Source organism: Shewanella sp. Sh95 (assembly GCF_001308045.1).
GTDB classification, from domain to species: domain Bacteria; phylum Pseudomonadota; class Gammaproteobacteria; order Enterobacterales; family Shewanellaceae; genus Shewanella; species Shewanella xiamenensis.
This window is the reverse complement of the sequence record NZ_LGYY01000046.1, coordinates 1-53,597: the sequence shown is the minus strand read 5'-3', so window position 1 is coordinate 53,597 and position 53,597 is coordinate 1. Positions and strand designations below refer to the sequence as shown.

At 46.2% G+C, this 53,597-nt stretch carries 51 protein-coding genes; 25 read left to right on the top strand and 26 right to left on the bottom strand.

The features are described from left to right. Positions 1-206: 206 nt before the first annotated feature. The gene (locus AEA42_RS04030; protein ID WP_055647034.1) at positions 207-956 is read right to left on the bottom strand and encodes a helix-turn-helix transcriptional regulator; all 750 of its coding nucleotides are present in this window, start codon (positions 954-956) and stop codon (positions 207-209) included. 186 nt (positions 957-1,142) lie between these two features. Between AEA42_RS04030 and AEA42_RS04025 the strand changes: the two genes are divergently transcribed. Further along, the gene (locus tag AEA42_RS04025; RefSeq protein ID WP_037427076.1) at positions 1,143-2,033 is read left to right on the top strand and encodes a DMT family transporter; all 891 of its coding nucleotides are present in this window, start codon (positions 1,143-1,145) and stop codon (positions 2,031-2,033) included. A 134-nt stretch (positions 2,034-2,167) separates the two neighbouring features. Beyond that, positions 2,168-3,799, top strand: a complete 1,632-nt coding sequence (locus tag AEA42_RS04020) for a methyl-accepting chemotaxis protein (protein ID WP_037427078.1) — start codon at positions 2,168-2,170, stop codon at positions 3,797-3,799. Between the two features lie 149 nt (positions 3,800-3,948). Here AEA42_RS04020 and AEA42_RS04015 read toward each other — a convergent pair whose 3' ends face one another. After that, the gene (locus AEA42_RS04015) at positions 3,949-4,788 is read right to left on the bottom strand and encodes an FAD:protein FMN transferase (RefSeq protein WP_037415047.1); all 840 of its coding nucleotides are present in this window, start codon (positions 4,786-4,788) and stop codon (positions 3,949-3,951) included. A gap of 559 nt (positions 4,789-5,347) precedes the next feature. On the opposite strand from AEA42_RS04015, the gene AEA42_RS04010 reads away from it, so the two are divergent. The 3 genes from AEA42_RS04010 to AEA42_RS04000 all read left to right on the top strand — a co-directional run bounded on the left by AEA42_RS04010 (position 5,348) and on the right by AEA42_RS04000 (position 8,347). Beyond that, entirely contained in the window at positions 5,348-6,685 is a 1,338-nt protein-coding gene (locus AEA42_RS04010) for a Na+/H+ antiporter NhaC family protein (RefSeq protein WP_055647033.1), read from the top strand. A gap of 190 nt (positions 6,686-6,875) precedes the next feature. Beyond that, on the top strand, positions 6,876-7,571 hold the full coding sequence (locus AEA42_RS04005; protein WP_055647032.1) for a hypothetical protein: 696 nt from the start codon (positions 6,876-6,878) through the stop codon (positions 7,569-7,571). 11 nt (positions 7,572-7,582) lie between these two features. Beyond that, positions 7,583-8,347 (top strand): 23S rRNA pseudouridine(2604) synthase RluF, encoded by a 765-nt coding sequence (locus AEA42_RS04000; protein WP_055647031.1) that lies wholly within the window; start codon positions 7,583-7,585, stop codon positions 8,345-8,347. A gap of 650 nt (positions 8,348-8,997) precedes the next feature. Here the strand turns inward: AEA42_RS04000 and AEA42_RS03990 are convergent. Then, entirely contained in the window at positions 8,998-9,618 is a 621-nt protein-coding gene (locus AEA42_RS03990) for a LysE family translocator (RefSeq protein ID WP_037421487.1), read from the bottom strand. An 86-nt stretch (positions 9,619-9,704) separates the two neighbouring features. Beyond that, positions 9,705-11,255: a peptidase S10 gene (locus AEA42_RS03985; RefSeq protein WP_055647030.1), complete on the bottom strand. Its 1,551-nt coding sequence runs from the start codon at positions 11,253-11,255 to the stop codon at positions 9,705-9,707. Positions 11,256-11,458: 203 nt separating this feature from the next. Here AEA42_RS03985 and AEA42_RS03980 point away from each other — a divergent pair, with 203 nt between their 5' ends. The 4 genes from AEA42_RS03980 (at position 11,459) to AEA42_RS03965 (ending at position 17,537) form a co-directional block, all read left to right on the top strand. Continuing rightward, entirely contained in the window at positions 11,459-12,004 is a 546-nt protein-coding gene (locus tag AEA42_RS03980; RefSeq protein WP_037427092.1) for a thioredoxin family protein, read from the top strand. Positions 12,005-12,504: 500 nt separating this feature from the next. Beyond that, positions 12,505-13,971: a sigma 54-interacting transcriptional regulator gene (locus AEA42_RS03975; RefSeq protein WP_055647029.1), complete on the top strand. Its 1,467-nt coding sequence runs from the start codon at positions 12,505-12,507 to the stop codon at positions 13,969-13,971. Positions 13,972-14,130: 159 nt separating this feature from the next. After that, positions 14,131-15,564 carry a cytochrome c oxidase accessory protein CcoG gene (ccoG, locus tag AEA42_RS03970; protein WP_055647028.1) on the top strand — a complete coding sequence of 478 codons (1,434 nt, stop codon included), beginning with the start codon at positions 14,131-14,133 and terminating at the stop codon, positions 15,562-15,564. A gap of 368 nt (positions 15,565-15,932) precedes the next feature. Then, on the top strand, positions 15,933-17,537 hold the full coding sequence (locus tag AEA42_RS03965) for a long-chain fatty acid--CoA ligase (protein ID WP_055647027.1): 1,605 nt from the start codon (positions 15,933-15,935) through the stop codon (positions 17,535-17,537). 93 nt (positions 17,538-17,630) lie between these two features. On the opposite strand, the gene AEA42_RS03960 is transcribed toward AEA42_RS03965, so the two are convergent. The 4 genes from AEA42_RS03960 to AEA42_RS03945 all read right to left on the bottom strand — a co-directional run bounded on the left by AEA42_RS03960 (position 17,631) and on the right by AEA42_RS03945 (position 22,975). Continuing rightward, positions 17,631-19,418, bottom strand: a complete 1,788-nt coding sequence (locus AEA42_RS03960; RefSeq protein WP_156312299.1) for an ABC transporter ATP-binding protein/permease — start codon at positions 19,416-19,418, stop codon at positions 17,631-17,633. Between the two features lie 287 nt (positions 19,419-19,705). Next, the gene (gene hutZ, locus AEA42_RS03955) at positions 19,706-20,263 is read right to left on the bottom strand and encodes a heme utilization protein HutZ (RefSeq protein ID WP_037427099.1); all 558 of its coding nucleotides are present in this window, start codon (positions 20,261-20,263) and stop codon (positions 19,706-19,708) included. A 33-nt stretch (positions 20,264-20,296) separates the two neighbouring features. Then, positions 20,297-20,857: a heme utilization cystosolic carrier protein HutX gene (gene hutX / locus AEA42_RS03950; RefSeq protein ID WP_055647026.1), complete on the bottom strand. Its 561-nt coding sequence runs from the start codon at positions 20,855-20,857 to the stop codon at positions 20,297-20,299. Positions 20,858-20,881: 24 nt separating this feature from the next. Next, positions 20,882-22,975 (bottom strand): TonB-dependent hemoglobin/transferrin/lactoferrin family receptor, encoded by a 2,094-nt coding sequence (locus AEA42_RS03945; protein ID WP_055647025.1) that lies wholly within the window; start codon positions 22,973-22,975, stop codon positions 20,882-20,884. A 244-nt stretch (positions 22,976-23,219) separates the two neighbouring features. Here AEA42_RS03945 and AEA42_RS03940 point away from each other — a divergent pair, with 244 nt between their 5' ends. From AEA42_RS03940 to AEA42_RS03910, 7 genes are all read left to right on the top strand, one after another. Beyond that, positions 23,220-24,140 carry an energy transducer TonB gene (locus tag AEA42_RS03940; protein ID WP_055647024.1) on the top strand — a complete coding sequence of 307 codons (921 nt, stop codon included), beginning with the start codon at positions 23,220-23,222 and terminating at the stop codon, positions 24,138-24,140. Positions 24,141-24,235: 95 nt separating this feature from the next. Beyond that, on the top strand, positions 24,236-24,979 hold the full coding sequence (locus AEA42_RS03935) for a MotA/TolQ/ExbB proton channel family protein (RefSeq protein WP_231640352.1): 744 nt from the start codon (positions 24,236-24,238) through the stop codon (positions 24,977-24,979). Next, entirely contained in the window at positions 24,976-25,413 is a 438-nt protein-coding gene (locus AEA42_RS03930; protein ID WP_055647022.1) for a biopolymer transporter ExbD, read from the top strand. Before AEA42_RS03935 ends, AEA42_RS03930 begins: the two co-directional genes overlap by 4 nt. Positions 25,414-25,506: 93 nt before the next feature. Next, complete coding sequence (locus AEA42_RS03925) at positions 25,507-26,460, top strand: hemin ABC transporter substrate-binding protein (protein ID WP_055647021.1); 954 nt, start codon at positions 25,507-25,509, stop codon at positions 26,458-26,460. A 2-nt stretch (positions 26,461-26,462) separates the two neighbouring features. Further along, positions 26,463-27,479: an iron ABC transporter permease gene (locus tag AEA42_RS03920; protein WP_055647020.1), complete on the top strand. Its 1,017-nt coding sequence runs from the start codon at positions 26,463-26,465 to the stop codon at positions 27,477-27,479. Between the two features lie 11 nt (positions 27,480-27,490). Then, the gene (locus AEA42_RS03915; RefSeq protein WP_055647019.1) at positions 27,491-28,309 is read left to right on the top strand and encodes a heme ABC transporter ATP-binding protein; all 819 of its coding nucleotides are present in this window, start codon (positions 27,491-27,493) and stop codon (positions 28,307-28,309) included. Positions 28,310-28,395: 86 nt separating this feature from the next. Then, a complete protein-coding gene (locus AEA42_RS03910; RefSeq protein WP_055647018.1) occupies positions 28,396-28,737 on the top strand; it encodes a DUF2956 domain-containing protein in 342 nt (113 codons plus the stop codon). Here the strand turns inward: AEA42_RS03910 and AEA42_RS03905 are convergent. The 3 genes from AEA42_RS03905 to AEA42_RS03895 all read right to left on the bottom strand — a co-directional run bounded on the left by AEA42_RS03905 (position 28,734) and on the right by AEA42_RS03895 (position 31,020). Next, on the bottom strand, positions 28,734-29,099 hold the full coding sequence (locus tag AEA42_RS03905; RefSeq protein ID WP_037427116.1) for a hypothetical protein: 366 nt from the start codon (positions 29,097-29,099) through the stop codon (positions 28,734-28,736). The genes AEA42_RS03910 and AEA42_RS03905 overlap by 4 nt on opposite strands. 122 nt (positions 29,100-29,221) lie before the next feature. Then, positions 29,222-30,691 (bottom strand): FAD-dependent oxidoreductase, encoded by a 1,470-nt coding sequence (locus tag AEA42_RS03900; protein ID WP_055647017.1) that lies wholly within the window; start codon positions 30,689-30,691, stop codon positions 29,222-29,224. Beyond that, the gene (locus AEA42_RS03895) at positions 30,688-31,020 is read right to left on the bottom strand and encodes a winged helix-turn-helix domain-containing protein (RefSeq protein WP_037421538.1); all 333 of its coding nucleotides are present in this window, start codon (positions 31,018-31,020) and stop codon (positions 30,688-30,690) included. Before AEA42_RS03895 ends, AEA42_RS03900 begins: the two co-directional genes overlap by 4 nt. 198 nt (positions 31,021-31,218) lie before the next feature. On the opposite strand from AEA42_RS03895, the gene AEA42_RS03890 reads away from it, so the two are divergent. Then, positions 31,219-31,770 carry a DUF924 family protein gene (locus tag AEA42_RS03890; protein WP_037431586.1) on the top strand — a complete coding sequence of 184 codons (552 nt, stop codon included), beginning with the start codon at positions 31,219-31,221 and terminating at the stop codon, positions 31,768-31,770. 166 nt (positions 31,771-31,936) lie between these two features. Further along, a complete protein-coding gene (locus AEA42_RS03885) occupies positions 31,937-32,758 on the top strand; it encodes a transporter substrate-binding domain-containing protein (protein WP_226770114.1) in 822 nt (273 codons plus the stop codon). 5 nt (positions 32,759-32,763) lie between these two features. On the opposite strand, the gene AEA42_RS03880 is transcribed toward AEA42_RS03885, so the two are convergent. From AEA42_RS03880 to AEA42_RS03870, 3 genes are all read right to left on the bottom strand, one after another. Further along, the gene (locus tag AEA42_RS03880; RefSeq protein ID WP_055647015.1) at positions 32,764-33,201 is read right to left on the bottom strand and encodes a universal stress protein; all 438 of its coding nucleotides are present in this window, start codon (positions 33,199-33,201) and stop codon (positions 32,764-32,766) included. Between the two features lie 172 nt (positions 33,202-33,373). Then, complete coding sequence (locus AEA42_RS03875) at positions 33,374-33,805, bottom strand: universal stress protein (RefSeq protein ID WP_055647014.1); 432 nt, start codon at positions 33,803-33,805, stop codon at positions 33,374-33,376. Positions 33,806-33,824: 19 nt separating this feature from the next. Further along, on the bottom strand, positions 33,825-34,223 hold the full coding sequence (locus AEA42_RS03870; RefSeq protein ID WP_037421553.1) for an STAS/SEC14 domain-containing protein: 399 nt from the start codon (positions 34,221-34,223) through the stop codon (positions 33,825-33,827). Between the two features lie 196 nt (positions 34,224-34,419). Here AEA42_RS03870 and AEA42_RS03865 point away from each other — a divergent pair, with 196 nt between their 5' ends. Beyond that, positions 34,420-35,844 carry a coniferyl aldehyde dehydrogenase gene (locus AEA42_RS03865; RefSeq protein WP_055647013.1) on the top strand — a complete coding sequence of 475 codons (1,425 nt, stop codon included), beginning with the start codon at positions 34,420-34,422 and terminating at the stop codon, positions 35,842-35,844. Positions 35,845-35,866: 22 nt separating this feature from the next. Then, positions 35,867-36,475, top strand: a complete 609-nt coding sequence (locus AEA42_RS03860) for a TetR/AcrR family transcriptional regulator (RefSeq protein WP_037421559.1) — start codon at positions 35,867-35,869, stop codon at positions 36,473-36,475. A gap of 88 nt (positions 36,476-36,563) precedes the next feature. Here the strand turns inward: AEA42_RS03860 and AEA42_RS03855 are convergent, their stop codons facing one another. The 10 genes from AEA42_RS03855 to AEA42_RS03810 form a co-directional block, all read right to left on the bottom strand. Further along, on the bottom strand, positions 36,564-37,370 hold the full coding sequence (locus AEA42_RS03855; RefSeq protein WP_037421563.1) for a CsgG/HfaB family protein: 807 nt from the start codon (positions 37,368-37,370) through the stop codon (positions 36,564-36,566). Beyond that, complete coding sequence (locus tag AEA42_RS03850) at positions 37,370-37,765, bottom strand: curli assembly protein CsgF (protein WP_037421565.1); 396 nt, start codon at positions 37,763-37,765, stop codon at positions 37,370-37,372. Before AEA42_RS03850 ends, AEA42_RS03855 begins: the two co-directional genes overlap by 1 nt. A gap of 10 nt (positions 37,766-37,775) precedes the next feature. After that, entirely contained in the window at positions 37,776-38,186 is a 411-nt protein-coding gene (locus AEA42_RS03845) for a curli production assembly/transport protein CsgE (RefSeq protein WP_037421568.1), read from the bottom strand. Positions 38,187-38,438: 252 nt separating this feature from the next. Continuing rightward, entirely contained in the window at positions 38,439-40,094 is a 1,656-nt protein-coding gene (locus AEA42_RS03840; RefSeq protein WP_055647012.1) for an ATP-binding protein, read from the bottom strand. A gap of 40 nt (positions 40,095-40,134) precedes the next feature. Further along, positions 40,135-41,571, bottom strand: coding sequence for a sigma-54 dependent transcriptional regulator (locus AEA42_RS03835; RefSeq protein ID WP_055647011.1), 1,437 nt, complete (start codon positions 41,569-41,571; stop codon positions 40,135-40,137). Positions 41,572-41,668: 97 nt separating this feature from the next. Next, positions 41,669-42,868 (bottom strand): FtsX-like permease family protein, encoded by a 1,200-nt coding sequence (locus tag AEA42_RS03830; RefSeq protein ID WP_055647010.1) that lies wholly within the window; start codon positions 42,866-42,868, stop codon positions 41,669-41,671. Positions 42,869-42,879: 11 nt separating this feature from the next. Then, on the bottom strand, positions 42,880-44,184 hold the full coding sequence (locus AEA42_RS03825; RefSeq protein ID WP_055647009.1) for an ABC transporter permease: 1,305 nt from the start codon (positions 44,182-44,184) through the stop codon (positions 42,880-42,882). A gap of 8 nt (positions 44,185-44,192) precedes the next feature. After that, positions 44,193-44,933 (bottom strand): ABC transporter ATP-binding protein, encoded by a 741-nt coding sequence (locus AEA42_RS03820; protein WP_055647008.1) that lies wholly within the window; start codon positions 44,931-44,933, stop codon positions 44,193-44,195. A 108-nt stretch (positions 44,934-45,041) separates the two neighbouring features. Further along, positions 45,042-45,317, bottom strand: coding sequence for a hypothetical protein (locus AEA42_RS03815; RefSeq protein WP_037428407.1), 276 nt, complete (start codon positions 45,315-45,317; stop codon positions 45,042-45,044). Positions 45,318-45,411: 94 nt separating this feature from the next. Beyond that, a complete protein-coding gene (locus AEA42_RS03810; protein ID WP_055647007.1) occupies positions 45,412-46,674 on the bottom strand; it encodes an HlyD family efflux transporter periplasmic adaptor subunit in 1,263 nt (420 codons plus the stop codon). Between the two features lie 389 nt (positions 46,675-47,063). On the opposite strand from AEA42_RS03810, the gene pyrC reads away from it, so the two are divergent. The 5 genes from pyrC to AEA42_RS03785 all read left to right on the top strand — a co-directional run bounded on the left by pyrC (position 47,064) and on the right by AEA42_RS03785 (position 51,193). Then, entirely contained in the window at positions 47,064-48,095 is a 1,032-nt protein-coding gene (gene pyrC, locus AEA42_RS03805; protein ID WP_037421589.1) for a dihydroorotase, read from the top strand. 130 nt (positions 48,096-48,225) lie between these two features. Beyond that, a complete protein-coding gene (locus AEA42_RS03800; protein ID WP_037428412.1) occupies positions 48,226-49,272 on the top strand; it encodes a hypothetical protein in 1,047 nt (348 codons plus the stop codon). A gap of 131 nt (positions 49,273-49,403) precedes the next feature. Beyond that, a complete protein-coding gene (locus tag AEA42_RS03795; protein ID WP_037421594.1) occupies positions 49,404-49,766 on the top strand; it encodes a nuclear transport factor 2 family protein in 363 nt (120 codons plus the stop codon). Positions 49,767-49,961: 195 nt separating this feature from the next. Further along, positions 49,962-50,408 (top strand): hypothetical protein, encoded by a 447-nt coding sequence (locus tag AEA42_RS03790; RefSeq protein ID WP_037421597.1) that lies wholly within the window; start codon positions 49,962-49,964, stop codon positions 50,406-50,408. Positions 50,409-50,899: 491 nt separating this feature from the next. After that, positions 50,900-51,193: a DUF3144 domain-containing protein gene (locus AEA42_RS03785; protein ID WP_037428416.1), complete on the top strand. Its 294-nt coding sequence runs from the start codon at positions 50,900-50,902 to the stop codon at positions 51,191-51,193. A 216-nt stretch (positions 51,194-51,409) separates the two neighbouring features. Here the strand turns inward: AEA42_RS03785 and AEA42_RS03780 are convergent, their stop codons facing one another. Both AEA42_RS03780 and AEA42_RS03775 read right to left on the bottom strand, forming a co-directional pair. Beyond that, positions 51,410-51,748, bottom strand: a complete 339-nt coding sequence (locus AEA42_RS03780) for a hypothetical protein (protein ID WP_047540620.1) — start codon at positions 51,746-51,748, stop codon at positions 51,410-51,412. Between the two features lie 220 nt (positions 51,749-51,968). Then, positions 51,969-53,105, bottom strand: coding sequence for a glucosaminidase domain-containing protein (locus AEA42_RS03775; protein WP_231640351.1), 1,137 nt, complete (start codon positions 53,103-53,105; stop codon positions 51,969-51,971). Positions 53,106-53,597: the final 492 nt, after the last annotated feature.

Sequence of the window (53,597 nt, the reverse complement as noted above, 5' to 3'; positions counted from 1 at the left end):
TCAATCAGTGCCTTAGAGGCCAGCATCAAGCTGTTTAATCGTTTTAGGTGAAGTTCTGGGCAGTATTGGTGTAAAGAATGTTGTAGGATATTGGCTTCGCGCATCTTGTTGTCCAAGTGTAGTTTTTGGCGAAACCATTTGATCATGCAACAAGATGCGCTTCCACCCTAATTTGATGATTTATTTGTAAATCATCAGGGGATTCTTCAGTATTGAGCATATTTTTTAAACATCACAATATAGGGTGAAGTTTGGTTATAGCCCAAAGTCAGGGCAACTTCTTTGATTGATAAGCCTTCACGTAGCAATTGCAACGAATAAATAAACTTATGTCGCTGACGCAATTCTGTAAAACTCATTCCAAGGCAGTCTTGGCAACGCCGAGCGAGTGTGCGTTCTGTGGTATGTAATTCACTCGCCCAGCTTTTAAGGCTTATTTGACTGGCAGGCTCGAGTTCAAGTTGCTGCAAAATAGGTTGCAACAGTTTATCGGTACTCGAAGGCAAAAATTGTGGCTGCGCCTGACCTAAGATTAACTGGTCAATTAACACCTCAACCAAACGTTTATCCGCATCCGTTTGTGCAACACGCACCTGCCTCTGGCGGAGATCGTTCACTATTGCCTGCGCTATCGGCGTCACCACAAGTAAACAAGTTTCATCAGGGAAAACCTGCGCCCGACAGGCAACAATATTCAATGAGCAATAATGGATACTGCGGCGGGTGTAACTCTCATGCTCTACGCCTGCTGGCACCCAAATCGCATATTGGGATGGCGACAAAAATCGTTGTCCAGCCGCATGCAACTCCATAATGCCACCGCTGATCAGCTGTAATTGCCCCCAAATGTGGCTATGTTTTGGTGTAATGGTATTGGGCAGAAAGGCTTCATAGTTGAAGAAAATATCTGCCACTGGCGCTTGCTCCGAGCTAAGTGGATGGTAAACAGGGCGCATCGTACTCCTAAAACTCGACTTTACATCCAATCAAAACATCGATTGACGCGGTGGTTGTCTATCGAGGAACTGACATTGTCTTTTAAGCAATATTTATATCATAAAAGACCAGCAATAATAGCGACTATCTATGACAGCACGTTTGCCACTTGGCATCGGCTCGTTTCCCCCAATGAAGACTGACCTATGTTGTATTTATTTCCACTACTCGCCGTAATGATTTGGGCGGGTAACACCATTGTTAACAAACTTTCCTTTGGAATTATAGCTCCCGAAGCCATTGCCTTTTATCGCTGGTTTTTTGCCATGCTTGTGCTTACCCCTTTTATGCTCAAACCCGTCTTGAAAAAACGTAGAACAATCATTCCTCTACTACCGAAATTAGCGACCTTAGCCGCCTTAGGAATGGTATTAAACCAAAGCCTTGCCTATTTTGCCGCCGCGACGACAACCGCCACCAATATGGCATTAATCAACTCGATAGTGCCTATGGTAAGCCTGTTTTTGGCGGTACCTTTACTCAAGCAAAGGCTCTCGCCATTAGTTTTTGCTGGCAGCCTAATCTCACTGCTGGGCTTAGTGTTTATGCTAAGCCACGGGGATATGGCTAATCTGGCGAGAGGGGTTACTGAGGGGGATTTATTATTACTTATCAGTGCGTTTGTGTACGCCCTTTATGGGGTACTGCTAAAACGCTGGCAGCTACCGATATCGACGTGGGAATCAGTGTATATTCAGGGCATTATCGCTGTGTTGATGTTAACTCCGCTGCTGTTTAGTGCACCAAGCGTCACGATTAGCAGCCAAGCTGCACCACTTATTGTGTACGCCGCCCTTGGCGCATCACTCATCGCCCCTTGGGCGTGGATTAATGGCATTAGCAAATTGGGCGCTGAACGCACCAGTATTTTCTTCAATCTAATGCCAATTCTGGCGGCTATATTTGCGGCGATAATCTTAAATGAGACCTTAGCCGTTTATCACTACCTTGGCGGTTCAATGGTTATCTTGGGGGTAATGTTAGTGCAGATAAAGCCCAAACCTAAAATATCAGCCCTAAGCGCCTGTGCTGATTAAATCGACTCAATAGCCCCATATCAGTGGGGCTTTCCTACGATGATTCTCCTTAATTTTCTGTTGTTGCTGCAAACCACAAAATAGCGACTAAGCTATTTAATAAGCAATTTTGTCAGTACGTTATGGAGTACCCTATGTTTAATAGTATTCGAGTAAAGTTTTCGCTGATGTTTGCCATTATGGCGACCGCCTTGATCGTTATGGCAATTACTGATGCTACGCAAAGCCGCTCAACCCTGAAGCAAATGCAGGAGTTTAGTCAGTTATTTAATCCTGCGATTTCAGCCATTCTCAACGCTGACCGCGATCTCTACCAAGCACAGCTAAGTGAAGAAGTGTTACTCAGATCCGATCTGGGTAGTGATAGCCGTAAAAGCGAAATAGATAACTGGCAAGAGAATGTCGATCAGGCCCGCGATCGAATGGGAGAGTTTAAAAAACTCTTGCAGGATCATGCCCAAGTATTGCAATCCACCAATGGCTTTGAAGCACAGTTTTCGCTCTGGTATCAAGCCTCATCTGACGTGATAAATGCAGTAAAAAATAGTCAGTTCGACCTGGCAAGACAACTACACGAAAGCAAATCCAAAAAAGAGTTTAAAGCCCTAAGAAGCATCTACAATGCCGCAGGTGAAGCCGCCGACAATCGCGTTAAAGAACTGGATTTACAAGCCACCGAACAAGCTACAGCCCAAACTCAAATGTCAGTTACGATAGCTACGCTTGTCGCTATTGTCGCCCTCGTGATTGCCTACTTTGGCCCTAAGATTATTGTCAACGCGATTCAAGACATTACTAATAGAATTAATGATATAGTCGATGGCGATGGCAACTTAACCCAACGAATTCCTATCACTCGCCAAGATGAAATTGGCGAACTGGCCAATGCTTTTAACTTGTTCGTTGCCCAGTTGCAACAGATGGTCATCGCCATTATCAGCCAAACCAAAGATGTGAGCCATACCGTTGAAAACCTAGCGACTAAATCAGCTACCACCATAGGGATCAGCCACGAGCAGGAACAATTTGTCGACACCATAGTTACAGCCGTAAATGAAATGAGTGCCGCGGTAAGGGAAGTGGCCAGCAACGCCCTGCATACTGCTACCGAAATCACTAAGGTCAATGATCAGACTATTGAGGGGAAAAAAATCCTCACGCAATCGGTACATCATATTCAGCAATTGTCTGAATCGGTTAAAAATGCCGTTGCTGTTATCGAAAAGCTCTCCGTCAACTCCGCTAATATTGCCTCGGTACTGGATGTGATCCGCTCAATTGCGGAGCAAACTAATCTGCTCGCTCTTAATGCTGCCATTGAGGCTGCTCGTGCCGGTGAACAAGGGCGTGGTTTTGCGGTGGTCGCCGATGAAGTACGTACTCTGGCGAGTCGTACTGAAACGTCGACTCAAGATATTCAGCGCATGATCGAAGAATTGCAGCGGGGCGTTAATGATGCGGTGAAGAGTATTGAATCAGGCGCCAGCCTCACCCATTCTACGGTTACCCTTGCCAGTCAGACTCAAGATGCCTTAGATCAGATCCTAAATTCCACCTCTAAAGTCAGTGAGATGTCGACTCAAACCGCGACCGCAACAGAAGAACAAACCCACGTTACTGAGGAAATCAATCGTAACTTGACTGAACTGTCTGATAAAACAAGATATTGCAATATGGTGATCCAAGAAACACAGCAAATAGTGGTCAATACCCGAGCCATTTGTAGCAATCTACAAAAAGAAGTCTCGCGCTTTAAAGTCGCTTAAAGGGAGGCATTTGAGATACTGGCCAAGCCTAAAAGGATTGGCCAGTTTTTATTTAAAACAATGGCTTGAAGAGAATAATCCGATAGGTACATCAAACTGCAGCACGTCAACCACACCGCCTTGGTACCAAGCATGTTTAAATATAACGGTTAACAGACTAACTGGCCGCCGAGCTGATTAATTTTATCTTTTGCAGCTTTAGCTGAAAGATAACCAGCCACCTTGGTTAGTGCATCTGCACGCCATGCGAAAGGCGCTTGAACGCTAACAACACGCTCATTAGACGCATCAAAGCTCATCATATCGACATTACCTGTCGGCAGTAATAATGCTGGACAACCTAGACTCAATTGCTGCGAAACTCGTGAGCTTGCTAGGGCCATATTGCGGACTGTTATCTTCTGGCTTAATCCATTTGAGCCTCGACAAAGCACATCCAAGGAGGCAGAACCAAATACTCGCAAGTCCCCTCCCGCATTGACCCAACCACCAGAAACCCCTGCACGACGTAACTCACTTACTGCCATATCAACCGCATACCCCTTGGCGATACCGTCAAAAGTAACAATTAATGGCCGAGCTAACCGCGCTTGGTTCCCTTTAATTTCAATATCTTGCCAATCGCCCTGCAAAAGTAGCGGCATACCAAGGTAGCAAGGTAACGCCCCGCGAGACATCATTTCACCACCAATGGTGCAATTAAATAAGTTGTCGCTAGCTTTACCAAACCACTTGGCTAATTTAAATACCCTTAGACTATCTTGGCTTAGGGTGACCCAATGGCCAGGCTGACGGTTTAGAAGATTTAACTCACTATCTTGCTGATGAAAACTTAATAAACGTCCAATTTGTGCAATGCGAGAAAAAGCCGCAGTAATCGCAGCTTGAATGGCTTGCTCATCGAGTGTTGGTTGGCTGGGTTCTTCAACTACCGATTCGACTGCAATTTCAATTAACGTGCCCAGTAATGGCTTAGCTCTTCGTATCACGATGCTGCTGGCTATGTGAGGTGTGGATGAAGGATCACCGTTTTACCGCATCTGGTTACTAACAGCAAGAGTGGTCTTAGTATGTTATGCGAAAAGATACCCGCAAAATTAAAATGTTAAAAACTAACATAACTCACACTCTCAGCACGTAGTACTGTGTCAAAAACAACAGAAAACCCAATAATACCGAATCGTACACCAACTTAAGATCCACTAAACTGTATCAGCGGTGGAGGAAGAAATAGCCCTCTATTGCTATATTACTGAGTAATCCACATTTAGCATTGGCTAACAACAACCAGTAAATCATTAATAGAATAATTTTAATATACTGTTTATTAAGATTAAAAATTAAGACAAACCACGATTTAAACCTCTTTTTAACGAACAGATTACAACGGAAGTAAAAACATCTAGACGTCTAGATTGACAGTAAATTGGCAATCCAATATGCTTGGCACCAAGTTGCTAGGATATGATGCCAAGGCGACATAGATTTAGAGCGAGTTTGACTGCCAAGGAGCACGCAGACAACCCGCCGAGTAAAAGAGAAATTACATTGAGTCAATCAACCCAAACCACTGCACCGAGTAACCCAGCATCATTTGTTGCCCTGTTACCCTTATTCGTTTTTTTAAGTCTGTTTATTGGCGCAGGGGTCTATTTCCAAAGCCAAGGTGTGGACTTTGCTTTCTATCAATTACCGAGTGTGATTGCTATTCTGCCGGCCATTATTCTGGCTTTGGTGTTATCAAAGCAAAAATTAAACCAAGCCATTGATACCTTTATTGGTGGAATTGGCCATAGCAATATTATTGCCATGTGTTTAATTTACTTGCTGGCTGGCGGCTTTGCGGCGGTAGCGAAAGCCACTGGCGGTGTCGATGCGACCGTTGCCTTAGGTTTATCGCTTATTCCTTCAAACCTATTACTGCCAGGCTTTTTTGTGATTGCCGCCTTTATTGCAACGGCCATGGGTACCTCTATGGGCACGATCGCCGCCGTGGCACCTATCGCCTTAGGCGTTGCCGATCAGGCACAAATTGATTATGCCCTGATGGCCGGCGCCGTGATGTCTGGCGCACTGTTTGGTGATAACCTCTCAATTATTTCGGATACCACGATTGCGGCCACTCGAACTCAAGGCTGTGATATGAAAGATAAATTCCGCGAGAACCTGATTTTTGCTATCCCAGCTTCACTGCTGACCTTTGTTGCCTTTGTCATCGCAGGACAAGGCCAAGCCGATCTAGCCGCTCAAGATATCGACTTTATTAAAGTGATTCCTTACCTGACGATTCTGGTATTAGCAGTTGCAGGACTAAACGTATTTGTCGTCTTAACCTTAGGCATACTGCTTGCGGGTGCCACTGGCTTGCTGACGATGGACTATGGCGTAATCCAATTTGGTAAGGATATCTACGCGGGCTTTAGCAATATGCAGGAAATTTTTATCCTGTCGATGTTAGTCGGTGGTTTAGCCGCGCTGATGCAGCAACAAGGTGGTTTAGCCTTTGTGAGCAAACAGATTGAAAAGCTCATCACCCGTTTCTCAAAAGCCCAAGGCGAAGCCTCATGCCGCGCGGCCGAATTAGGGATGGCGGGAATTGTAGCCGTGACCAATAGCTGCGTTGCTAACAATACGGTGTCGATTGTTGTCACTGGTGACATTGCGAAAGATCTCGCAGAAAAACACGGCGTAACACCTAAACGAGCTGCCAGTGTACTCGATATTTTTGCCTGTATTATCCAAGGGTTAATACCCTATGGTGCACAAGCGCTGTTAATCGCCTCGACATTTAGCATCACACCGCTAGCAGCCGTGTCCCATGCATGGTATTGCATGATCCTCGCAGCAGTAGCCATTGCAATTGTCATTTTCCGTAAACGCCACTGATGTAGTTAAGTATCACAAGGTTTATTGAAAGCAACACAAAATAAAGGGAGCCACTTGTCTGGCTCCCTTTGTTTTAAAGGTTAAATGCACAACGATTTAGAATACTTGCCTTCATGAAGGGATTCAGGCAAGTTACACCCGATTATTCAACCTTGCCCCTTAATCCACACCACTATTCATTAAAAGCCAAATGAATCCAAGACAGCGTGAACCCAGTTTTTACGATTTACATCGCCTAATCACTTGGTTGATTGTGGGAGCCGCACTGCTCAGTGCGATGGGAGTGATGATCGCTCTGTATGGACAATACCAAACCATGGGCGTTAGCGCCCTATTTATCCGCGCCGATTTTTTAGGGGACTATACCCACTCGCCCCTTGCCTATGTGTTTAATTTAGGATTATTAGCCGCAGGGATTTGCATGCTGATCTCTATGGCTGGGCTGTACTTACTCAAGCTCGATAGCTTTAGCCAATATATTGCACTCACAGGAGTTTGGGTTGGCACTTCGGTGATTTTGATGGGCATTTTTCCGATTAACTTTTTAACCATGCATAGACTGGTTTCCACTAGCTATCTCTTAAGCACGCTAACCTTGCATGCCTTAGTGATTATTGCCGGAGTCGTTCCTAAACTTATCTGCCCAAGGCCCTTGTTTTACTTGAGTTTATTAAGTTTTATCAGCGCTATTAGCCTGAGTTTACAACTGGATTGGAGCCAACTGGATTTTCCGCCCTGTGATATAGACAATCATTTCTGTTTGGTTAGTACCAATATGTGGCTGCAAACGAACCTCAATATTATTTGGTGCTTAAGCCTTGCATTTGCGATGCGTCGTTTATCCAAAATCCTGTATTATCGCGCCCAAGTCCATCACCCATTTTAACTTAATCGTTTATGCGTCTAGCTAAATACCTTGCCCAATGTGGCATCAGTTCACGCCGAGAGGCCTGCCGCTTAATCGAGGCTGGACGCATTACGCGAAATGGTAAGATTGCCACACATCACGACCCAGTCCAGCTCGATGCAGATGGTCAATGCCTTGATAGTATTTGCTTGGATGCAAAACCTGTATTAGGCAGCGAAACTCCTACCTATTGGCTATTCAATAAGGCCGTAGGTACAGATTGCCGTTTACTCAAAGACGATAAATCCAGCTTGATCCACTTACTGCCGCCAACACCAAGACTCTACCCCGTCGGCAGATTAGATAAGGATTCCCGCGGATTATTGCTGCTCACTAACGATGGCGAACTCACCCACAAACTGATGCACCCCAGTTTTGCCCACAGTAAAACCTACCATGTGCAGCTAGAGAGGGCCTTCACCGATGAGTTTATTAAGCTAATGGCCAGCGGCGTAAAGTACAAAGAAGTAGATACTCTCCCCTGTAAAGTTCGTAGGCTTAGTGAAGATAAATTTGAAATAGTGCTGATCCAAGGCTTAAATCGGCAAATTCGGCGGATGTCCAGCGCCTTAGGTTATAAGGTTATCGATTTACAGCGAGTGGCCTTAATGACACTCAGCCTTGAAACAGTAAGCGAAGATAATTGTACAGAAAGCAAAGCAGCAACAAACACACTAAACACTCTACCAGAGGGAGAAATGCGACCGCTAACACCCACTGAAATTACAACGCTAAAAGCCGCACTGGCGATATAGTCAGATGAGGTGTGGTAACGAATCTCAGACCAATGTGACGTTACGCCCCATAAACCATTTATTCAGCTAAAAGATTTTACACTGTGCAGCGCTAACGAGGTAACCTGAGCTCGGGATAAGTAGAGCCGCTGAATAGGCATCTTTTCGGGCCTCTGTGCGTTGCTCTGTCTAACCATAGCTCGCGATGCCGTACGACTGAGCGCCTTGATATACGCAAAAATCTGCGCACTCAGTCAGAAAGAAAAGATTTTTCCTTTCAAAAAAATCATTTATAGCATTGATTTAGTTTGTTAAATTTAGATTTTTTCGACACTCGTTACCCCGAGTTCAGGTAAGGTAAATTATTATGCTTTCAACATGTGAGTGGTTTATTGTGAATTTGGGTGATGCGCTTATATCACAATCAACATTAAGCGCACATCAATATCACCTAACCAAAGTTTATCAACAAGCTGGTAGCCCTGAGAATCTGCTGGCAGTATTTAAACATGAATCCCAAGATCTCCATTGCCACATAAAGCTATTTCTTACTTCGGAATTTCAAGAATTAGCAATGTTAGATGGCGCCGTAAGATGCGTGAAACCTAATTTTAGCGGTACTAGCTATTTGGCGGGCAATCCGAGTTATATGCTCCAAAAATAGTGAACAACTACACATAGAGGCTATACAGCACCCGTATTGCAAGCAGAATCAATACCACACCAGAAAGTTTATCAATCAAGCCCGCTTTTTCCCGCAACTTAGGCAATACACTCGAATGGGACAACACTAACGCAATTAAGGTGTACCAGAGCCCATCAACTACCAGTGGTGTTAGTACGATAAGTGCTTGACCTGTAAAACTATCTGCAACCATCACAAATTGGCTAAACAGCGCTAAAAAGAACAGCATAATCTTAGGATTGAACAGGGAAATCGCGATACCATCGCGCGCCGCTGTAAGTGTATCCGTCGCCTCCCCCGCCGTAAGTTTTGCCTGCATGCCACCGTTTGAGCGTAATGCTTGGATCCCCATCCATGCCAGATAGAGCGCGCCTAAAATCGCTATCCCATTAAAAACCAAAGGCGCATTTTTCAGCATTACCGCAAGACCAAGTAGCGTGACTAGCGCATAGACCCCTATGCCAATCGAGTGCGCCCAAGCGCAAACTATCCCTTTCCCGCGACCACCACCTAAGGTATGACGCACGACCATCGCCAAACTCGGCCCAGGGGACATAGCGCCCAAGCAACAAATCGCCAATAGTCCCAACCAAGTACTAAAGCTCATTTTCAACCCTTTAAAGCATAAAAAGGCCCTCAAAAGGGCCCTCACAGGAGTGGCAGTTTAACACTGGCCTAGCAATACGGTCACTCTCATTTCACCCCGTTGGGATGATAAAAAACGCGAATATCTTGCACCAGTTGCGCAAGCGATGCTGGCTCTACATACATCATATGACCCGCCTTGTAGTAATGCATAGTGACGCGGCTATTATCAATGCCGTTATCGGCAAAGGTATTTTCAGTCGCAAAGAATGGCGTTGCGAAATCAAAATATCCGTTACCGACAAAAATACGCAAGTCTTTATTCTCGCGCTGCGCCTGTCCTAAATAGGGTGCCACATTCACATAATGCATTTGTTTACCGCTAATATTCCAGTTCCAGCCACGGTTAACATCGGTGGAAAGCACGTTGAAGGGGCGTGATAATTTAACCCCTAAATCCTCATACAGATATTGATGGATAGCCGCTGTATAAGCACCATCAATACCATATCCTGACGGGTCGTTATCGGTCGAGTCACCGCCACTGTCGTAATCTTTGCCGGTATAGCGACTGTCTAACCGCCCGATGGTCAAATCCTGATCCCTGAGCAATTCCTTGGTATAGCGACTCGCACTCACCCGTAAATTTACTCTGTCGAGGTAGGACTCACTCAGGCCCGTAAAACGCGCCAACTGTTTGCGTACAGCTTGATAATCACTTTGCGCTAAACGGCTGCCCTGTAATAGGGCTAAGGCGTAATCCTTAATAGCAAATTGACGCGCCTGTTCGACAAATGCTTCGAGCCCCAAGGCCTTATCGGCATCACTGACTTTGTTATGATAAAACGCAGTCGCCGCCATGGTCGGTAAAAAACCAATGTAGGGTTGGTTGTTACCCGGTTGATAGCGAGCGTGACTAAAGTCGAGAATCGATGAAATCAGCATCACGCCATTGACAGAGATATCGGTCCAGCCGCCTTGAAGTTCATCCACTAATGCCGCGGCTCGCGTCGTACCATAGCTTTCACCGGCAAGGTATTTGGGCGAATTCCAACGCTTATGTTCAATCAACCAACGGCGCATAAACTCGGCAATGGATTGGGCATCTTCTTTTACGCCCCAAAAATCGGTGCCTTTCTTCTCACCCAGGGCGCGGCTAAAACCGGTACCCACAGGATCGATAAACACTAAGTCAGATTCATCGAGTAATGAGTAATCGTTGGATTCAATCCGATAAGGTGCCGCACCATCATCTTTGGCATCAGCAGGCACAATCACACGTTTGGGCCCAAAGAGTCCCATGTGCAGCCACAGCGAGGCTGAACCTGGGCCACCGTTAAAAATAAACGAGACCGGACGTTTACTGCTGTCCTGCACATCATCCCTTAAATAAGTAATAGAAAAAATACTGGCCTGAGGCTCACCCTTATCATCCTCTAAAATGGTCTCCCCACTAATGGCTTGATAACTGATCTTCTGATTTTGAATCGTCATTTTATGCTTAGTGGTCACCACCTCTGGCACTAACTTATCCACTTTGGCTTCGCCTTTTTGAGCAGGCTCGGCATGGCCGACCATGGACACAGTAAATAACAAGGGCAGCAACATACTTGCCCATGTTAGCCCTGCGGGCGTTGACTTTTTATTTAGCACTCGCATCAATTATCCTTCCCTTCTGTAGTCATTATTTTGTGGTCTTTTTATTAGTGCACCAGCTTACAAAGACTGTGCACTCGGCGCAAAAGCACAATTGCAACTGAATGCGTCAAAGGTTTAATCGGCTTTTAAAACATAAATTCACGCAGATTTAAGCTGTTAGCCGCTAAGATAGAATGGATTATCGGAAACTTATGTAGGCATCTATGGGCACTATCACTCTCATCAGTCTGGTCATTCTCGCATTACTTGTGGGCGCGATTGGTCTGTTAATCTGGCAACGTAGCAAAGGTAAGCGCATTCCACTGGCGGTGATTTTTGTGTTGGGATTTTTCGCCGTTGGCCTAGGCGGAATTATCGGTTTTGTGCATAAAGGCGAAGATTATCAAGCCTATCAAAAGCTACAGTGGCGCACGCTGGCCCCCGAAAAAATCGCCCCACTGGTCGCCCAAGGCTACACAGTGTTTGTGGATATCACCTCAGACTGGTGCAGCATTTGCCAAACCAATAAGGCTGAAGTCACCCATAGGGAGCAAGTGGTGAATGCACTGATGGCCGACAAGATTATTTTGATGCAGGGAAATTGGAGCGAAGCCGATTCCACCATCGCGAACTACATGCAACATGAAGGAGTACCGGGTACACCTTACAATAAGGTCTATGGTCCAAGGGCGCCTAACGGCATAGTACTACCGTCAAAACTCACCATCGATGCCGTGCTTAATGGCTTAGCTCAGGCTAAAGCCTTGTAATCTATTTTGCTTATTTGGCTTAATCTTCAAAAATGGAGTATTGAGAGCGCAATAAAAAAGGCTGCATCGCAGCCTTTTTGCACACTTCAAATCAGTAGAAAGCAATTTTCCGGAAAGGTGGGCAGAAAATCACTCCGTACTCTCAACAGCCGTCTAACCCCAAAACACTATAAAAATAGTTTTATAACTAGCGAGTTACTTAAATATCTTAGCGAAGTAATGCGTATTCCCATATAAGGGTAAGCGTACTGGTCTATTTCAACCTTGCTAATAATATTTATGAAACATTTTTATAACAATTTAGCAATTTAAGCCAGCACTAAATAAAACTTTCTATTGATTAAAATATAAGCTTTTTATTATCAACAAGTTAATGGTCAGACCTCTAAGCTAGCCTCAAAACCATTCTATTCAAACATGACAAAGCAACTCGCGATATATCGCGACACGACTCAAGGGGTTATACTCTGGGCACTCATTCGTATTAAGGAATCAACGGAATGACATCAACACAGCCCGCCGTAATGCCCTTGGATAAACATTTTCTGCCAGAGAATCAGTTACTGCTCAATGCCGTGGGCGAAGGCATTTATGGGTTTGATTTAAATGGCAATGCTGTCTTTATCAATCCCGCCGCCGAGCGCATGACGGGCTGGAAGAATGAAGAGTTACTCGGCAAAAATATCCATAATTGCCATCATCATAGCCATGCGGATGGCAGTCATTATCCCCAGGAAGATTGCCCCATCTACAACACCTTAAAGGATGGGATTGCAAGGGAAATTACCCACGATGTGTTTTGGCGTAAGGATGGCAGCAGCTTTCCCGTGTATTACAGCTCTACGCCCGTCTATCGGGACAACAAACTTATCGGTGTAGTCGCGATATTTCGTGACATCAGTATTCAAAAACAAACCGAGCAGTCGCTACGCCAGGCTTTAGCACAGGTTCAAGCTCTGTCGGAGCAACTGGCCAGCGAGAATCATTATCTCCAAGCCGAGTTAGCCGATAAGACTGGCGATGTGGATATTTCGGGCAGTAGCGCAGTGATCCGCCATATGATCCAGCAACTGCATATGGTGGCCAATACCGACAGTACCGTATTGATTTGTGGCGAGAATGGCACAGGCAAAGAGCTGGTTGCCCGCAACTTACATCAACTGAGTCGCCGCAAAGATAAGCCCATGATCAGCGTTAACTGCGCGGCATTTTCAGCCTCACTGTTAGAGAGTGAGCTGTTTGGCCATGAGAAAGGCGCCTTTACGGGTGCGACTCAACAGCGCAAGGGCCGCTTCGAACTTGCCCATCAAGGCACCCTGTTTCTCGATGAGGTGGCCGAATTAAGTTTGGAGGCGCAATCTAAGTTACTGCGAGTGATCCAAGAGCAATCCTTTGAGCGACTCGGCGGCAGCGAAACCGTCAAGGTGAATATTCGCTTAGTCGCCGCCAGTCATCATGATTTACTCAAACGCGTTGAACAGGGCTTATTTCGAATGGATCTCTATTACCGCTTGAATGTCTTCCCAATTCAAGTGCCACCGCTGAGGGCGAGACTGGAGGATATGCCCGAGCTTGTCAGCCATATACTGCATTCCCTTAACCGTAAGCTGGGCAAAAAAATCCGAGGGGTAAGTCAAAAAGGCCTACAAAAATTAATGGCCTACAGCTGGCCTGGCAATGTGCGCGAATTGCAGAATATCCTTGAGCGAGAGGCTATATTATCTCAAACGGATATTTTACATATTCATGCCATGCCCACGAATCACCTACAGACTCAAACCGCGGCTTCACCATTACAAACCTTGGCCGAGGCAGAAGCACAGCATATTGAGCAAACATTAAAACTGCTGAACTGGCGTATTTCGGGCGCAAACGGCGCAGCCAGTGTACTCGGCGTCCCGCCAAGTACCCTCAGATCGCGAATGAAGAAGCTCGGGATTACACGTCAAATCACTAATGATGAATAGTCTCAAAAACGCGATATATCGCCAATTGACGATATATCGCGACACACATAAAAACCAATCTAATTTAAATCAATAAATATCATATAGTTAAATGCAAATTATTTTGGCCTAACGCTTGCTATAGGGAGCCGAATCTTATTTAAGCCGTTAGGACAGCATATGCCCAAGAGTGACACCCAACACAGAGAGAACGCCAAACGTCCCTCTGCCGAGCAATTTATCCCGGTAAAAAATATCCAGGCGGAAGATAAGCCTGCACACAAAAGCAGTGGCCAGATTCATTTCCGAGAGCAGAAAGGCTATTTTCAGCGTCTCAGAACCACAATGAATAGCCTGTTAGTACTGCTGTTTTTTGCACTGCCGTTTATTTCATTTGATGGTCGGCAAGCGATACTGCTGGATGTGAGTCAGCAACAATTCTTCTTTTTTGGCCTCACGTTCTGGCCACAGGATTTCACCTTACTCGCTTGGGTGTTTATTGCCGCGGCTTTTGGCCTCTTTTTTATAACCGTGTTTTGGGGACGGGTCTGGTGCGGCTATCTTTGCCCACAAACCGCGTGGACCTTTATGTTTGTCTGGCTCGAAAGCCAAATTGAGGGTAACAGCAATAAACGTAAGTTGCTCGATAAGGCGCCATGGTCTGCGAGTAAACTCAGTAAAAGAACGCTCAAACACAGCCTGTGGGGATTAGCCGCCTTGATTACTGGCTGTGGATTTATCAGTTACTTCATCCCAGCCCGTGAACTCTACTTGGATATTTTTACCGGCAACGCCGGCTTTTGGACAACCTGCTGGGTATGGTTTTTCGCGATTTGCACTTACTTAAACGCTGGCTGGATGCGCGAACAAATGTGCTTACACTGCTGTCCCTATGCGCGTTTTCAGGCCGTGATGTTCGATGCCAACACCAAAACCGTGACCTATGATGCCACACGCGGCGAAGCACGCGGCCCCCGTAAACGCAAGCAACAAACCGAACTCGGTGATTGTGTTGACTGTAACTTATGTGTTGAGGTCTGCCCGACGGGGATTGATATTCGCCAAGGCCTTCAATACGAGTGCATTAACTGCGGCGCCTGTGTCGATGCCTGTAATGAAACCATGCAAAAATTCGACTACAAACAAAACCTAATTAGCTATGTCAGCGAGAATGAATTAAAGGGCATCACCCATTCCAATTTGCGCTCGCCACGCTTTTTAGGTTACGGCGCTGCCGTTGTTATTATGTTGGTTGTAATAGGTTTAGATCTCTCCAGTCGCAGTGAGATTCAGCTTAACGTCATTCGCGACAGACAGAGTCTGTACCGCGAAACCGCCGATAATAAAGTTGAAAATACCTACCAGCTGAAGATCCGTAACAAGACTCAACAAACCAAGCAATACCAACTCGCGGTCAACAGCGAAATGCCATTCAGCTTAATTGCCGACCCGGTAATCACCCTCGCGGCGGGTGAACAAGCAGATTACCCCGTGACAGTATTAGCCGATAAGAATGCTATCCCTGCGGGACGCAAACTTATCGAATTCTCGGTAACCGATGTCAGCGAACCCAAACAAAGCGTCAGCCAAGAAACCGGCTTCTTTAGCCCTTAATTCATAGCCTCAACGCTCCCATTTAGCTGTAGACAACCAATAAGACGCCATCGATTGAGCGTCTTATTGGTTTTTAAAATGGCCACATCCTATTGCGCGCCCTTTTCTTTCCCCCAATTCAGCTACCAATTGCTATAAAAATGCCCCTAAAACATCAACACGCCCTAATATACCCAAGTTAATAAAGACTTAACTCTACTCCGCCCATATAGAGTAAAAACACTATTTTTAACATAAAGATAGTAGCAATCTTTGGATAGAATTATTTGGCGATAAAGATTGACCTTATAGGTTGAATCCTTCTAATCTAAACACTCGTTTGATTTTAAAATAATAATAACGACTAAACCGATTTGAGGTAGTTAGGCATGGCATACGATCAAGAGTCACAACTCGAACTTGGCAAATACTCTTCACTCATAGACTTAATCGAACGCACTAGCCAACGCTTTGGCGATAAAACCGCATATGCTTGCTTAGGTAAAAGCAGTAGCTTCAATGAGATAGAACGCGATTCACGCTATTTTGCCGCCTATTTGCAGAATAACACTAACCTAAAACCTGGCGATCGGATCGCGATTCAATTACCCAATATTACCCAATTCGTCATCGCCGCCTATGGTGCACTACGAGCAGGCCTGATTCTCGTCAACACTAACCCGCTTTATACTGAACGTGAGCTTATCCATCAGTTTAATGACTCAGGCGCTAAGGCCTTAGTGGTATTGTCAGATCTGTTGCCAACCCTCGCCAAAGTGGTTGCAACCACACCAATTGAATTGGTGATTTCGACCCACCCGTTAGATCTTATCGATCCACAAGTTCAGCCCAAAACGGGGCTTAAAAATGTCGAATTCTGTCACGTATTAAAACAAGGTGCAGAGTTACCATTTACGCGCTTTGTGCCCGCCTTAGGCGATTTAGCCGCGCTGCAATATACCGGTGGTACAACGGGCCTCTCCAAGGGAGCCATCCTGACCCACGGCAATATGCTCGCCAATGCGGCGCAGGTAAAATCCCGCATCGGCAGTGTTATCACCGAAGGGGAAGATATTTTTGTCGCGCCACTGCCGATTTACCATATCTACGCCTTTATGGTGAACTTGGTGCTGTATTTTGAATGTGGTGGTTGCTCGGTATTAATCCCAAATCCCCGTGATATTAATGGCTTAATCAAGACGCTGGCGAAATACCCCTTCACCGGTTTTGCAGGGCTTAACACCTTATTTGTCGCCTTGTGTCATCAACCTGAATTTAAAGCGCTGGATTTCAGTCATTTAAAAATCACTATTTCTGGCGGTACAGCGCTGACCGCTGCCGCAGCCAATCTATGGCAGCAAACCACAGGCAATACCATCAGTGAAGGTTATGGCTTATCCGAGACCTCGCCAGTGATCTCGCTCAATGCACCGGGATATCAAAAGATTGGCACTATCGGTAAGCCCGTTCTCGGCACTGAGGTCAAACTGTTAGACGAAAACGGTAATGAAGTCGCGCAAGGGGAAGCCGGTGAGCTCGCCGCCCGTGGCCCACAGGTGATGCTAGGTTATTGGAATAATCCCCAAGAAACGGCTAATGTGATGACGGCTGATGGTTTCTTTAAAACGGGGGATATTGCGATTCTGAACGAGGAAGGCTTCCATCAAATCGTTGATCGCAAAAAGGATATGATTATTGTCTCTGGCTTTAACGTCTATCCTAATGAAGTCGAAAACGTGCTTGCTAGCCACCCAAATATCATCGAATGCGCCGTAGTTGGCGTAAAGGATGAGCACTCTGGAGAAGCAGTCAAAGCCTGTATCGTGCTCAAGGATGACAGCCAAGACCCTGAACTGATGAAAACCACCATCATCAACTTCTGCCGCGAGCAACTCACTGCCTACAAACTGCCTAAGTTAATTGAATTTATGCCGCAGTTGCCTAAGAGTACTGTGGGTAAGATTCTGCGTAGAGAACTCAAAAATCAGCCTTAAAAACCATTAAGTAATTTGAACGGCTTTAAATCTAATAAAACCCCAGAGCAACACTCTGGGGTTTTATTTGAGCCTCTTTTCCCAATCCAAGTCTTACTCGCTCAATGGGTTAACCTCATCCGTTAGCAGCTGCAAACTGGCAAACTCTCGATATAAGGCATTGGTTTGCATTAGAGTTTGATGCTTACCACTGGCAACAATTCGCCCCTTATCAAACACAATAATTCGATCGGCATTAATTACGGTTGCAAGCCGATGGGCGATGATCAGCGTAGTTTTACCCGCCATTAACTCATCAAGCGCCTGCTTCACTTTTTGCTCACTCAAGGCATCGAGTGCACTGGTGGCCTCATCGAGTAATAGGATAGGTCTGTCGGCTAAAATGGCCCTCGCAATGGCAATACGTTGTTTTTGCCCGCCAGATAAGCGCACACCGCGCTCACCCAAATAGGTTTGATAACCTTCATTAAATTCACTGATAAACTCATGGGCACGGGCCGCAATACAGGCATCGATCACTTCCTGCTCGTTGCCATCAACGCGGCCATAGCGCACATTTTCTAGCACACTAGTAGCAAAAATCACTGAGTCCTGCGGCACCAGTGCAAACTGCGCCCGCAAATCCTGTGGTGAAAGCGCAGCAATATCAATCCCATCCAATAAGATACTGCCAGATGACGGCACATAAAACCGCTGCAATAACTGAAATAGCGTGCTCTTGCCGGCACCACTCGGGCCGACCAAAGCCACCCGCTCGCCGGCATTTATTACAAGGTCTAAGTCGCTGAGCACTAACTGAGTTTGCTCGGGATAATGGAAGTTAAGTTGTTGCAGTTGCAGCTCGCCGCGTACTTTATCTGGCAGAGTTTTAGGCACCAGTGGCGCCGGAATATCGACCTCAGTTTCGGCTAATTCGATTAAGCGTTCTGCGGCGCCCGAGGCACGTTGGATTTCCCCGACCACTTCACTAATGGTCGCAACCGCGCCTGCCACCATGACCGCATAAAACATAAAGGCTGAGAGTTCGCCGCCCGTCATCTTACCCGACATCACATCGTGGGCGCCGACCCAAGTCACTAGCGCAATGGCAGCAATACTGAGGAACATCACTGAAGAAATCAGCAGCGCGCGGTAACGAATGCGGCCGCTGGCGGCGGTCATCACATCTTCGACACGGCCGTTAAATAAACTGCGGTCCTTATCCTCATGGCCATAGGCCTGCACTGTGTGGATCTCATGCAAGGTTTCATCCACATAGGCACCGAGATCCGCCACCCTATCTTGGCTCTCGCGCGCTAAGGTGCGCACCTTTCGGCCAAAGAAACCGACAGGACCCAACACCAAAGGCACGGCCAGTAGCACGAGCAGTGTCATCTTCACGCTGGTGATCCCCATCATCGCCAGCCCACCAATAACCGTCACGCCGGAGCGTAGTGCCATAGAGAGACTCGAACCGACAACGGTTTGCAGTAAGGTTGAATCGGCGGTAAAACGTGAAATCACCTCACCAGTGCGCACCTTGGCATAAAATGCCGGAGATAATTTAAGTAATTGATTATAAACTGCAAGCCGAATATCGGCACTGACACGCTCCCCAAGCCATGTCATCAGATAAAAACGGCAAAACACCGCAGTGCCACTCACTGCGGTGATGAGCAACACCAATAGAATAATTTCATTCAGCCGCTGGGCGTTATCCTTAATAAAACCTTCGTCCACCATCAGCCGCACGCCTTGGCCGAGGGATAACCAGGCCAAAGAACCGATCAATAAAAATACAATCGCCGCGACAACTCGCAAACGATAGGGCTTAAGAAATTGCCAAATCCATGGCAATACTGCCCGTTGGCGAACCGAGGTGTGTGAAGATTGTTGAGACACAATGGACTCCAATAATGGTCGAAGAGGTGGAATGCTCGAATCGGTGGGCTCTATGAGCGGTTTGTTCACTCTTGTTATCCTTCGGCTTTATTTGTCATTCAACTTAGCACAAATGACAATGAACTGAGCACACAAGAAAGCGCACACGATAACCAAAGTGATGCTAGCAAAGCAAAAATTCAAGGCTAAGAATATAAAAGCCAAAAATAAACCCGCATTGATAGCGGGTTTATGATTGCGCCTTGAGTAGGGCAAGATCAAAGTACAGAAGTGTAAAACACAGATATCTAAGCTACCTGCATATCTTCAGGCGTTTTTGGGGTGCCATGGTGACCATCACGCTTCCAGTTCACATCGAGTAATTCACTGCCTGTAAGAGTAAAGGCTTGGCCAAAGCCTTTGACATACAATCCTTGATGGGGCGCTAACTTGTACAGGTTAAAGTCCGTCAGCGCTGCCAAATTATCCGACATGTCGCCAAAACGTTTAGATAACAGGCTGACTCCTTTGCTAAACGAGGGCGTATCACGTGCAACCGCTTGAGCCATGGCATCAAAGGTTAATCGTTTGCGGGCGAATACAGATTTGGCTTCGACTTCATCCTCCACCAGCATCACAGACACTTTAGTAGACTGTTTAAGATTATGGCCGTGGCGCGCTAAGTCACTCACCAAGATATAAAAACCATCGTCTGCTAAGGCAAATGGCGCGTAACTGGCATTAGGTTGACCATCGGTATCGACGGTGGCGAGTTGTAAGGTTTTACGTTGCTGTTTAAAGACCTCTATTTCAGGTAACAGTTTGTCCCTTAAACGCTGTTCTTGCTCGGAAATGTCAGGCTTCATATTGGTTTCCTCAATAAATTACGTTCATCAATGTTAATCAGCAAAGGTAGCGGCCAGCGCTTTAAAACGGCGCACTTGCTCGGGAAAAAGCACTCTTTGCTTGTCACGTCCTAAATAAACTTTAAATACCACTTCACCCTGAGGTCCAAAAAAGTTAATGGAATGGCTCTCGCTGCCCCTAAAAGGTCTGCTGATCAAGGCTATCGCCCGCATGCCATCCAATTTAAGATGGCCATGTAAGCCATCCCCTTTGCTGTAGAGGTTGTAGTAACCATGGGCAAATTTTCCTTGGGGAAAATCGCCTTTAAATTCAAATACACTGCCCGAAAGCATCACTATGGTGGTTAACGAACCCCACTCGGGTAAGCTTTGTAGTAACTCGTCCATATGGGCCAAAGGTAAAAATACTCGCTGCGCTTTAGGTAAGGCGGTAACCACCTCAAGCTCGGCAATCCCTAACTCACTGGCCAATTGTGCAGGCATTAAATCTGGTTGAGTTTCAAATCGTTGTCGCAACATTTGCTGGGTTTCAGCATTTGAATCTCGGCGACTCAGCACGTTATCCGTGTTTTCAATGTCGACTGTTTGGGTCATTTCCTAGATCCTCTATCCCAAGGTTTAGAACATGTAGCGTGCAGACAGCTTCATATTACGGCCGGGCTGATACAAGGTTTGCCATGCCTGCAGATACTTCTCATCACCAATGTTTTCAATGGCAAAATCAACTCTCAGGCCCGACATCACGCCCATCGCGGGCTCCCATGCTAGGTACACATCCCAAAGGGTGTATTCATCATATTTTGCAACACTGTAACCTTTGGGTGTATTCGCTTGGCTGGCAACATAGGTCACTCGCGTGCCTAGCTTCATATCGCCTTCAATAATCCCTTGGGACAAGTCGACATTAAACTTATTGGCTGGCATCCCTTCGATATAATCGCCAGTGTTACGGTCTTCTCCGCGGGTTTGACCATAATTCATCGCTAAACGCGTTTGTCCGATGCGATAACGACCGCTGAGCTCAAAGCCCGTTAATTGAGCGTCTTCCACGTTGTTCCACGAGGTTGTTTGCTCAAGTCCTGGTATCCCCCGATATGGATTAGAGACTTGCTGAACAATAAAATCGTCCACATCGTTACGGAAGATGTTTAAAGTAATCGCTAATTCATCATCACCTGCTAACTCATTGAAGCGAAAGTCAGCTTTAAGCTCTTTATTACGGGCCACTTCTGACTTTAGGCTAGGATTTGTCGCAAAGGTGTTACATAACCCTTGGGGTAAAAAACCCGGTATTGGCGGAATGCAGTAATGGGTACCGCTAGAGAACATTTCCTCCACCGTCGGCGCTCGGAAGGCCTGATCATAGCGCGCACTTAAGGTCAGCCATGGCTGCGTTTGCCAACTTAATCCAAGTGAAGGAGATAGCTCAGTATCATCAGCAGATGCATTCAGGTTATGACTCTCGTTTTTAAAACTGTCATAACGCAAAGCAGCATCGAGGTTTACCGTTTGTGTCAGTTGCACATCCGCCCGAGTAAAAGCTCCCCATACCGTTGTTTCGCCATCAATATCCTCAGGACGCTGTCCAATCTGTCCCTTATCGTCTCTAACGGTTTTAAGGGTATCGCGATAGCCATCCACACCGTAGGTCAACTTAGTGTTACCGAGTTGAGAACTATTGTTCACATTAACGCCAACTGTGCGGTATTCAGTACTATCTAATTGGCCTTTAGTGACACGGTCTTCATCGTAATCTGTGCTATTCCAATAAACCTGCACATGAGTATCCAAATAAGGATTATTGGCTGGCGCTAAGCTGTAATTGAGGGTGATATTTTGATCGTCCGTTTTGCGGCGCACTAAAGGCACTGAGCTACTCACAGCCGCAGAAGGATTACTTGGCACTAATTCATTAATCTTGTTCACTCTTGCCGATAACGCTAAGCGCGAGGCTTCATCAGCCTGCCAGCCGAATTTAGCCAATCCACTGCTTCCTGAAGAAGCACTGTTGACTAAGGTTTCATCATTGCCGGTATTAATATTATTGGAATCAACATAACTGCCATTGAGCAACCAATCGACTGTTGCTTGCTGGCCATAGACTGCGGCGCTGGTTTTAGTGCGGTCGCCATTGGTGTCATAGCCTTGCTTGACATAACCACCAAAGGTTTCATTTGGCGCTAAAAAATCCTGAGCAGACTTAGTATTTTGTGCAACAACACCGCCGAGGGCACCACTGCCCCACAAACTACTGGCAGGACCACGGATCACCTCGATAGATTTAAGTAGTTCAGGGTCCATAAAATAGGAACCGCGATGGCCAGAACTGGTATTTTGCCTCGCACCATCGATCGTTTGTAAAACACGATCACCGCTTAAACCACGAATTTCGACGCCCTGAGAGGTCGCTCTTGGGCCATTTGTTAAGTTAATATTCGCTTCGTTTTTTAATACTTCGGCAACCGATGAAGCCTGTGAAACGTTAAGCTGCTCTTCTGCGACAACAGCCACACTTCGACTGGTTTCAGACACTTTCTCACTCAAACGCGTCGCACTCACTAACACTTCATCAAATTCAGTTTCGATAACCCCCTGTTCAGCACTCTTCTGAACCGCAGTGGGTTTGACGCCTTCTTCAGCCGCTAACGCAAAACTTAGCGCCGTACTACTTAGTGCCATCGCAACGGCGATCACTAACGGCTTTTTGTTCATATTATCTTCCTCAAATTATTAATTTTATTAATCAATTAGTATCTAAAAGACCCGTAACAGTCATTCGCCTACCTTGGCATTTTGCTAGTTTTTTGAGCATTCACTTTAGCAATTGCAGGCACTCTAACTGAGAATATAAATTTGATCAAATGAAAATCATTATCATTTGCGATCTTATTTATATTTATGTATCTTAATTAGCAATGATTGATGAGTGAATGCTTTTGGAATTGGAAGGTTTGCCGTGACACCAAAACGATATTTAGCTTTTGGCGCATTAACTGTTGCGATTCAAACGGGTGTGATTGCATCGCAGCCTTCGATTTCATTACCGAAGGATCTTAACGAATCTGCTCAAATGCACGCATTCAATGAGGTAAACAAAGCGGTTACCTTAAGCTTTACAGCACATCATTCAGTGGAAAAGTCAGCGGTCATATCTGAGCTAAACAGTACGCCAGCGAATGCAGATCCCGTGGATACGATCTCCCCAAATGTGCCTAATGCAAGCTCGTCTAATGCCAAGGTAGCTAATGCCCGTTTGTCTAATGCCAGTAAGCGCCAAACGGCGCCAAAACGAACTGATACGGCGACAACTGAAATGGCAAGGCAAGCCCACGAACCGACCACAGCTAAGCCGCAAACTGTTAAATCCGCTGTACAAAACAAGCCAACGCCGAACACATCCTCTAAGGCAGATGCGACAACGGCTATGAAGCTAATGGCTGCAAATACACTGCATCAACAAGAAACAGAAGAAATAGCAAAATCTTCTGAGCGAGATATATCGCAAATGGCAGAAATCAAGACTCAAGATAATGCAGCTATTAACAACAGCGATGTGACGCCCACAAGTGCCAGCAAGAACACCAAAGCCACTCCCGAGGTTATCGAGCTGGCAACCCCCACTTTTGCCAGTCAACCTCCCCAACCAACATATCCGCGCATGGCGCGAAAAAAAGGCTTGGAAGGAACCGCAACAATTGAAGTGATGTTTAACGAATTTGGACAACAACTCGCCCTCACGTTAGTCAAAAGCTCTGGTGTCAGCCTGCTGGACCAAGCGGCACTAGAGGCGGTAGAGACTTGGCAGTTTGAGGCGCCAAGCCCAAAACTGGCGAGCCATTACAAGGTGAGGGTACCGATTCGTTTCGCCTTAAATTGATCCTGTGGCGATGCAGTGCTTAACCACGCTAATCCTATTGCAACACATTTGGCTGAATGCTTGATAACAGATCTAACTATAGAGACTCACCGCTTATGACTGACTTTTCTACCCTACATGGCCAGCTCGGTTCACTCACCTGGCCTTTGCTGATATGTGCATTCCTCGGCTTGATGATTTGCCTTGAGCGTAGCGCACTGTTTTTACAACAATCCGCAGCGTCAATCTCCCCAAAAAAACAAGCTTGGGTTAAAGAGCTACGCGACTCTGATGTCAAACCGACAAGCGAAAACATTCAAGCTTTACTCTCTAAAACCAGCCATCAGCAGGATTTACTGGCCCGTGGCGCAACACTGCTGTTAGCGCAAGCACATCAACCCAAACCACTCAGGGAGGAATTACTCAGTCTATGGCTGAATAAACAACAAAGGGAGCTGCAAGCGGGCCTTAAGATTTTGCAAGTGATAGGGATTATTAGTCCGCTACTGGGGTTACTCGGTACGGTGCTTGGGTTAATTGACATGTTTGCCCAACTTAGCCAGTCCCAAGGGCCAGTCACTCCTGCGCAACTCAGTGCGGGGCTTGGTCTGGCGATGAATACTACCGCTGCAGGTCTTATCATTGCGGTGCCGACCATTACCGCCGCCCATTTATTCGGGATCTGGGCGCATAGCCAATGCTTAAAAGCGAGCCATGTGCTGAATCAAATTAACTTATGGTTATCCGGTGTAGACAAGCTACCACTTGAGCAGGACTTATATCAGGCATTCGCTCTAGGAAATCAGGCTAATCAAACACCTAATACTCCACACGCCGCATCTCTTGAGTCTCAGCCATGATAAGCACTCACCACACGTCGTTACCCCAAGCAGGGATCAGTGCCTTAGAGCCACTGCCCAGCGTCGATCTTACGGCATTGATTGATATTATTTTTATTGTTTTAGTGTTTCTGTTACTCACGGCAAATAGCCGTTTGCTGAGCTTACCCGTTGATGTACCTCAAAGGCCAAGCAGCGCCATTACGGCACTCGAGCATAAGCAATCGATAGCCATCAATATTATGGCGACTTCACCCTACTGGGCGATTAATGGCGAAAAATTTGCTGATTTAACCGCATTTAGTACAGCCTTTGAAGCGCTGTTAACGGCCCAACCACAGGCCACCGTCATTATTGCTGCCGATAAGGCCGCGCCAGTTGAACCGCTAATGCAGCTACTGGCACTTTTGCAGGGCAACGCCATTAATCAAACCCAAATTTTGATGGAACATTAACCCTAAACCTTAACTCAATCGTGTTTTAACCCGTTTACCCTGCAAGGTTGATAACACCTCGACCTTGCTTTTAGATGGATCAGGAGTTTACCCATGTTGTTTCAAGCTGTGCGTTATCGATTTAATAAACTCAGTCAACCGACCGATAGCAATGCATTCAATAAATGGTTGTGTCTACTCCCCGCAGTCACAGCACTCTTTTCATTTAATGCTTGGAGTGCAACTCAGGACATAAAGTTGGTGAGCGCTGGAGCGGGTGTCACCGAGTTAGTGCTGGCGTTAGGGGCGGCCGATGAGTTAGTGGCTGTCGATGCCACCAGCTATGTGCCTGAGCAATTAAGCTCAGTCGCCAAACTGGGGTACCACCGCATGCTTTCCGCTGAAGGCATTATGGCACTCAGCCCTACACTAATTGTAGGGTCCGACGTCATGGGCCCAGAAACCACCCTTAACGTACTAAAACAAGCCAATATCAAGGTAGTGCAATTACCCTCAAGCGCCGATGAGCAACAATTAATGAGCAATATCGATACGCTGGCACAATCGCTTAATCGAACAGAAAAAGCGGCCCCGCTAAAGCAGGAGTTGCATCAAAGGCTAGATAAATTAAATAAGCAAAAACAACAACTCAGCCAACATAATGCTCAGCCAAAAATCCTCTTTATGTTATTACAGGAAGGACGAGGAGCCAGAGTCGGTGGCAAAGGTACCGCTGCCGATACCATTATTGCGCTATCGGGCGCAAAGAATATTGCAGACTTTGAAGGCTATAAGACATTGTCCCAAGAGGGCATTCTCGCCTTACAACCGGATGTGATTTTACTGTCTAACCGCAGCGAGCAGAGTGATGCACAAACGGATGAACAAACCGCGCAAGCACTACTGAAGGAGATGCCGCTGCTAGCGCATACTCCCGCAGGCCAAAATGGTCATATCCAAACCCTTGCCCCGCAAGCTTTACTGGGAGGTTTAGGTATTAGCGCCATTGGTGCTGCCGAAACGCTTGCAGACACCCTACTCACTCAAGGTAAAACGGCGGGAAAATAACCATGTTACAGTATCGCTGGCTTTGGCCCACAATGATGATGCTCCTCATCCTGAGCAGTATACTCTCGGTGAGTGTAGGTCCTGTAAGCATTAGTCTTATGGACTCCCTCAGTGCGGTATTTAATTGGGCAACCCAGCAAAGCATTGGCAATCTTGCACCCCATGAGCAACTGGTGGTAAGTAACGTGCGTCTACCCAGGACCTTGTTAGCCCTTACGGTAGGCGCAATTCTTGCTCAATGTGGCGCTGTGATGCAGGGATTATTCCGTAATCCACTGGCAGACCCAGGTATTATCGGGGTGTCATCGGGGGCCGCATTAGGTGCGGCCATCTGTATCGTGTTATTTCCCGACGTGGGATCTTTTATGATTTCCCTTGGCGCCTTTCTCTGTGGGTTAGCCACAACCCTGATCGTTTATCGTCTGGCGAGTAACGGTTTAGGCACATCTGTGGTGTTATTGATGCTTTCCGGCGTGGCGATTGCAGCGCTAGCAGGAGCGGGCATAGGCGTACTGACTTATCTCGCTAATGATATGGCATTACGTGACTTAACCCTTTGGCAAATGGGCAGTATTGCGGGAGCTCAATGGCAATATGTCGGCCTGTGTTTACTGGTATTAGTGTTGCTGAGTTGGCGTTTTCAGCGTGATGCCATGGCACTTAATGCCCTGCTACTGGGTGAAGCTGAAGCCAGACATTTAGGGATTGATGTCGACCGTCTTAAGTTAAGACTCATCCTACTCTGTGCATTAGGCGTAGGCGTGAGTGTGGCCGCAACAGGGATTATCGGTTTTATTGGTCTAGTGGTTCCCCATTTAGTGCGGATGATTTTGGGGCCAGATCATAAACGACTTTTACCCATGAGCGCCCTCTTGGGCGCTGCGCTTTTAGCCTTAGCTGACATAGGTGCGCGGGCATTTTTACCCCCCGCAGAATTACCCGTCGGCTTAGTCACAGCACTTATCGGTGCGCCATTCTTTATCTTTTTACTCCTGCAACAACGCAGCAAATTAATCTAAGCGAGAACTCCATGGCTATGAGCTTATCGGCTGCGCCCGTCGCTAAACAACATTTTGAACGTACCCAATTAACCGTGGATAGGCTCAGCTACGCTATCGGCGATAAGGCGGTGTTGAACAACATTCGCGTGCAATTTCAACCGGGCAGTGTCACCGCACTTTTAGGGCCTAATGGGGCAGGCAAATCCACACTGTTAAAAGCACTGTGCCGAGAGCTCCCCACTGCGCAAGGCAGCATCAAGCTTGGCTACTGCCAACTGGTGGATTGGCCAAGGGCTGAACTGGCAAAATCCCTCGCCGTTCTGCCTCAACATGCCAGCTTAACCTTCCCCTTTACCGTGGATGAAGTGGTGGCAATGGGGCTTTATCCCTTAACCTTGAGTCAAAAAGAAGGCCAGCAGTTAGTCACAAAATGGCTTGCCGAAGTGGGTGTATTGCATTTAGCCCGACGCAGTTACCCCACGCTTTCTGGGGGAGAAAAACAAAGGGTGCAACTGGCGAGGGTGTTAACGCAGTTAAGCCAATCCCCCTTCCCGCCGATTTTACTGTTAGATGAGCCAACCTCAGCACTGGATCTGGCGCAGCAACACAAAGTATTAGCGCTAGCAAAAAATCTCGCCCACAAGCACGCCTACACTGTGATTGTGGTATTGCACGACCTCAATCAGGCAGCCCGTTACAGCGACAGAGTTATCGTCCTCAAACAGGGGGAAATCGTCAGTGAAGGTACACCTAACGATGCATTATCGATTGATATAATTCGCCAAGTATGGGATTACGAACCTGAGTTTATTTCTGCCCCACAGCGTGGTTACCCACTGATTTTTTAATGCAAAATTGACTTCACTAGCGCCTTTAGCGGCACAGTTGTGGGTATAATCGCTGCAATAGACACCTAAAGTCACAGTGTGAACAGATGAAAACCACTATCTCAACCGAAACCCAGCAAGATGCCCTAGCCATGGCGAAGGCTACTCAAAAACCAGGACAAACCAAAGAACAAACTAAACTGATTGCCCAGGGGATTGAAAAGGGCATTGCCGAATATAAAAAACAGCAAAAAGCCAAAGCTCGCGAGCGGGATAAACAGAGAAAGCAACAGTTAAGGGCAAAAAACCAACAAGCAAGCGCGGCTGGCGAGATGGATGATGGCGAAGATTTTTCGCTGCCACAGACTCAATTTACTCCTATTGCTTGGGCTGCCATCGCCCTGTTAGTCCTCAGTTGGCTGGGTTTTGGGGCATATATCTTCCTTTAAGGGGGGAGATTCGCACGTATCGTATCAAAGTAGCCAGTTAGCTCCTGTGGTAGAAACTCTTGTGCAATTAGCGCCTTAGTGTCGATATTGCCAGCCCTTAGCTGGACTCGCCCCGTATCGGGCAAAAAGGCCAACTCAAGCCAGTTGGCTCTATCGGGGTAGCCATCGAGAGTTAGGCAAAGCGCGTTATCCCGCTCAATAGCAGACTGACAATCCCAGCATTGGCCGATAAGATCGAGCAACACTTGCCCGCTTTTCATATCGGTTAATCTGGGCGCGTACACCCAATGGGACATGCGCATTTCGTGGGGAATCGTCTCAAGCTTAACGCGGCCCTGTAGGAAAAACTGTTCGGTTAACATATTCGGATCATCAAAGTACTTATCGTGTATGAATAAAAATGACTCAGCAATGGCCTGATTAACTCTCTGGTTTACTGATTAACCCTCTGGTTTACTGATTAACCCTCTGGTTTATAAGTAAATTAACTCATTAAGCCTTCTAATCGATTCGCAAGCCGCTTGGCTAAACCTTTTTGCCAAGCCGCACTCTTTGGACGGCTGTAAAGCCTATCTTCCCATGCAAAAATCTTGTTCATGCCATGATAAGCGAGCCACGGCAAAGGTTCAGGTTCCCAAGGCGTTAATACTTGCTGAACGGGGGCATTAAACGCCCAAGGCATAGTGGTAAGCGGCGTATCACGCGCTAAGATCAAGTCCACCAGCGTACGGGCAAAAAGATTGGCAGCCCCAACACCTTCGCCGCCGTAACCTCCAATAAGCCCCAATCCTACATTTTTATCGTAAATAGCGTGGGGCGCAAACTGCCGTGCTAAAGCTAAGGTTCCACCCCAACCATGAGTAATTTGCACATCCGCCAATTGCGGAAATAACGCCAACAATAGCTGATAGCGAAAGCCAAATTCCCCTTTAAAAGCCGATTGAGGATGGCTAGCGGGAGATTGGGTATTAAAGCACTCCGGATTAAATCCAAATTCAGTCCGCACTTTAGCGCCAAATCCGTAGCCGCCACGGGCGCCAAATATCAAACGGTTATCAGGACTTCGCTGACCATAGGTAACGATGCGGCTAGCATCACTAAAGGTCGCGCGATTAGCTAAACCAATGTCCTGCCACATTTCATCCGTTAACGGCTCAGTGGCGATCAGTAAACTCTGAACAGGCAAGGTGAATCGACCCAATTCACCCAATTGGCGAAGATAGCCTTCAACGGCGGGCACCACAATCGCCGCACGAACATTTCCTTGTGGCGTCTGTAATTGGGTTTGCGCATCACCGAGATACACCATGTGATTTACTGGGGTATGCTCGTAGATCTTCACCCCTAAACTTTGCACCAGATCAGCCAAACCACAGACGAGTTTCGCTGGGTGTATTCGCGCACAATGGGGGGTATAAAGTGCCGCTTGGCCGTAGGCCATGGAGACTTGTTTATCGAGTTCGGTTTTATCTAGCCAGCGAATATCCGCTTCGCCAAAACCTTGCCGACGCCACTGTGCTAATTCGGCTTGAATATTGGCTAATTGCTCAGGATAACGTGCGGCCACCCGTAAATTGCCGCCATGGTGTAAATCACAGTCGATATGATGCTGGGCGCAAACCGCGGCAACTTCAGCAATGGTTTGTTGGATCAAGGCTTTTGCCATTAAGCGCGACTCACCTTGAAGCTGATTAAGATAGGCTACATCGCCACTAAAACCGCCCATCAACCAACCGCCATTTCGCCCCGAAGCGCCTTGGCCAATGGTATCAGCCTCAAGAATCACCACGGATAAATTGGGCTGATATTGCTTAAGATAATAGGCCGTCCATAGTCCTGAATAACCTGCACCAATAATGGCGATGTCTGCGGCAATATCATGTTGTAGCGCAGGTAAAATAGTTCTTTGACTTAATTTAACTTCGGTATCAAACCAAAATCCGCGCTCTTTCACGCCACGGATTCACTTAATGGACTGATACCGATAATTGAGGCAATTTCCTCGAAATGTGTATCAACCCACGCACTGCTAATTGGCCCCCAGGTCAAAATGCGATAATAACCTGCATTGTTTCGACTGCCATCTTGGATAAACTCGACACGGATGCCGATATCTTCAAACGCGGCGATAGCATCCTGCAACGTTCGCCTCGGCATTCCAGTCAACTTATTGAGTGATAACAAGTTATGCCGATCATCGTCCATTAAATGCGCTAAATATAGCTTACGTAAAAACGCCTTATGTTGTTTCGATATTGACTGAGTAGCAGATTCGAGGGGCATAAAAAATCAATCCAAATATTGACCAAGTGAATATAAAACTACTTGATATTCAGTGAATAAGAAATAGCCTCCATTCAAATTATTCGAGCAAATTGACCCGTTTGACATCTGTTCCCACAGATACATTTTCGCATTTGCTTGTATAAGCTCTCCATCACTGTTATTTGTAAAAAAGATTAATCAATGGGAGAGCCAACGATGGGCCAAATGATGACCGCACAGCAAGTGCTACATTTCTGGTTTGAGGAAATTTCACCTCAATCTTGGTGGATAAAAGACCCAACATTTGATGCACAAATCCAATCTCGCTTTGAAGACCTATTAAAACAAGCCAAGCGCGGTGAGCTTGCGCATTGGCGCGTGACACCTCAAGGTCGTTTAGCCGAAATCATCGTACTGGATCAATTCTCGCGAAATATCTATCGCGACACGCCAGCAGCGTTTGAGGCCGACACCATTGCGCTGGTCCTTGCACAAGAGGCTGTTGCACTCCAAATTGATAAGGAGCTTTCTCCCAAACAAGTACCCTTTTTGTTTATGCCTTTTATGCATAGCGAATCCCCAGCCATCCATCAAGTTGCTGTAAAATTGTTCAATCGAGAGGCTGCAATCGCTAATCTCGAATTTGAACTAAAACACAAGGCTATTATCGACAGATTCGGTCGTTATCCTCATAGAAACAAAATATTAGCTAGAGAGTCGACAGCAGAAGAAATCGCTTTTTTACGCCAGCCGGACTCGTCATTTTGAATATAAATAAGCTTTATTCAGATAAAAATAACTGTGGCTGTAGATTAACAAACTACACTTACAATGATATGTCAGGGGACAACTCTGGGCATCATGAGATGGCCAATGGTGTGAAAGGTAACAGTGCGTAATGAAACAAACTAACCATATTTCCTGCGTCTCTAGAATGACCTGTATTCGCTACCCATTGCTAGCAGTAATTGCATTATTGTATCCCCAATTAATCCAAGCGGCGGAACTGAAAATTGGCGTGAGCCTCTCCATTCCTCCCTATGTCATCCAAGAATCTGATAGCGGCCTAGAACTCGATTTGCTGTATCAAGCACTTGCAGTCAAAGGGCATACCGCCAATATTGAATATTTGCCTTTAGCACGCACTTTCCATGAACTTAGGGAGGGTAAACTTGACGGCATAATCAACGTAAAAGAAGGCATGATCGAAAACGTTTTCTACTCTAATGTGGCGATTCGTTATCAAAATTGCGCAATCAGCCTAGAGAAAAATAACTTTTCGATTAATAGTATTAAAGACTTAACGGATAAAAAAGTCGTTTCCTTTCAACGTGCAGCAAGCTTCTTAGGTGATGAATTTACTCAAATGACTAAAGCTAATCCTAGTTACCAAGAACAAGCTCGGCAAATACAGCAGGTTTACATGCTGATGAAACACAGGGCTGATGTAGTGGTTATGGATAAGAACATTTTCACTTACTATCTTAGACAGGCATTTATTGAGGGAAAACTCACCGAAGTAGAGAGTAAACAGGTGGCGGTATGTCATCGCATTTTTCCACCGACTGAGTATAAATTTGCGTTTTTAAGCGAGCAAATCCGTGACGACTTTAACCTTGGGTTAAAACAAATTACCGAAAATGGGACACTGATCGCCTTACAAGAAAAATATCGGCAACTCATGTCCCTAGAGAATGAAGCTGAAGCCTCAAATACCATTGTGGATCAATCAAAACTCAAGCAAGATCCTTTATAAGTTAACTACTTAACTACTAATACTGGGCATTTCGCCAATCTAACAATATCTTGACTCACATGGTGCTTTAAAAAATCCACTAAGCCGCTGCTGCCATGGCTTGCAATCACAATCATCCCCGCATCGGCTGACTCAGCTAAAATCTCTTCGCTCGCATCACCATGACGAACAATACATTTAATCTTTAGTCCAGCCGCTAATCCCTGCTGCATTTGCAGCTGTAGACTCTGCATTTTTGTCTCCACAAACTCGGCTAACTGTTGCTCAAGTGTCGCGGGAGTATCAACCGCAATACCATAACAATGGGCACTTCTTGCAGGGCTGACAACATGCAGCAAACGGATATCTACGTGATATAGATTAGCCATTTCAACCGCATAATTAAGCGCATGGGCGGCAGTTGCCGAAAAATCCGTAGGGCATAACACTTCTTGAGTACGCATAATTTTATCCATCACTTAGGTTGTTGTGCCCCATATTAGGGCAAATGGCATTGCTTATAATCTGTATTTTATCGCAGTAACTCGGGACAAGCAGCTAGGCCGTAAAATTAATTATGCTTTAGCAATCAAAAACAAAGGGCGCCTTAGCGCCCTGTTATCTACCCAATACAGACTATTTCACTACCAATACAGGGCATGCCGCGCCATTGGCAACAGCTTCGGCAACATTCGTATGTAAAAAGTGCGAAATTCCGGTTCGTCCATGGCTAGCAATAACCACCATACCCACATCCTTACCATTCGCCTCCTCGAGGATTTGATCGACGGGATTGCCTCGGCGAATAAGTGTTGTAATCGGTAATTCGGTCTTGAGTCCCTCGAGTAACGCCTGCATTTTAGTTGCTGCGGCCTCCTCCATGCTTTTAGCGAGCTCCTCAGGGGTAATCGCTAAAATCATAAAGTTTTCATCACCAATAGGTTGCTCAACAACGTGTAAAATCTTTAGCCCTACATGGTATAGATTTGCCATTTCAATAGCATAACGTAGCGCATGGGCCGCAGTTTCCGAAAAATCTGTGGGCCAGAGTATTTGACCTGAACGCATAATCTGTTCTCCTTAATGGCTAGTCATCGTGAAGCTCATCTTTGAGCCAAGTAATGGCATCCAGTTTGTCGACAAAAAACTTAACCTCGGCCGGAGTAAACCAGTTTGCCAGCTTTGCCATCACTTCCTGTAGAGTCGTTTTACCGACAATAGCAATCCGTTCAAAGTGGCGAACATGCTTAACCCCTAGTTTTAGATCATCCCAAGCGGCTTGAAGTTCCCAACCTTCAAGCTCAGTCACATCGACTAAGGCATAAATATCGGGATCTTTCACCCCAGCTAACGCGGCTTCGAGCACGGGTACCATCACCTCATAATCTTGATGAGTTAAGGTACCTATAGCTTTAAAGGCAACAAAAAAATCATCATCACCATAACGCTCGATGCCAACTGAAATTCCATGCTTTAACAAAGTCATACATACTCCTTGTCTAACAAATGTCCTGTTAAGTGTAAAAGCTAAGTCTCTATCAGGCCGTGATCTTGCTCATAAATGCATCAGTATGCTTGCGCAAAATCACGCTAACCGCTAGGATAAACCGACTAATCAGTCGGTTTGTGTATTGAGCAACAAACGGCTTTATTTTTTTAAGACTTGCACTCAAGGGATCACGATGAACATGGCAACAGACCCAGCAACAATCTCGCCGTTAACCGAGTTACTCCAACGTCAGCGTGCAAGTTACTTAGCCGCACCGAATCCTGATTATGCGATCCGTAAAGAACGCTTAATCCGCCTTAAAGCCGCCTTGCTAAAATTCCAACAGCCGCTCGTCGAGGCGTTATCACAGGACTATGGCCATCGTTCGGTCGACGACAGTCTGATTTCCGACATTATGCCTGTGGTCAATAACATCAATTACAGCTTGAAAAACCTCAAAAAATGGCTCAAGCCAAGCCGCCGCCATGCGGGCATCTTACTCGCCCCCGCCCAAGTCAAAGTGCATTATCAGCCACTAGGCGTTATTGGGATAATCGTGCCTTGGAACTTCCCCGTCATGCTCTCCATTGGGCCATTAGTCACGGCGATTGCTGCGGGCAACCATGCCATGCTCAAACTTTCGGAATTTACTCCAGCAACCAACAGCGTTATCAAACAGTTACTAGCCGAAGTATTTGATGAATCCCATGTTGCCGTTGTAGAAGGTGAAGCTGATGTCGCGGCGCAGTTTTCAGCACTGCCCTTCGATCATCTCCTATTTACTGGTTCAACCACGGTTGGCCGCCATGTGATGCGCGCCGCGGCCAATAATCTCACCCCCGTTACCCTTGAACTCGGAGGTAAATCGCCAGTAATTATCGCCCCCGATATACCACTAGAGATAGCGGTAGAACGAATGATTTATGGTAAGTGTTTGAATGCTGGACAAATCTGTGTAGCGCCTGATTATGTGCTTTGCCCTAACGCTAAAGTGAGCGATTTTATTCAAGCCTATCAAGCAAAATTCCAAGCCATGTACGGCGCAATTGCCCAAAATAAGGACTACGGCAGCATTATTAATGCCCGCCAATTTGATCGTTTATTGGCTGTACTTGAGGATGCCAAAACCAAAGGTGCCAAGATTATCTCTGCCTCAAATGAAGCAATAGACAGCCAGAATCGTAAACTCGCCACTCAGCTGATTACTAATACCACTGAAGATATGCTATTGATGCAAGAGGAAATCTTTGGGCCGCTATTACCCGTTATCGGTTACGACTCTTTAGATGAAGCCATTAGCTACGTAAACCGTCGCGCCAGACCCTTAGCGCTCTATGTGATGAGTTTTGATGAAGCGAGCCAACAAAAAATCCTCAAGCAAACTCACTCTGGCGGTGTTTGTATCAATGAAACGGTATTCCATGTAGCAGCCGATGATGCGCCCTTTGGCGGCATAGGCCCATCTGGTATGGGGCATTATCATGGTAAAGAAGGGTTCCTCACCTTTAGCCACGCCAAAACCGTGCTAAGCCGTGGGCGCTTTAACACGGGTAAATTTGTCCATCCACCCTATGGCACTTTTATCCAACGTATGTTGATGAAGCTGTTTTTACGCTAATACGGGCCGCTTAGGAGTGGTTATGTCGAGCTTATTACCAACAGATACAGATACTAAGCCCATGACAGATAAACGTCAGGCGATACTCGATACCGCCTTATCGTTATTTGTCAGCCAAGGCTTTCATGCCACATCGACCGCTTCAATTGCCAAGCAGGCTGGCGTAGCGACAGGCACACTGTTTCATCATTTCCCAACCAAAGAAGTGTTGATGGAAAGCCTGTTTCTCACGATTAAACAAGAGTTTGCTAATGCATTATTGTTAAATATCAAAGAAGGGAGCGATCTTAAAGAGCATGCAGAAATCCTCTGGCAGAGCGCGATTGACTGGTCGATTGATAATCCAATCAAGCAATTATTTTTTCAGCAATATTCAATGTCACCTATGATTGCGGCTTCTATCCGCGAACAAGCAATGAATAGCATCTTAGGGTTTATCGCCCAGTTGATCAAAAAAGGGCAGCTAATGGGATTAATTGCCCACTATCCCATTGAATTAATGCTTGAAAATTGCCACGGACAATACTTAGCAGCCACGCGATTTTTTATCGATAACCCCGAATTGGGCAGAGATAAACATTACCGTGATGCCAGCTTTGCGCTGTTTTGGAAGGCGTTACGGGCTGACTAAACCTAAAAGCAATCGAGCCAGACTTATATCTGGCTCGATTGTAGAGATGTTTAACTGAATGAACAGATATTTAATACGATTAGTATAATCAGCTTTGGCTTAATTCAGGTTGTTTTTCTATAGGTTGCGACAACTGCGAAGCACTCCAATAACCTTGTTTTACACCCTTTTCGATAAGCTCAGCGACTGCTAACTCAATGGCTTGTAGTACACAAAACTGCACTGGTTCATTGGTGGTAAAACCGACTTCGGCTTCGGCCAAACGATTCAAACTGGTATAACGGAACAGGCCTGCACGCATTTCCTGCGAAAGTACCCTTTTACTCGTAGATACAGACATCATCACTTTGCCCGTGTGTACATCGACAGCACGCAGATAGATAGTGACTAAATCCTCACGGTACATTTCCGAGGCGCCGATACCGTAATATTCAACCCCTGTACCGCCTGTACTGGTGTTGGTCTCGTAACTGATAATCCCACCTTCTAATAGCAATCTCGCCGTCGATAACACGGGGATATCATCGCCCTTTGAACCATTTTGCTTATTACTGATCTTGCGCTCGGTTAATAAATTTTGCAGGCCTTCACGCTCAACGGGCGTAAACCATTTAGAGTCAATCAAGGTTTGCATCAGCATCGATGTTGCCCCTTGAGTGACCGCAGTTGAAAATGAGCTGACGTTAGCTTGAGGTTTATATTGCCCGGTTTGGTCTCGGAATGAATATACCGCAACTGGGATCGGAAATTTTGGCCCAGGCTGACTCTGTAGCTCCTTCATCACCTCACTCATTGGATTAACTTGAGCAGGAGTAATATTTAAGTCAGGCTTGGGGATCAAGCTACAGGCGGACATACTCAGCAGCATAGAAGCGATAAAGATGGAACGTGCCATTAGTTTCCGCCTCCAAAAGTTGGCATTTCAATCACCGTCACTTCGCCAGTTTCGATGTTAGTGATGGTTAACATCACTCCGGTGCCAGTAGAGGCGACTTCGATACGAAAATCACCGGTATCGTACACCCCATCTTTGATCTCACCATCAGCTACGCCGCGAGTGATGGAGTTAATGATGTTACGTTCCAATGACTCCTTAAAACGGGTAACAAAGTCCTTCTCGGTCGAGCTGGCTTTATTATCGTTTTGAGCCTGCGCTTTATTGAGTAAAAAGGAGCCATTCGCAGGATTGCCCCCAAAGCTTGGGTTGACGGGGGTATAGATTAATTCGGTTGCTTGGCTGGTGTGAGCTATGCAAAACACAGCAAGAGAAAGTAACGTCCTGAATGTCATTATTGTTATCCTACAAATCGTCCGATGTTCCTGAAAAATCACCCGTAATCGCATTAGCCCTGACTTGAGCTAAGTAATCAATCGTCAACAAAATAGCCTGCTCTGCGCTCTCCTTAATCGGGTTCGCCCGACGACCAAAGTGCGTGGTATAAATACGAGTTCCATTCACTTCTAAGGTTAAAACGGTTCCGGCCTGCGGAAACACCGTCTCATACAAGGTCACGTTAAACCCTTGAGTAAACGGCAATTCGCGCCAATAACTTGAATAGTAAAACCCAAAATCCTTACCAAAACGCGTTAAGGTTCTATCTATCACAAGCCCACTGATTTCAATATCATCATCGGCTAACGCGCCGGGAGCGCTTATAAACAAGAATGGACACAAAATACTGAACAACAACCGCTGAATTAACGATTTCACAGGTCCCTCCTTACCTACAATGCTCAAACCTTCAGATACAGCGATAGCGTAAAATGCACACTTTGCCATGTTGTGCATGTAACATTTAACGCTTATTTTTATTAAAAGAAGGTTAACAGGATTGAAGAATGCTAGTCATTAGACTGAGACCTAAATTAGCCCAAAAAGCTAAGGTAAAAACCGCAAAATAGCCCATTTGGGTAATACGTTAGAATGAGCAATGAAAACTCTTGATACACTCTCAAACGCAGATTATTGCGGTAACCAGAGTTGTACTGACAGCCCACCATCGGTGCGATTATGCATACTAATGCTGCCTTCATGGGCCTCAATGATTTCGCGGCAAAGTGGTAAGCCTAAGCCAGTACCCGATTGCTTGGTTGAGTAAAAAGGCAATAGGGCTTGCTCTAACACTTCCTCGGACATGCCACTACCACGATCCTCAATCTTGATAATAAAGCCAGCGCCATCAACCAGCGTTTGAAAGCGAATGGTAAGCGTGACCTCATCGGGATCGGAACCTGATTCATGGGCATTTTTCAGCAGGTTTAGCAGAACTTGCTCCATTTGCCCTTGATCGAAATAGCCCATTTCAGCGGGTAATTCATTGGCTAAAGTAAAAGGATAATGCTGGGTTAAATGTTCGATAAGCTGCTGCCACGCGACTTGACGTCGCTGCGGTAAAGGCAGTTTAGCAAAGCGAGCATAATTGAAAATAAACTGACTCAGGTGATTCGTGCGACTCTCTATAGTGTCGAATATCAGCTTAAGCTTTGGATTATCGAGATCTTTCGTGAGTAAACGCCCCGAATTCACCATAGAAGCAATGGGCGCGACAGAATTATTTAGCTCATGGCTGATAATACGGATCACCTTCTTCCACACCGCCACTTCCTGACGATTAAGCTCTCGAGTCATCTGCTTAAGCAAGATTAAATTATGCTGTTGGTTATTCAGCAAAAATTGGCCGCGACTCAGATACCAAGTCTCAGTATCATCCTCACCCATGGTAAACAGGCCGCTCTTTTCTTGCTTAAGGGCCAAGGCAAGGGCATCGGGTAAGTCTTGCAGCAGTTCGTCGAGGCTCAAGCCTTCCATTTTGCCTTTAATATGGAAAAGATGCCGCGCCGCATCGTTGGCATACATGAGTTTTTGGTGATCGTTAAACAGCAGCATCACGTTAGGTGAGCTTTGAATCACTTTATCCAGCAGCAATTCGCGCTGATAAATATACTGCCGCTCCTGGCGCAGCTTAGCTGCCGAATCATTAAATAGCTCAGCCAATGCCTTAAGCTGGCCCTCACCATTTGCCGGAATGCTGACGCTAAAGTCATTATCGTTAAAGTTGAGTAAGCCAACCTCTAAGGCATTGAGGCTACGAGCTAAATGGCGGGTAAACCAAGCCACACCTAAGGCGCAAATACCACAGGTAAACAATAATATGAATAACCATTCGGTGATTGGTAGCCCTTGGTCTGTCCCTTGCGCTAACGTCAACTTAGGCAGCGAGATAGGTTCTGCTGGAGGAGCTGTGGGCGGCACATCAGGATGGGCTGAAGGACTAAAAAGCCCCTCTTTAAGCTGCTCGAGTTTAAAAAGCTTAATTTGCAATTGTTCTTGCTTGAGCTGCTCTAACTTTTGCAGCTCATGCTTAATCTGCTCGGCCCTTAAACGCTCCTGTAATGGCAACGCTTGTTGTAATTTCTCGTTATTTTTAATTGCCGCTTCGACGTTTTCTTGAAGCTTATCTACATCGATGGGAGGTATATTAATTGCGGGGAGCTTGATGGGAGCTGGCACTTCAACTGACGAGATAGACGGGCGATAGCTCACAGCACCTAGGGTCAATAGCACTCCTAAGGCGCAACAAACAGTTGAATAAATGATTAATTTTGTTCGCAGTTGCACCTAAAACTCCACCTAAGACTCAATGTTTATAGAGCTATAACTATTTTTCTAGACCAAACTTATCCATGCGGCGATACAGGGCTTGCCTACTTAGGCCAAGGGATTTAGCTACTCGCGCAATCACGCCCTTGTGCTGTCTTAAGGCCATTTCAATCTGCTCACGGCTAACATCCATAGCGTCGCTCGAATCCAGTTGAGCGGACACGTCTTGATTGGCAACTTTTATCTGTGATTCAATCGGGGCAACTTCGGTTATGGTTCGCCCAAGCGTCATCGTATTTGTCGTGTGAGTGTTGTTAACATTGACTGGCGGTAAACCAAAATCAACTTCGGTTAACACTCGACTTTGCGCCAATAGCGCCGCACGTTTACAGGCATTTTCTAGCTCGCGCACATTACCCGGCCAACGATGCTGTAATAGCGCCTGTTGGGCGGGTTTACTCAAACTAAAACCCTCACCGACAAAATGTTTCACTAAGGGCAAAATATCGTCAATACGCTGATTCAGTGGCGGTAAGGCCAATTCAATCACATTTAAGCGGTAGAATAAGTCCTCACGGAAACGCCCCTCGGCAATATCTTGGGCAAGATCGGCATTGGTCGCACTGATCACCCTCACCTTCACCTTTAAGGTTTTATGGCTGCCTAAGCGCTCAAACTCCCCGGTTTGTAATACCCGCAGCAATTTCACTTGGCCCGAGAGCGGTAAATTGCCAATTTCATCTAAAAATAAGGTGCCACCATCGGCCGCTTCAAAACGACCAATGCGCGCCTTGTTAGCCCCCGTAAACGCCCCCGCCTCGGCACCAAAGAGTTCGGCTTCGAGCAACTCCATCGGCAAAGCCCCCACATTCACCTTAATAAAGGGTTTGTTTTTTAAGGGAGAATTGGCATGGATAATATCGGCAAGCTTATCTTTACCGGCACCGTTAGGGCCTGTGATCAATACAGATACATCGGAGCGTGCCAGTTGTAAGGCTAAGTCAATACAACGCTGCATCGCACCACTACCAAAAACAATCCCGCACAGATCCGCATTGGCAATCGCGACTTGGCGTTGTGAATTAACTCGCTCGAGCTGATGATTTGTACGTGCAAGCTTATAGAGAGCAATTAAATTCGTAATGCTGTTTAGTAATTTAGCATCATCCCACGGTTTGCCCATGTAATCAGCGGCGCCGGCTTTAACCAACTCAACAGCGGTTTCGAGCTGCGTCCAAGCCGTCATTAAAATGATCGGCAAATCCGGCTGCCTATCACGCAATGCATAAAACAACTGCCGCCCTTCTTCCCCAGAGGTGGTATCGCGGGTGAAGTTCATATCTTGGATAACAAGATCAATATCATGGGTCGCGATCAGACCAAGGGCATCATCTGGTGTATGGCAAGTTAACACCTGATAACCATTGATCTCCAGTATTAAGCCTAAGGCCTGGCAGATGGCGTGGTTATCGTCGACAATCAGAATTGTGTCCATGTGGCAAAGTATGTCCCGAGTAAAACTATTAACCTTAAAGTAACAAAAAGTGCAATAACATCCTACTGTTATCGCACTTTATGCCGCTCAGCTTATGTTACACAGTACGCGTCGCTGTCGCCGGAGATATCTTGGCAGCTTTGCGTGCAGGTAAGTACACCGCAAGGGTGGTCACCACAAATAATCCAACAACGGTGAATAATGGATAGGAAAGCGCCAGCATAGGTAAGCTATACAGGCTCATCAATTGCTGGCCTAACTGAATCGCTAACAGCACACCCAAAGTGCCACCTAACAGACATAGCAGATAGTTTTCCAGTAGGAAGTAGCTGATAATATCGCGCTTTTTAGCACCTAACGCACGGCGAGTGCCAATCTGCTTAGTGCGACGCTGGATATTGAACATCACCATCCCTGTCACCCCAAGTGAGGTAATCAACAACAGCAATACCACCATCATGGTCAGTACGGTTGCCATTAATTCATGGTCACGATATGCCTCGATACGGCGCTCGCTCATGGTTGTAAAGCCTTCGACTACCCGGCTAGGATATTCTTTATGCAGGGCTTCGGGGATGACCTCTTTTAAGCGCTCAATATCAGCTGGCTTAGCTCTTACTAAATAACGTTTATAGTCAGCGGGATAATTCACCGACAACACAGAACTAAACTCAAGGTTACTATTATCAACCCATGCCGTTTGTAAGCGCTCCAGCACTCCAATCACCACAAAGTGCTGTGTGCCCATATATACGCTCTTGCCAAGCGCTGATTCATTCGGCCACACCTTATCGACAAAGGCTTTAGTGACGATCATCTTGCCCCCATCTTCCAGCAACTCTGTGGTGATTTCCTGGGGATAGAAGTTACGTCCCTCGACTAACTTCAGCCCTAAGGAGTCGATAAAATGCTCATCACTCATATACATGCCGGTATTGGGCGTAGATTTAGCGCGCTCCTCAGGCCCTAGGGTAAAGTTACTCGACCAACCGCCGCCGCTCAGGGGAGCCATAGAGGTAGGTGCAACATCGATAACGCCAGGGATCGCACGAATGATCTCTAAATCTCGTTTATCCTGCGCTACTAAATCTGTCGATTTATCAAAATGATAAATGCTGAAATCAAAGACTTCACTTTCAACAATCCCCGACTCACGCGCCATTAAATTTAATCGTTCGGCGATAATAAAACTGGCATTAGCGACGATAGCCACAGACAAAATAATCTGTAATAACAGTAGCAAGGGGCCGCTTTTACTGCGTAATAAACTGCTGAGAATAGGTTTGATATGTAACATATTGCCCCCGATTATTGGCTCTTAAGATAAACACTTGGGTTAGTGGTACACACACGCCACGCAGGATAAATACCCGCCACAATCGCTGCAAAAATGGCAATAACAGGCGCAATGAGCCACATGCTGGCGTCGAGATGAGTAATCGAAGCCTCAAGTTGAAACTTCTTTGTGAGCAACGCAAGTGAGCCCCAAGCCCAAGCCAAGCCGAGTAAGCCACCGAATAGTCCCATCAAAGACACTTCCACCATATGTTGGGCAAAGATCTGCCCTTGGCTGGCGCCGATGGCGCGGCGCACGCCAATTTCGGGAGCTCGGCGTAAAAACTTAGACAGCAACAACCCTAACATATTGACTAAGCAAACAATGAGGAAGAGTGCACTGAGGCCCACCAGCACCTTGTTATCCTCTGGCACCACTTTATTAATGGCTAGCCATTGGTCAATATCGGACAATTGCACATCGGCCTTAGGTGAGCTAAAGCGACCTAATTTCTTTTGTTGTTCAATATATTGGCGAACCCACTGACGGTACTCAGCAACTTGTTCAGGCGTATCGAGTTGCACCCAAAATTGTGTCCAATGCTTTTCGGAGGTTAAACGCTGCGCGTAGTTGTTGATGCTCTCATAGTTCCAGCCATTGGTATTTCCCCAACTGCCATATTCCTCAATCGGCGCTAAGCTGTAGGGCACAAACAAGGTATCCACATTACCAAAGGCGCCGTTGTTAAGGTCATAATAGTTTGGACTCGGCGCCCAAGGCTTAAGCACGCCAACCACCTGATAGGGCTTAGCATTAAAATAAATCGTCTTGCCGACACTATTTTGGCCCGCAAACAGCGTATTATTCAGCTCATCGGTGAGAACCACTTCGTAGCGAGCATCCTGATCGACGCTGTCATCCCATGCCTGACCGTATTGAAACTCAAGTCCAAACAGTGGGAAAAAGTCGTTATTGGTCACCCTAACCCGAGATTGCAGTACAGGTAAAAAAGCCGGATCTTCGGTTTGCACCGCGCCGCCCGTGCGAAACATGGGGGTTTGCAGGCTCGGAATATCACTCTTAAGTAAGTTCATCCCGTCTTGATAGGTGATCTGTTGATCGAAGCGATCCCAGGCATCTGGACCTTGGCTCCACAGTTGCACCGCAAACAATTGGCTGGACTTCTCCCCCGCAGGGTTAGTGGACATCATTTTGTAAATGTTAAGAGTGGTAATCGTGATGCCTATGCCGATGGAAATCGCCATGATCATCAATGCCGACAACATGGGCGTTTTTTTAATGCTACGCCAAGCTAAATCTAAGTAATAGAAGAACATAACCGCTCCTAGCCTTGGGCGTTAGCAACCAGTTTATCGACACTGCCGTGGCTTGCACTGCGGGCCACACTGGGTTGATACATGGTAAAGTCGCAGACTTGTCCATCGACAATTTGAATATTGCGCTGGGCACGGCGAGCCAGTTCAGGATCGTGGGTCACCATGATGATGGTGGTGCCAGATTGGTTAATATTCTCTAATAATTCCATCACTTGGCGGGCCATTAAGCTGTCGAGGTTACCCGTAGGTTCGTCGGCGAGCAGAAAACGGGGTTCCCCCGCTAAAGCACGGGCAATCGCTACCCTTTGCTGTTGACCGCCGGATAATTGAGTCGGCAAATGCTTCATCCGCGCACCTAAGCCCACTTGCTCTAATGCTTGCTCCACACGGCGTTTACGCTCCTTGGCACTAAAACCACGGTAGCGCAGCGGTACTTCAATGTTTTCCGCGAGGTTAAGATCGGGGATCAAGTTAAAGCCTTGGAAGATAAAGCCAATCTTCTCATTGCGTACGGCGGCACTCTTGTTATCACTGAGATTGGAGACATTAATCCCATCTAAAAAATAATCCCCATGGGTGAAGCCTTCGAGCAAGCCAGCGATATTTAAGAAGGTGGTTTTGCCTGAACCCGAAGGGCCTGTGACCGCCACAAACTCGCCCTCGTTTACCTCAAGGTTGAAATCCCGCAGTGCGTGGGTTTCTACTAAGTCCGTTTTAAAAACTTTACTGATATTCTTCATTGATAACATTTTAATTTCCTTAATTAATTTTTATCTTTGCGCGTAAACGGCTAATAAAACGCGCGGGACTTCAATGTAACTTGAGCATGTAGAAGACAAAGCAGATAAAGCCACTTATCAGCCCAGAAAAGCACCCATAATGAACTCACTCAACTTACCGAACAGCCCATTTAGGCAAGAGAATATCAAGCTCACACTTTCCATCGAGACATCACCAATCTGGCGCATTTCGTCTAAGGGATTGGTCCATTCCAAAATATTTAAGCCAAGGAAAAACCAACTATTAGCCTCTCCAATCCCCAGCTCTACCGCCACAACTAACAGGGCCAAAGCGAATACGCCAAACAGCTTGGAGGACATCAACACACTGATATCAACATTTTTATGACTCATTATTGGCTCCTATTTACTTATCGCCGCAGTATTTTCAACCACGGCAATTTCCAATCCATCAATTTGATTAATAAGTTTTTTCAACCAAATAACATCAATGCATCTTAACCTGTTCGGCATGATTGAAGGGCTCAACACTCGAGATCACCCATTCGTCACCCGCGTTACCGCCTTCAATCACTTCCACCTGGCTCATACTGGTGCTACCCAGTTTAATCTGGCGGCGGGTAGCGATATCGCCTTCGACTTGATAAGCCTCCTCCCCGCCACCGCTGGTCATAAAGGCACCACGTTTGACCATCAACACATTTTCCCGATGTTCGAGTAGCACTCGGGCAGAGATGCGTTGGTTTTGGCGCAGCTTAAGGCTTTCGCTCTGGGCAAATTGCACTCTGGCGGTCACTTCACGGTTACGCACTTCGGGAGAAATCGAGGATAACTTGCCCATGAGTTTGACTTCGCCAAAGCTCAGCTCAACCTCCATGCCAAGTCCAAGTTCATCGGCGTAAGACTCTGGCACCGCAAGCTCGGCCTCATAGGCACTTAAATCGACCACAGTTAGAATCGGTTGATTGGCACTCAAACGCGTTTTTTGCTCTGTCAGCCAGTTGCCAATAATGCCGCCAACCGGCGCTTTAATATTTAAGGCTTCAACTTGGCGCTCTAATTCACCTACCGCTAACTGCTGGCGTTCAACTTCAAGCGCTTTATTCTTTACTTCAAAGGTCAAGGTATCCTTAGTTAATGCAGCGTCTTGCAACGCATGCTCAAATTTAAGCTTGGCTTTATGCAGATCATCTTTGCCCTTTTCATAGTCAATCTGCCCAATCAGCTGACTTTGAATAAGCTGCTCACCACGGCGACGTTCACGCTCGGCCGCCTCGAGATCGACCTTGGCCATATCTAAGGTTTGGTTGACTTGTAATTGGTTGCGTCTAGCGTCCAGCTTGGCACGCTCAAGAGCACCCTCCAAACCCGCTAATAAGGATTTCGCCTGTTCTAATTGATTGGTCAGTCTTGGACTATCTAGCTTGGCTACCACATCGCCTTTATTAACTGTATCGCCAGGATTGCTCAGTAGCGTCACTGTCCCTTCTTCAGTGCTGTAGAGGATCGGTGCATTGGCCGCGACGATTTTACCTGTAGTCGCGATATCCCGAGTCAGCGTACCTACATATAAAGTCGCAGTGGTTAACTCACTACGGCTAATGGATTTGCTCACATTATCGCTACTGAAACTGGCCCACACTAAGGCGCTCACTAATAAGGTGCAGCCGCCAATAATCAAGGGCACTTTGAGACGTTTAGCGTTTGATGGCGCAAGGAGAGTATCTTGGCCGCTGGTATCTTTAATCATGGCGTTTCTCGCTTCCCTGTCGGAGGGCTGGATATGCCCATCGCTACGGACACTATTAAAAATCGATATCCAGTAATAGCAACGCCTATGCCAATTCCATTAAAGAATTTATTTTCATTGTGTTAGATAAGATTTAAGATAAAAGTGTCCGCGGACACCACAGTTGAAAACTAAAAGTGTCCGCCTAAATTTAGCAAAAGTGTCCGCTTGATATGAGAAAAGGCTGCTTGTAGGTGTACGGTACTCAGCAAAGAACAAGCCAGCAGTCGCTCAACATGCGCTAACACTTTTATTCGCCAAATGACAGAGTTTCCCTTTACAGCTAAAACCTTGCCACATAAGATCCTGCCACCCTCGCAGCAGACATATCCAATAAGATGAATCGCCCTATGAAAACACTCACTATTACGCGTCCTGACGACTGGCATATTCACCTAAGAGATGGCGCCCAATTAACAGATACGGTTCGCGATATCAGCCGCTATATGGGCCGCGCTATCGTCATGCCTAACCTGGTTCCTCCCGCTATCGATACCGAAACCGCCTTGGCTTATTACGATCGCATCAAGGCGCAAGTGCCCGCAGGCTCGCAATTCGAACCCTTAATGGTGTTGTATCTCACCGACAAAACCAGCCCAGAGGAAATCCGTAAAGCTAAAGCCTCGGGCAAAATCGTTGCAGCTAAGCTCTATCCCGCAGGCGCGACCACCAACTCGGATTCTGGCGTCACCGATTTGAAGAACATCTACCCAGCCCTCGAAGCGATGCAAGAAGTGGGCATGTTGTTCCTAGTGCATGGTGAAGTGACTGATTCATCGATTGATATTTTCGACCGTGAGCGCGTGTTTATTGAGAATATCCTCAGCAAGATCGTGGCCGATTTCCCGAAGCTTAAAATCGTTCTCGAGCATATCACCACTAAGGATGCGGTCGATTTTGTGACTCAAGCGTCTGACAACGTGGCCGCCACAATCACCGCGCACCATTTACTTTATAACCGCAACCATATGTTGGCTGGCGGTATTCGTCCGCACTTCTATTGCCTGCCGATTTTAAAGCGCAATACCCATCAGCAAGCACTGTTAGCGGCTGCGGCGAGTGGCAATAAGAAGTTCTTCCTCGGTACTGACTCGGCGCCACACGCAAAAGACCGTAAAGAAGCCGCCTGTGGCTGCGCGGGTTCTTATACTGCCCATGCCGCCATAGAGCTTTACGCCGAAGCCTTTGAATCGGTTAATGCACTGGATAAATTAGAAGCCTTTGCCAGCTTCAATGGCCCAGATTTTTACAATCTGCCCCGCAACAGCGATACCATCACCCTAGTGAAAAAATCTTGGGATGTGCCCGTCAGTTACCCACTTGGCGACAACAACGTTGTGCCAATTCGCGCTGGCGAACAAATCGATTGGCAGGTTGAATAACAGGCCTTTTGATGCGATAAACGGTGAGCCTACCGTTTATCGAGCTCGAAACCGTTAAGAGTCGCCTTAGGGCGACTTTTTTATAACCAACACGTAAAACCATAACCTATTATCTTTTAAGAGAAAAAGTATGCATACACGGAAGTTACTAACGCTATTGTCCTCAAGCCTATTAATTACCACTACACTGCCACTCAGCACGTTTGCCGCCGATGAACTCACAGGCGTTTGGCAGGGACAACTGGGTAAAAGCAAGATAAGAGTCTGCTTTAACCAATATGGCACCGGCAGTTATTACTATCAAAAATACCTCACCCAAATTCGACTCGAACAGCAAGACGGCATCTGGAAAGAAGAGAACAACACCGGAAACTGGCAGTTTGATACCGTAACACCACAAACACTGAGTGGCCAGTGGTTTAAAGACAGCGCCAGCAAGTCACTGCCAATACAACTTGAGCGGCAAATAAGCCCAGATAACAATGATGATTGCAGCGCCGATGCCTACAATCTGCCGCTTGAAACTAAGCCTTCGGTGAGCCGTGGAAAATGGCAACGCTTTCAGACTATTGAATACCGTCCGCTGACCTTTGGCACTGATGTTGGTATCGAATTTAACGGCCCACAAAAAGGCATTTCGGCAATTAATCACTGGCTTGAGAGAAAGCTCACCGATGATGCGCAGCTGGCACAAACCTTTGAGACTCGCCGCAGAATGTTGGCTCAAATGGGCAGCTTTGTGACTGACGAAACCTTTGCAGAACCCATTTTCCTTAATCAGCATTGGCTTAGTGTGCGCTTGTATCGCTGGGCAGCGGGTTATGGTGCCAATGGGATCAGCCAAGAGTTTGTTAGCTTCTCGCTTGCAGATGGAAAACCTTTCCATCCTTGGCAATGGTTTATCGAGAATGAACAGCCTCAAGCCATGCCGGAGAGTATGAGTTATCCGTTACCACAAGCACTTAAGCAAAAGCTGTTTGCCGATATTCCGCCAAACGCAGAATGCCCCACCTCCGACGGCTCTGGCTATTATCAACTGACTCTTGAGGCAACTGGAATGAAGTTTTGGGAAATGCCCCGTGGTGACGGCTGCGAGCAGGAGTTTACCTTAACCCCTCAAGAAGCCATGCCCTTTGCCACTCAATGGGGTAAAACACAACTTAAACTATTGGAATAAATTACGTATTACAAAACTACGGTATTGGGAAAGTAGGCTGTAATGGTGATAAATATGATGACACCAAACGCGCTTTCCCATCCAACACAGCAACGCATTTCAAACTTACCCGTTTCAGTAAGGGATCATCCTTGAGCAATTTAACCGTAAACAGCGTGACACCCGAAGCCTTAGTGCAAGCCCAGTTAGTTGCCTATAACCAACACGACCTTGCAAGCTTTGTGGCACTCTTTAGCGACAACGTTTGTATTTACCGTCCACCCGCCACAGAGCCCGTTATTCGGGGTAAAGCCGCATTTCGCGATTTCTATCAAAATGAACGCTTTAACTTGCCGCATTTACATGCCGAAATCCTCAATCGTATGGTTGTTGGCAATAAGGTCGTGGATCACGAACGGATCAGCGGCATACACGACGAACCTTTTGAAGTGATGGTGGTATTTGAGGTAATCGATGGGCTAATCCAAAATATGTGGAGTTTTGCGACTAACTGATGGGTTATCGGGCTTTATTTGATGCAAGATTGAACCGCTATATTCACTCCGCATCTTCCGAGTAAAGCATTGCCTGAACAGCATCGTATCTCAATACGTCAACATGCCCGAGTAGAAAATGGCTAAAGACCCACTACACTTAACCATCTAAATTCGCCATAAACAAGGCACACTTCCATAGCAACGAGGGAACACATGAACGCTAAAATCATCTTCACAGCCAGTATTGCACTATTACTATCCGCAAATTGCCACGCCATTAACGATGAGTATCGCAAGTTACTTGAACGTTCAGGCTGTACCCAAGTGTCTGAAATGCAAGGGTGCGATATCCACAAAACCAAAGAAGAAAATGCCAAAGCAATGGCTTCCCCCAAAGCCGCTGCTGACGCCATCATTCCCAATGCCCAACAATGGATAGCAACAGCCAGCTCAGGAGCAACGGTTGCAAATATTCAAATCGATGATAAACATCAGGTTTGGGTTAACGGTAAACACGTAAAATCCAGTCAAAGTGGTGGAGCCATCAAATTCAAAGACGGTATGGTGGAATTCACCATTTATCCCGATGCCAGCTCGAATAAAGAGAGTATGTGGATTGATAACGATGCAGGATCAAAAGGCCCGATTACGGCCAAGTAACGCCTAGTAACAACCTACACTTGCCATCCCGCAAAAATAGGGGCTTACGCTTACAACAGATAAAGTTCGCTAGCATACGCGATGAGCCCTTTAATACCATGGTCGTTTTGAAAGTATCGAATGGGCTCATTCAAGCGAGACAACCTTTACAGCCAACAGAAGACATTTCATATCCCTGAACCTCAAAACGCCCTTTACAGCATGAATCAATCACGGGCTTCTACATTGGTCTATGATGCTTACACAGGCCCGTTAACCCTATTAGGATTAACTTTACTAGAATGGTTAACCTACCAATGTTTATCAGAAAAGTGTTACACCTATCCCAGATTTACTTTCGACAACTCATTTTAACGTGAAATCAACGGATTCTGTGAGATGGATGACTGTCCCTTGGCCGCAAAATGCCTTAGGGTTAGTAGCAATTGCCAAAAGGGTAAAGCCAAGCGCCCTTTTTCTTTAACCATTTTGCCTAACAACAGGAATTGCTGATGTCTGATAACCAAAATGCCTTTTACGCCCGCGCCACTGAGTTGATTAAGCTCGCTAACCAGCAAAACCAAAACACTGAAATCCAAACCGGTGAAGTCAGTGCTTCATTTATGTGGGCCCTCGCCCGCTACAACGCTTGGTTTGGCTCCACCAGCTTTGAAAACAAAGAGCAAATGCAGGCCAAAAAACAAGAAATGATGGACTACTACATGGAGCGTTATAAAGAAATGCTCGACGCCAATCTCGAGGACTATATCGAAAACTTCGACCACTACCGCGCAACGCAAAAGTAATCGTTTACGCAACGCCCGATAGCCTAAGGTTATCAGGGCGTCTAATTTTTAGCTTAAGTGGTGATAACTCTCATTCCTCAACACTTAGCTACATCGTTATCCAATATTGATTAATTCTCGTCACGACAAGCCAGTATTTGCGACCGAATGTCTGCCTTAAGCACTAACATCTTGCGTCAGTTGAATACTTAACAGAAACATTAACATAGACTCTATTTAGCTACTCATGTTGGTTTTAATCCATAAATAAGCAACATAAATAACCACCGAAGTATATCCAGCCGATATCACTAGATTACATTTCCAAAGAGTTAACCAGAAAGATCCTCTGAAATAAGTACGCTTTCTGACCTCATGATTAAACAATGCAATTGAAGAAAATATCAACATCAGTGCGGAGCATCCCAGCATAGGTAACAACAGAAACATAATACCCAAACCTGCCGCTCCTAAAGATGCGTTAGATGTTTCATTACCAATGGGGGCGAGCATCATAAAGCCCAAAGCTATCCCTGCTATTGTAAGTATCAATCCCAAAAGTTGGAGTGTTCTCATCATCGTCCTTAAGATTAAATCCGCACATACTAGGGCGTATTGACGTTTCGAGATTAGAAGGACTATGTATGCAAAGAACGCCAACAACATCCTATCTACGCTCTCTTTAACAATCCCTAATTTATATCGTCGTCTCTACGATTGTTAAATCTACAAAATGGCGCTTGTAACAGTGTGTAAGCGGAGCAACTAAACCCAATCTCATGTTAAACATGAATTATTAGTGGGTTCTTGTGAGCAAATGCAACGGCATATCATCATCTAAATAGGCCTCATCTGCCAGATAGAGCTTATTAGTACGGATCATCTTCTGGATCATCTCAACATAGGCGTAGCCGCGCTCTGAATATCGATCCAAGGTACCAGCAAGCGCAACACCCGTAATTGTTTGATTGGCTTGCCTTGATTCGGCACGAAGCTGACGCATTTTGTGGTAAGCACTATGGGTATTTAAATTCAATAAGTATCCTTCAACGGAGGCTAAGGGTGTCTCAAATCGCGCCAGCCCATACTGCCCCATCCCCTGGCGCTTTTGCTTTGGCTCCATACCATTACCATTAAAATCCCACTGACCAAACAAGGCATTCCCCTCAAGAGTAAAGCGCGATGTCCCCCAACCACTTTCCTTTGCCGCCTGGGCCAATACTAGAGATGGAGGCAAAATATCTACCCGTTCAAGCAGGGCTTGCCTGTGGGACGGTGATAACGACGGTATTGGATTACTGATAACTTTGTACTTAACCGCTAAAGCGACCAAGCCAGTGTCGTTGAGGGGCGCAGAGATTACCTGTTGCCGTTCTTGTAACACTTTTTCATTCGCTAATAATACTAAGGGGGTCATCAATCTAAAAAACACCATCTTCTTTTGCTTCACAGGCAATTGCTCTGATACCGACCGCCATCCTTTACCTACGGCATCAAAGGTTAATCTCGGAACCGATTTATTCCCCTCATGGAAATTTTCAGCAGTGTAATTAAGGGATTCAAAAAATAGCATCAAATCATCAATGGAGTGAATACTTACAGTGATAGGTTGAAGTTCTGCCTGCTGCACGGACCGTTGCTCACGCTCTGGTTGAAATATAATGCCGCCAATACGATGTTCACCTTGAGTATCTTGATTATTCACTTGGGTATAGGAAGGCTGAATTAAGGCTGATAATCCCATAATAGGTGGTTTTGTTGACTGACAATTTGCAAGCGGATAGCAAGTCTTTTCAGTTGTAAACGCCGTAGACAAGAGCTGATTAAACACCAATTTGTTGTCGGTCATTTCTGCTGCGGCGAATAGAGGTGAAGGCATAGACATTAGGAATAGCATAAGCATTGCTAAGGGCAGTTTACAGTTTATCAACATGGAATCTCTCTGGAGAAAAACAATCGCAGTCCAACTAGCCAAAACACAGGGCGGGAAAGATAACAATAAAATCCTGACAATTTGCTTAATAGCTAGGCAACTAGGTTTGTAATACTGACTTGACTGCGGAAATATCGCATGTGTCAAGCAGTTGAGGCGGCTTTTGATAAAATGACCCGCAGGCATGCCATGTTCACTCAGTGAACTCCATCATAAAAATGGGAACATGTAGAGATGCAAACGCTATAGACCATCGGCTTCACTACATAAGTCATCTTAGCGATCAGAAGACTGGTTGAAATGATTAAGAACCAAGACTGAATAAAACAAAGTATTTCGGCATGCACATATAAAAATACTTTGCACTGAAGGATCCCCTCATAAATCAGCCATAGCATAGCCATATTTGAGCAACTGATTGGCGAATAATACCCAGGCCGCCAGCAATTCTTTCTCCGTGATTTGATAATCAGGCCGCCTGAGTACCTCCAA

What these genes read in the sequence shown, in the direction of transcription:
- AEA42_RS04030 (WP_055647034.1), bottom strand. Translation starts at nt 956, where the DNA reads ATGCGCCCTGTTTACCATCCACTTAGCTCGGAGCAAGCGCCAGTGGCA.
- AEA42_RS04025 (WP_037427076.1), top strand. Translation starts at nt 1,143, where the DNA reads ATGTTGTATTTATTTCCACTACTCGCCGTAATGATTTGGGCGGGTAAC.
- AEA42_RS04020 (WP_037427078.1), top strand. Translation starts at nt 2,168, where the DNA reads ATGTTTAATAGTATTCGAGTAAAGTTTTCGCTGATGTTTGCCATTATG.
- AEA42_RS04005 (WP_055647032.1), top strand. Translation starts at nt 6,876, where the DNA reads ATGAATCCAAGACAGCGTGAACCCAGTTTTTACGATTTACATCGCCTA.
- AEA42_RS04000 (WP_055647031.1), top strand. Translation starts at nt 7,583, where the DNA reads ATGCGTCTAGCTAAATACCTTGCCCAATGTGGCATCAGTTCACGCCGA.
- AEA42_RS03990 (WP_037421487.1), bottom strand. Translation starts at nt 9,618, where the DNA reads ATGAGCTTTAGTACTTGGTTGGGACTATTGGCGATTTGTTGCTTGGGC.
- AEA42_RS03985 (WP_055647030.1), bottom strand. Translation starts at nt 11,255, where the DNA reads ATGCGAGTGCTAAATAAAAAGTCAACGCCCGCAGGGCTAACATGGGCA.
- AEA42_RS03980 (WP_037427092.1), top strand. Translation starts at nt 11,459, where the DNA reads ATGGGCACTATCACTCTCATCAGTCTGGTCATTCTCGCATTACTTGTG.
- AEA42_RS03975 (WP_055647029.1), top strand. Translation starts at nt 12,505, where the DNA reads ATGACATCAACACAGCCCGCCGTAATGCCCTTGGATAAACATTTTCTG.
- ccoG (WP_055647028.1), top strand. Translation starts at nt 14,131, where the DNA reads ATGCCCAAGAGTGACACCCAACACAGAGAGAACGCCAAACGTCCCTCT.
- AEA42_RS03965 (WP_055647027.1), top strand. Translation starts at nt 15,933, where the DNA reads ATGGCATACGATCAAGAGTCACAACTCGAACTTGGCAAATACTCTTCA.
- hutZ (WP_037427099.1), bottom strand. Translation starts at nt 20,263, where the DNA reads ATGAAGCCTGACATTTCCGAGCAAGAACAGCGTTTAAGGGACAAACTG.
- hutX (WP_055647026.1), bottom strand. Translation starts at nt 20,857, where the DNA reads ATGACCCAAACAGTCGACATTGAAAACACGGATAACGTGCTGAGTCGC.
- AEA42_RS03945 (WP_055647025.1), bottom strand. Translation starts at nt 22,975, where the DNA reads ATGAACAAAAAGCCGTTAGTGATCGCCGTTGCGATGGCACTAAGTAGT.
- AEA42_RS03935 (WP_231640352.1), top strand. Translation starts at nt 24,236, where the DNA reads ATGACTGACTTTTCTACCCTACATGGCCAGCTCGGTTCACTCACCTGG.
- AEA42_RS03930 (WP_055647022.1), top strand. Translation starts at nt 24,976, where the DNA reads ATGATAAGCACTCACCACACGTCGTTACCCCAAGCAGGGATCAGTGCC.
- AEA42_RS03925 (WP_055647021.1), top strand. Translation starts at nt 25,507, where the DNA reads ATGTTGTTTCAAGCTGTGCGTTATCGATTTAATAAACTCAGTCAACCG.
- AEA42_RS03920 (WP_055647020.1), top strand. Translation starts at nt 26,463, where the DNA reads ATGTTACAGTATCGCTGGCTTTGGCCCACAATGATGATGCTCCTCATC.
- AEA42_RS03915 (WP_055647019.1), top strand. Translation starts at nt 27,491, where the DNA reads ATGGCTATGAGCTTATCGGCTGCGCCCGTCGCTAAACAACATTTTGAA.
- AEA42_RS03910 (WP_055647018.1), top strand. Translation starts at nt 28,396, where the DNA reads ATGAAAACCACTATCTCAACCGAAACCCAGCAAGATGCCCTAGCCATG.
- AEA42_RS03905 (WP_037427116.1), bottom strand. Translation starts at nt 29,099, where the DNA reads ATGTTAACCGAACAGTTTTTCCTACAGGGCCGCGTTAAGCTTGAGACG.
- AEA42_RS03895 (WP_037421538.1), bottom strand. Translation starts at nt 31,020, where the DNA reads ATGCCCCTCGAATCTGCTACTCAGTCAATATCGAAACAACATAAGGCG.
- AEA42_RS03890 (WP_037431586.1), top strand. Translation starts at nt 31,219, where the DNA reads ATGGGCCAAATGATGACCGCACAGCAAGTGCTACATTTCTGGTTTGAG.
- AEA42_RS03885 (WP_226770114.1), top strand. Translation starts at nt 31,937, where the DNA reads ATGACCTGTATTCGCTACCCATTGCTAGCAGTAATTGCATTATTGTAT.
- AEA42_RS03880 (WP_055647015.1), bottom strand. Translation starts at nt 33,201, where the DNA reads ATGCGTACTCAAGAAGTGTTATGCCCTACGGATTTTTCGGCAACTGCC.
- AEA42_RS03875 (WP_055647014.1), bottom strand. Translation starts at nt 33,805, where the DNA reads ATGCGTTCAGGTCAAATACTCTGGCCCACAGATTTTTCGGAAACTGCG.
- AEA42_RS03870 (WP_037421553.1), bottom strand. Translation starts at nt 34,223, where the DNA reads ATGACTTTGTTAAAGCATGGAATTTCAGTTGGCATCGAGCGTTATGGT.
- AEA42_RS03865 (WP_055647013.1), top strand. Translation starts at nt 34,420, where the DNA reads ATGAACATGGCAACAGACCCAGCAACAATCTCGCCGTTAACCGAGTTA.
- AEA42_RS03860 (WP_037421559.1), top strand. Translation starts at nt 35,867, where the DNA reads ATGTCGAGCTTATTACCAACAGATACAGATACTAAGCCCATGACAGAT.
- AEA42_RS03855 (WP_037421563.1), bottom strand. Translation starts at nt 37,370, where the DNA reads ATGGCACGTTCCATCTTTATCGCTTCTATGCTGCTGAGTATGTCCGCC.
- AEA42_RS03850 (WP_037421565.1), bottom strand. Translation starts at nt 37,765, where the DNA reads ATGACATTCAGGACGTTACTTTCTCTTGCTGTGTTTTGCATAGCTCAC.
- AEA42_RS03835 (WP_055647011.1), bottom strand. Translation starts at nt 41,571, where the DNA reads ATGGACACAATTCTGATTGTCGACGATAACCACGCCATCTGCCAGGCC.
- AEA42_RS03830 (WP_055647010.1), bottom strand. Translation starts at nt 42,868, where the DNA reads ATGTTACATATCAAACCTATTCTCAGCAGTTTATTACGCAGTAAAAGC.
- AEA42_RS03825 (WP_055647009.1), bottom strand. Translation starts at nt 44,184, where the DNA reads ATGTTCTTCTATTACTTAGATTTAGCTTGGCGTAGCATTAAAAAAACG.
- AEA42_RS03820 (WP_055647008.1), bottom strand. Translation starts at nt 44,933, where the DNA reads ATGTTATCAATGAAGAATATCAGTAAAGTTTTTAAAACGGACTTAGTA.
- AEA42_RS03815 (WP_037428407.1), bottom strand. Translation starts at nt 45,317, where the DNA reads ATGAGTCATAAAAATGTTGATATCAGTGTGTTGATGTCCTCCAAGCTG.
- AEA42_RS03810 (WP_055647007.1), bottom strand. Translation starts at nt 46,674, where the DNA reads ATGATTAAAGATACCAGCGGCCAAGATACTCTCCTTGCGCCATCAAAC.
- pyrC (WP_037421589.1), top strand. Translation starts at nt 47,064, where the DNA reads ATGAAAACACTCACTATTACGCGTCCTGACGACTGGCATATTCACCTA.
- AEA42_RS03800 (WP_037428412.1), top strand. Translation starts at nt 48,226, where the DNA reads ATGCATACACGGAAGTTACTAACGCTATTGTCCTCAAGCCTATTAATT.
- AEA42_RS03790 (WP_037421597.1), top strand. Translation starts at nt 49,962, where the DNA reads ATGAACGCTAAAATCATCTTCACAGCCAGTATTGCACTATTACTATCC.
- AEA42_RS03785 (WP_037428416.1), top strand. Translation starts at nt 50,900, where the DNA reads ATGTCTGATAACCAAAATGCCTTTTACGCCCGCGCCACTGAGTTGATT.
- AEA42_RS03780 (WP_047540620.1), bottom strand. Translation starts at nt 51,748, where the DNA reads ATGAGAACACTCCAACTTTTGGGATTGATACTTACAATAGCAGGGATA.
- AEA42_RS03775 (WP_231640351.1), bottom strand. Translation starts at nt 53,105, where the DNA reads ATGTTGATAAACTGTAAACTGCCCTTAGCAATGCTTATGCTATTCCTA.